Raw genomic sequence first — 56,155 nt, 5'->3', positions numbered from 1 at the left:
GCGCCATCGTCAGCGCGTTCAAGCGCCAGCGCAGCGCGTTTTTCTTCCTCGCGGCCTTCGCACTGCTGATGCTCGGTGGCGCGATGACCTCATTGCGCGCCATGGGCATCGTGCCGACCAACCTGTTCACCGTGGACGGCCTGCAACTGGGCTCGGCAATGGAGATGATCGTGCTGGCCTTCGCCCTCGCCGACCGCTTCAACGTGATGCGCCGGGAGAAGGTGCGGGTCCAGGAGGAACTGATCCGTACCCAGCAAAAGCTTGTGGATAATCTGCGCAGCTCCGAGCACGAGCTGGAGCTGCGCGTCGCCGAGCGCACCGATGAGCTGCGCGAGCTGAACACCCAGCTCCAGGCCATCAGCCTCACCGACGCACTCACCGGCATCGCCAACCGCCGTCGCTTCGACCAGGTGCTGGAGCAGGAGTGGAGCCACGCGCGCCGCTCCGGCGAACTGCTGGCCATGGCGTTGATCGATGTGGACTGGTTCAAGCGCTACAACGACCACTACGGCCACCCCGCAGGCGACGCCTGCCTGCGCGAGATTGCCCAGGCGCTGGCGGCGACGGTCAACCGCTCGACGGACCTGGTGGCGCGCTACGGCGGCGAGGAGTTCGTCTTCCTCGCGCCGATGACCGACCTCGCCGGCGTGCGCGGCATGGCGAACAAGCTGCTGCAGGCGGTGGAAGCCCTCGCCCTGCCCCATGAGCTTTCACCACTGGGGCGGGTGAGCGTCAGTATCGGTATCGCCGCGGCGACGCCGGGGCAGGAAGCCGCTGCCGAAACGCTGGTGGCCAGGGCGGATGCGGCGTTGTATGAGGCGAAGAAGCAGGGACGAAATCAGGTGGCTGAAGACAGCAGAACGTAAGAGAACGGGGTGGATATCCCATCCACCCGGTCACTCGCTCGCTCACGCACCGGCCTTTGCCAAATCCCTTTCCTTCAGCAATGCCTGAATCACCTGCTCCTGTTCCTCATACCCGCCCTCGCCGATCGACAGGTGGCGAATCCGCCCCTGGGCATCGATGAAGTAGTGCGCTGGCCAATACTGGTTCGCGAAGGCATTCCAGATGCGGTACTGGTTATCCAGCGCCACCGGATAGTGGATGTCGTGTTGTTTCACCGCCTCGCGGACGTTGGCTGGCACGCGCTCGAACGGGTACTCCGGGGTGTGCACGCCGATCACCACCAGGCCCTGGTCGGCATATTTCTTCGCCCAGGCATTCACGTACGGCAGGCTGTGCTGGCAGTTGATGCAGTCGTAGGTCCAGAAATCGACCAGCACCACCTTGCCGCGCAGGTCACTCAGGTTCAGCTCGGGGCTGTTGATCCACTCCACGGCGCCCTGCAGTTCGGGCGCAGGGCCGAGGTCGGGCAGGCGCTCGGCGCCATGGGCCATGTCGCCGGGCATCAGTTGACTGATGAGCGCGGGTACGCCGTCGATGACCTTGCGTTCCAGGCTGTTGACCAACGTGGACGAGCCGCCGGAAGCCAGTTGCGCGCTGGTGCCGCTGGCAATGCCGACCACGGCCAGCAGGGCGAGCACACCGGTGGCGCGGCGCAGCCTTTCGATGACGGCCATGCGCGGCCGCAGGTGCTGCATCAGCCGGCGACCGGCGAACAGTACGGCGCCCAGCACCGTGGCGCTGCCCAGACCATAGGCGAACAGCAGCAGACTGGTCTGCGCACTGGCGCCCTGCAGCATGGCGCCGGAGAGAATCAATCCCAGCACCGGCCCGGCGCAGGGTGCCCACAGCAGCCCGGCGGCGAAGCCCAGCACCCACGCGGAAAGCACCGGCGGCATGCGTCGGGCCTTGCCGTGCAGGCGATCACCGATCCACGCCCAGGGCTTGGCCAGCCAGTCACTGAAGCGCGGCCAGAGCAGGGCAAGCGCGGAAACCGACAGCAGCACGAGGGCGACGTAGCGGCCCCACTCGCTGGCGGCGATCACCCAGTTGCTGGAGACAGTCGCCAGGCTCGCCAGCACGGCGAAGCCGCTGGCCAGGCCGAGCAGAGTGACCCACGGCGACCATGCCGGGCCGCCGGCGCGCTGCAGCAACAGGGGCAGAACGGGAAGGATGCAGGGGCTGAGCAGCGTCAGCGCCCCGCCGAGAAAGGCGATGAGCAACATGGGCACCTCGGTGGGCCGTTGGCCCGTGGGGTTCACGCTTGGGATAAACGCCAGGGGAATAAACGCCGCGGCCATCCATGGCCGCGGCTCAGGGGAATCAGCCGCCTTCGTTGCAGTCGGTGGCGAACTTGCGATAGGCCAGGATGTGCAGCTGGCCGCTGGAATCCAGGTAGTCCATGCGGGCGTTGACGATGCCGCAGTCGAACGGCGAGGCGGCCTCTTCGTGGATGGCCAGGACACGCTTCACGTCCAGTTTCTGGCCGTAGTGGTAAGTCTCGGCGGGCTGGGAATCGGCCGCCTGGGCACCGAAGCTGGCGAAGGCGGCAAGGGCTGCGAAGAAACAAGCGTTGGCGAGCTGGATGGCTTTCATGGAGGTTCTCCTGTCCGGTGTCGGGTTTAGCCGGCGGGGGCTGTGTGCCTCGCCGTTGGTGCCCATTTCACGTTCAGGAGGTATCAGGCTTGTGTCGCGCAAGGCCCGGGTTTGCCGCCCCGGGTATCGGCGGCGGCTATAGATACAGTGGAATACAAAGCACGGAAGGCAAGCGCGGCGCGGCGCTATACACTCGCCTCAACCCACTACGAGCGAGGCAACGGCATGGACCATGTCGATCACGTACTGATCGTCGACGACGACCGCGAGATCCGCGAGTTGGTCGGCAACTACCTGAAGAAGAACGGCCTGCGCGTGAGCCTGGCGGGAGATGGCCGGCAGATGCGCGCCTTCCTCGACGCCAACAGCGTCGACCTGATCGTCCTCGACATCATGATGCCCGGCGACGACGGCCTGAAGCTGTGCCGCGAGCTGCGCGTGGGCAAGCACAAGTCGACCCCGGTGCTGATGCTCACCGCGCGCAACGACGAGACCGACCGCATCATCGGCCTGGAGATGGGCGCCGACGACTACCTCACCAAACCCTTCTCCGCCCGCGAACTGCTGGCACGCATCAACGCCGTGCTGCGCCGCACCCGCATGCTGCCGCCGAACCTGCAGGTCAGCGAGGCCAGCCGGCTGATCGGCTTCGGTCGCTGGAAGCTGGACACCACCGCGCGCCACCTGCTCGATGAAGACGGTACCCTGGTCGCCCTGAGCGGCGCCGAGTATCGCCTGCTGCGCGTGTTCGTCGATCACCCGCAGCGCGTGCTCAGCCGCGAACAACTGCTCAACCTCACCCAGGGCCGCGAGGCGGACATCTTCGACCGCTCCATCGACCTGCTGGTCAGCCGCCTGCGCCAGCGCCTGCTCGATGACGCCCGCGAGCCGGCCTACATCAAGACGGTGCGCAGCGAGGGCTACGTCTTCGCCCTCGCCGTCGAGCTGCTCGAGCCCCACGCATGAAATCCGTCCTGCACTGGCCACGCACGCTGGCCGCGCGCCTGGCGCTGATCTTCTTCGCCGGGCTGGTATTCGCCTACAGCCTGTCGTTCTGCTCGCAGTTCTATGAGCGCTACCAGAGCGCGCGGAGCATGATGCTGGGCAACCTCGAGACCGACGTCAGCACCGCCGTCGCCCTGCTCGACCGACTGCCCAGGGACGAACGCGAAAGCTGGCTGCCCATGGTGCAGCGCCCCAACTACCGCTACCGGCTGGATGGCGGCGAGCCCGGCGAACCGATGAACATGGCCCAGGCGCCGATGGCCGCGACCTCCATTGCCGACTCCATCGGCCCGCGCTACGCGCTGCGCTTCGAAGACATTCCCGGCTCCATCCCGCACTTCCAGGCGCACTTGAAGCTAGCCGACGGCAGCCCGCTGACCATCGACGTGACGCCCAAGGGCATCCCCGTCGCGCAATGGTTGCCCTGGGTACTGATCGTGCAACTGGCGCTGCTGCTGTTCTGCACCTGGGTTGCCGTGCGCCTGGTGATCCGCCCGCTCACCCGACTGGCCCAGGCCGTGGATCACCTCGATCCGGACACCCCGGCGCCGGACCTGGACGAACGCGGTCCCAGCGAGGTCGCCTACGCCGCCCGCGCCTTCAATGCTTTGCAGGGCCGCATCGGTTCCTACCTCAAGGAGCGCATGCAGTTGCTCGCCGCCATCTCCCATGACCTGCAGACGCCCATCACGCGGATGAAGCTGCGTGTCGAGCAGATGGACGACTCGCCCGAGCGCGAGCGCCTGTGGAACGATCTGGAAGAGATGCAGCACCTGGTCCGCGAAGGCGTGGCCTACGCGCGCAGCATGGACGGTGCCAGCGAGCCGGCGGTGAAGGTCAACCTCGACGCCTTCCTCGACAGCCTCGTCCTCGACTATCAGGACAGCGGCCAGGCCGTGGCGCTGCAGGGCACCAGCAACGCCGTGTTGGAAACCCGTCCCCACGCGCTGCGCCGGGTGCTCACCAACCTGGTGGACAACGCCCTGAAGTTCGGCGGCGCAGCCCAGGTGGAAGTCGAGCGCGATTCCCAGGGCGTCGTGTGTGTTCGTGTACTGGACGACGGCCCGGGCATTCCCGAGGAAGAACTGGCCGAGGTGATGAAGCCGTTCTACCGGGTGGAAAGCTCGCGCAACCGCAGCACCGGCGGCACTGGCCTGGGGCTGGCGATCGCCCAGCAGCTGAGCCAGGCGCTGGGCGGCACGCTGACCCTGTCCAACCGCGCCAGCGGCGGGCTGTGCGTGCAGCTGGAACTGCGTCCCGCCAATTAGCGCTCTGTACACAGGGATACAAGACGGCCTTCCCCGGACACATCCGGGATAAGGCCCGTCGTCAGGATGGCTCCACGAACAGCGGCGGCACCCCGCCCGCCGCGTTCCCCCAAAGGAGCCCGCCATGAACCGACCCGCCGAACCTGCCCGCCTGCATGGCTGGCGCCTGTTTTCCCTGCTGTCGCTGCTGGTGCTGACCGTCACCGCGCTGGCCCTGTGGTCCCAGCCGCAATGGGTGGAAGCGCTGCGCAGCTCGATTCGCGTTACCGCCCGCACGTCCTTCGCGCTGTTCCTCGCCACCTTCCTCGCCTCGTCCCTGGCGGCGCTGGTGCCGAGCGACTTCACCCGTGGCCTGCTGCGCGAGCGACGCTTCCTGGGCCTGGCCTTCGCCTTTTCCCATGCCGTGCACGCGGTGCTGATCATGCTCTACGTGACGTTCTTCCCCGAGACCTTCTGGAACGGCCGCAGCGTCGCCGCGAACATTCCCGGCTCGATCGGCTACCTGTTCATCACCCTGCTGGCCATCACCTCCTTCCCCTACGCGGTGAAGCTGCTCGGCGCCCGCGTCTGGAAGGGCCTGCACAGCACCGGCACCTGGGTGATCGCCGGGGTGTTCCTCCTGTCGTTCTACAAGCGCCTGCCGATGGGCTCCTGGTACCCGCTGGGGTTCGGCCTGATCTTCAGCGCCATCGCCTTCAAGCTGACCGCCAAACTGGCCGCGCGCCTTCGCCGTAGTGCGCGCCCCGTCCTGCCCAACGCCTGATCCCGACGTCTTCCGCCGGGCGCCCCCTCGCCCGGCCGCCCACGACCGACTGCCCACACCATTGCCTACGAGGTGCACCATGACCCTGCTGACCCTGAATCCGCTCAAGACCGCGTTCGACCAACTCGACCGCCTCGCCGCCTGGGGCTGGGATATCCCACTGCGACTGTTCCTGGCCTGGGAATTCTTCGAGTCGGGCCTGGAGAAATGGCACGGCGACAACTGGTTCGAACAGATCCACGCCAGCTTCCCCTTCCCCTTCAACCATTTCTCCGCCGGCTTCGACTGGCAGGTGTCGATGTGGGCCGAACTGATCGCGCCGGTGTTGCTGTTCCTGGGGCTGGCGACCCGATTCGCCTCGGCCTCGCTGATCGTCGTGACCGTCGTCGCCATCGCTGCGGTGCACTGGCCGGCGCAGTGGTCGAGCCTCACGGAACTGGCCCAGGGCTACTCGATCACTGACCACGGCTTCGGCAACTACAAGCTGCCGCTGATTTACCTGGTGGCGTTGGTGCCGCTGGTACTCAAGGGCTCGGGCGCGCTGAGTATCGATGGCGCGGTGCGGCGGGTCCTGGGGGCTTCCCGGACGGTCTGAACGGCTGCTGATTCTTCGGTTCTTCGTGAAACGCCCTCTCCTCTGGAGAGGGCGTTTTCTTTTGCCTGCGGGAAAGTCGTGCGCGCCTGCGCCATGCGAACTGCCACGGAGCGCGCCTGATACAACGTAGCCCGTCGTGCAGGTTTCGCGGACAAGGTCCGCTCCTACGAAAAGCCGAGCTACGCTGCTCGGGCGCTGGACTGTAGGACGCATAACGCGTCAGCGTTATCCGCCATCGTGGTATCGGCGGATAACCCATCCCGGGTTATTCGCCCTACGCAAATCGATGGGTATCGCTGCGCTCCACAGCATCCTACGCACGCGTTTTCCGGGGAAAACGGCAGGGCTCGGTTCGCGAGCAAGCTCGCTCCTACGAAAAGCCAATTCCCCACCCCGCCCAAGCTCTGGCTCTAGCTCTGGCTCTGAAGACTTCCAGAGAAATATCCGCGCACTCCGAATGCCCCGTTCAGGAGGCCGCGTTGAAGCAGAGTTTCAGGGGTTGAGCGACATGGACGTCGCGAGAGCTGCGATGGGCCAGGGACGGCCCTTCGCAGCGTGCCCCTGAAACTTCGCTTCAACGAGGGAATTTTTCGCCTAGGCGAAAAACCGGATGTCCGGGGCGAGACCTTTGCCCACTTTGGGTGGGGCGGCCATCCGTCGTTTGCCAAAGTGGGTCGCCCGAGGGGGCGAAACAGGAAGCCCGCGCGCGCCGATGCGACGCAGTAACTCCTGCCCAGAAGCAGGAGCATCGCGAACAAAGTCCGCTCCTGCGTAGCCGGGAATACGGGAGTCAGCCTGCAGGAGCGCCCCATGGGCGCGATCGCGGGCATGGCCCGCTCCTATAGGAAAGCACCTCGCACGCCGATGAGACACAAAAAAGCCCGCGCACCGATGACGGTTCGCGGGCTGCGCTGTGGACAAGGGATCGATCAGGGAATGACGAACCCCACCTCGATGTTGCCGCGCGACGCCTTGGAGTACGGGCAGATCTGATGCGCCTCGTCGACCAGCTTCGCCTTGTCCTCGGCCTCCAGCCCCGGCAGGTGCACGGTAAGTTGGGCCGCCAGGGCGAAACCACCGTCGGCGGTGTTGCCCAGGGAGACTTCGGCGTCCACCGCCACGTCGGCCGGCAGCCGCACGTTCAGTTTCTGCCCGGCACGGCGCAAGGCGCCGATGAAGCAGGCGGACCAGCCGATGGCGAACAATTGTTCGGGGTTGGTGCCGGGGCGGCCGGAGCCCGGCGGGCTCAGGGGCAGGTCCAGCTCACCGTCGGCGGTCCGGCCGCGGCCGTCGCGGCCTCCGGTGGTGTGGGTGTGGGCGGTGTAGATCACGGTTGCCAGGGTGTCGGTCATGACGCTTCTCCTTTCAGGGGCGATTCAGAGGGGGACGACGTGGAGTGGTGCAGTTGAGGCGAGTGCCGAGCACCACGCCCTGTTCCTTCAGGCTGCGCAGCAGGGCAATGCCCTGCCCTTCGATGGCAGCCAGTTCGACGCCGGCGATCTCCGCCAGCGCCTTGAGGTGTTGGCGACCGGTGAGCTGCCACTGTTGCAGCGACACCAGCAGAGCATGGGCCAGCGGTGCCAGGCGCGAGAAGTGCACCTTCAGGTCACTGCCCCGACGGGCCAGCAGCAGGGTCGGCTCGGCCGGCGTTTCCAGCGGAATGTGCTCCGGACCGATGTGGCTGACCGGCCAGGCATAGGCCAGCGGCGCGGCGAGAACGGACAGCAGCGGTACTCCTTCGAGCAGATCACCCTGCGGATCATGGGCCGGCTCGGCGCTGTCGCTGAGCAGCAGTGCGGTCTCGATGAACTCGTAGTGCGCCAGTTCGGCCACCCAGCCGGGCTGCTCGGTGCGCCCCTCCAGGTACTCGACGAACTCGCCGGCGACCTCGGTGAACAACGGCGTCTGGCAGCGAAAGCCGGCATAGAAGCCCTCGGTCAGTCCCTGCCACTGTTCGCCCGGCAGGCTGGCGTGGAGCACCGGGAAATTGCCGGCCAGCAGCGATTGCAGGTTGCCGAAGAACAGTTGCCGGTACACCGCCAGGCGTCGCGTCTCGATGCCGGGCGGTGGCTCGTTGGCCTGCGGGTCGCGGATGTAACGGGTCATGCGCAGCTGCTGTTCGCGCAGGGACTCAGCCATGACGCACCTCCGGCTGACGCGCCGCCGTTTGCAGCCCGCGGATGAAATCCACCTCGCCAAGCAGCTCGGCCAGCGGCGGCAGGTTGAAGTCGCGCTCCAGCAGGGTCGGAACCGTGCCCAGGTGCTGGTAGGCGCTGGCCAGCAGGCTCCAGACATCGTCCTTCACGGCGGCGCCGTGGGTGTCGATCTTCAGGTCCGGCGCCTCGTCGTAATGGCCGGCGACGTGCAGGCAGACGACGCGCTCGGCCGGCACGCGGGCCAGGAAGCCGGCGGCATCGTAGCCGTGGTTGTGCGCGTTGACGTAGAGGTTGTTGACGTCCAGCAGCAGGTCGCAGTCGGCCTCGCCGAGCACGGCGCGCAGGAAGTCGATCTCGCTCAGCGCCTGGTAGGGCGCGGCGTAGTAGGAAATGTTTTCCACGGCGATGCGGCGGCCTAGGACGTCCTGCACTTCACGGATGCGGCTGGCGATGTGGCGCACGGCCTCGTCGGTGAAGGGCATGGGAATCAGGTCGTAGAGGTGGCCCTCGTCGGAGCAGTAGCTCAGGTGCTCGCTGAACAGCGGGACCCTGTGCTGGTCGAGGAACGCGCGGACGCGACCGAGGAACACGTGGTCCAGCGGCTCCGGGCCGCCCAGCGACAGCGACAGGCCGTGGCAGGACAGCGGGAAGCGCTCGGCCAGACGGGCCAACCCTTCGCCGTAGGTGCCGCCAACGCCGATCCAGTTGTCCGGCGCGACTTCGAGGAAGTCCACGGCGCGGTCATCCATGGTCAGCAGTTCAGGCAACATCGCGCGGCGCAAGCCGAGGCCGGCTCCTTGCAGGGATAGGGAAGAGGTCATGGCGGTCTCCTTGGACGAGTTGCCCTCCCCGGCCCATGGCACGGGGAGGGATCGGCGCGGCTCAGTTCCTGGCCTGGCTCAGCTTGCTGTACAGGTCGGACGGGAACGGCTTGCCGTTGGCGTCGAACTGGTTCTTGCGGAACTGGTAGACCTCGGCCTCGGAGAGGTAGCCGTCGTGGTTGGCGTCGATGGCGTCGAACTCGGCGCCCGCCTTGGGTGCCACGGCCAGCAGTTCGGCGCGGGAAACGCGGCCGTCGTGGTCGGTATCGGTACGGGCGAAGGAGGCATCGCCGCACTTGCCCTCACCGCACTTGCCCTCGGCGCCGGTCGCCTTGGCCTGGGCGCCATCGGCACCGCATTTGCCTTCACCGCACTTGCCTTCGCCCTGCGTCGCCTTGGCCCTGGCTTCTTTGGCGGCGCCGCACTTGCCCTCGCCACACTTGCCCTCGCCGGCCTTGGCGGCGGACGCCAACTGGTAGCCCTGCGGCAGGGCTTCGACGGCAAAGGCGGAAGAGGCCATGTTCAGGCCGCCCACCAGGGCAACGGCGAGCAGACCGAGTTGGGATTTCGAGCGCAGGTCTTTTTTCAAGAGGCGGGTCATGTTATTTCTCCAGATACTGTGGCGCGGGGTGCGCCGGGTCATGCCGCAATGGCGAATCCCTGGAACGCAGCGCTGGAGGTTTCCCTGCCGAAGCGCTGTGTCGTTCGGGTAGGGCTATTTCGCCGCAGCGATGTATCGCGGGCGTATCGGCGGCGGGAGGCTTTTGTATGCGTGTGTCCGCTCAGGGAGCGGCAGATACAAAGGAATACAGTCGGGAGCAGGCCTGCATCAGACCTGTAGGAGCGGGCCACGCCCGCGAAGCGGTATCAAGCGATGCAATAAAGCAGGACGAGGAAAAGGAAAGGGCCGCAAAGCGGCCCCATCGCGGGCATGGCCCGCTCCTGCAAGGATTTAGCTCGCGCGCTTGGCGGCGATGGCCGTGACTTCGACCTTCATGCCGTCAACGGCCAGCTCGGAGATACCGACGGCAGCGCGCACCGGGTAAGGCTTGGCGAAGAAGCGGCAGTACACCTCGTTGAACGCGGCGCGGTCGGCCATGCTGGTGAGGTAGATGGTCAGGTGCAGTACGTGGTCCAGACCGCTGCCGGCCTTTTCCAGGGCCAGTTGCAGGCTGCGCAGGGTGGCTTCGCTCTGGGCCTTGATGTCGCCCAGTTCCAGGCTGCCATCCTCGCGGGTGGGGATCTGCGTGGAAACCAGCAGGCCGCCGAAACCGGCGACGTCGGAGGAGATGGATTCGGGGTCCGCGTCGGGGATGAAGGTAGGCGTCATGGGACAAATCTCTGCTGTCGGTGAATGGGGCACGTCGCCGCACAGGGTGCAGCGGCCGGGTCGCGCAGCTTAGCCGTATCGCCCCGGCGAACGCCATGTCACCGTGCCCGCAGCCCCCGGAAACACTGACATTATTTCTATCCGGGAAACTTACCGAGCACTCATGTCAACTGGACAAAAGTCCTGATTATTACAGTTTGGGATATAGACCTTTTCATAATCCGATATTTAATCAGCGAACTCTTTCGGCATTATGACGTCGGCTTTCCGCGTCTGGAGCAATTCGCGGAGAGTGCTATACCAAGATCATCGCAACAATGCCAACGCAACTTCCTGCGATTTTCCGCCGTGGTTAATCCATGTTCGGATTCATTGTGCCTGCCTATAAAAACGTCCGGTTCTCACGCTATTGATCGAGCCGGTCCTCCAAGACTCTAGGGGCAATATCCATGAAGCACCTCAAACGCAGCGCCATCGTGCTCGCTGTTTCCGCCGCCGCCAGCCAGTTCGCCAGCGCCGAACCCTTCGTCACCGCCCAGGCCGATGCCAAGGGCTTTGTCGAAGACGCCAAGCTCGACGTCCTGCTGCGCAACCAGTACTACGATCACGACGGCAAGAACGGCGGAGCCGACAACCGCGACTGGACCCAGGGCTTCCTGGCGAACTTCTCCTCCGGCTACACCCAGGGCACCGTCGGCTTCGGCGTGGACGCCTTCGGCTACCTGGGCATCAAGCTCGACGCCGGCCGCGGCCGCGCGGGCACCGGCAACCTGCCGGTAGGCAACGACGGCAAGCCGGATGACGACTACGGCAAGGCCGGTGGCGCGCTGAAGGTGCGTATCTCCAAGACCGAGCTGAAATTCGGTGACATGCAGCCGACCGCCCCGGTATTCGCCGCCGGCGGCACCCGCCTGATCCCGCAGACCGCCTCGGGCTTCAACCTGCTGAGCAGCGAGATCGAGGGCCTGGACCTGGAAGCCGGCCACTTCACCTCCGGCACCAGCCCGATCACCACCGCTCGCGATGGCGGCATCTATGCCACTTACGCGAATGTCGAGGCCAACAGCGCTGACTTCGTCGGCGGCAAGTACGCGATCAACGACAACCTGAGCGTGTCTCTGTACGGCTCGGAACTCGAAGACATCTGGCGCCAGTACTACGGCAACGTGAACTGGCTGCTGCCGGTGGCCGATGACCAGTCGCTGGGCTTCGACTTCAACATCTACCGCACCAACGACTATGGCCAGGCCAAGGCCGGCCAGATCAGCAACACCACCTGGTCGCTGGCTGCCGCCTACTCCTTCCTGCAGGCGCACACCGTCACCCTGGCCTACCAGAAGGTGCACGGCGATACCCCGTTCGACTACGTCGGCTTCGGCGACAACGGCGCTGGCGCTGGCGGCGACTCGATCTTCCTCGCCAACTCCGTGCAGTACTCCGACTTCAACGGCCCGGGCGAGCGTTCCTGGCAGGTCCGCTACGACCTGGCGATGGACACCTACGGCGTACCGGGCCTGAGCTTCATGGCCCGCTACATCAACGGTACAGGCATCGACGGCGGCCACATGGAAGCCGGCAGCCACTACCTGGACTACGGCTACGGCGACGATGGCAGCCACCACGAGACCGACCTGGAAGCCAAGTATGTCATCCAGGAAGGCCCTGCCAAGGACCTGTCCTTCCGCCTTCGCCAGGCGTTCCACCGCTCCAACGGTGACCAGGCTGAAGACGACAACAACGAGATGCGCCTGATCGTCGAATACCCGCTGTCGATCCTGTAATTCAGCGCTGCTATCCACCTGGATAGTTCCGCCTGAATGATCACGCGGGGCAACTTTCGGATTCGTCTGAATGTTTGCCCCGCGCTCGAGCGAGATTATTACGCTCGTGCAGAAAGTCTCTTCCCGGAATAGCCGTTTATCCCTTCAGAGCAACTTTCTAGAATTACCCCCATCTTCCCGCTTCCGCACTTTCCCTGCGGAAGACAACTCCTGACGTTGATATGTGATTGCTCCTTCGACGTCCTTTCGAGCCGCTCCATTGGAGCGGCTTTTTTTATGCCCTGAATTCGCCACTGAACAAAAAATGAGCGAATGGTTTGACCGAGCGGTCCAACCCTCCAACAACGCGGTAATTCCCACGCGAACCCAGGAGGCACGTCACCATGAGCGCAATGACCCTCGAAGGCTGGTGCAAGACCACTGCCGAACAGAAGCCCACACCACTGGAAGACATCCGCTTCAACATCACCGACGACGATCGCCTGCACCTGGAACAGGCCGAGGTCTACCTGCAGGAAAACGACCAGAAGGAAATGATGGTCGACGCTGACCTCAATACCCTCGACGTACGCATGCCCGACGGCGTCGGGCCACTGGCCGACTGCATGTTCCGCGTGTACCTGGGCGGGCCCGAGCACCGTGGGCAGTTCCACCTGGTCGGTCATTCCGCCCGCGACGGCAGCCTCATCTACACCAACGCCGTGCTGATCGACCAGCTGATCAGTTGAAGCACGTTATGCCTGCCCGCCAGAAACGGCGGGCAGCCGTGCGTTCGTCGCTCTTGTCGCAGGCGGAGATTGTGGCCGCTCACCTGCCCGTGATTTCATAAAGCCACCCGTGGCCGCCTGCCGCATGTCCGGCGCGGTGCACATTGCAGAATCACGCCCATCCTCCGTTGAAGAAGCTGCTATCGGATGCGAACTTCCAGTAATCCTGGGGTAAAGGAGTGCGGGCAATACGACGGCCTGCTGCGTCTCGCCCGCCACGCGGGTGGCGATTGCGCCGTGCTGCTCATCGACCTGCGCGGCCAGGTGCTCGGCCAACTGGGCATCGATGGTCCGGCCGCTTTTTCCCTTGCCACCCTGCTTTCCCTCGATGCCGCCAGCAGCCCGATCAGTCATCAGGGACAACGCCTGAACCTGCTGGCCAGCAGGACGCTGCGCGATCAGGAAGGGTTTCCCCAGGCGCACCTGCTGCTGCTCGGCGGCGACGCCGGCATGCTCAGCCAGGAACAGCAAATCCTGCTGGCGGATGTGCTGGAACTCGGCGAAGCCCTGCTGGACCGCGCCCGGGCGCCGCAGAAGGAAAGCGAGCGACGCATGGCCCTGGCGGTGGACGGCAGCGGCACCGGCATCTGGGATCGCCATGTGCCCAGTGGGGAGATTCACTACTCCAGCGCCTGGAAATCCCTGCTGGGCTACACCGAGGACGAGATCGGCAGCCGCATCGAGGACGCCTACAGCCGGGTGCACCCCGAAGACCTGGAGTACGTGCAGAACACCATGCGCGAGCACTTCGAAGGCCGAACCGACGCCTACGAGGTGGAGCATCGCCTGAAACACAAGGACGGCCATTACATCTGGGTCTGCAGCCGCGGCAGGGTCGTCGAGCGCGATGCCGCCGGCAACGCCTTGCGCATGCTCGGCACCACCACCGACATCACCACCCTGCGCAGCATGGCCGAACAGCTGCGCGAGAGCGTGGAGCTGCTCACCGACCTGACCAATGAAATCCCCGGCATGGTCTTCCAGTTCCGTCGCCTGCCCGACGGCAGTGGCACCTTCCCCTATGTCAGCGCAGGGGTGATGGACATCTACGGCGTGTCGCCCGAGCAGATGCGCCACGACTCGGTGTTCCTGCGCGACCTGATCCACCCCGAGGACCTGCGGGCCTGCCTCGCCTCGCTGGAAACCTCCGCCAACCTGCTGCAACCCTGGCGGCACGAATACCGCGTACAGATCGCCGGGCGAGGCACACTCTGGCGTCAGGGTAATGCGCACCCCAAGCGCCTGGCCGACGGCAGCCTCATCTGGCATGGCTTCATCACCGACATCACCGAGCGCAAGCGCATCGAAGCCGAACTGCAGGTATTAGCCACCACCGACTTCCTCACGCAGTTGCCCAACCGTGGCCACTTCATGCGCCTGATCGAAGCGGAACTGGGCCGCGTACAGCGCTCGACGACGCACCACGCGGCGATCCTGATGTGCGACATCGACCACTTCAAGGCGATCAACGACCGCTGGGGCCACGCCGTCGGCGACGAGGCCCTGCGACACTTCGCCAGCATCCTGGGCCGCGACATCCGCCGCGTCGACTTCGCCGGGCGCATGGGTGGTGAGGAGTTCGCCGTGGTGCTGGGAGACGCCGACGTCGCCGCCGCTCAGGTCTTCGCCCAGCGCCTGCAGCAGCAACTGCTGGAGCAGCCGCTGATGCAGGGCGGGCAGCGCATCCCGCTGAGCATCAGCATCGGCATCGCCGCGCTGGAGGCCTCCGACGCCTCCGCAGAAGCCGCACTTTCACGCAGCGACAGCGCGCTCTACCGGGCCAAGCAGAACGGTCGCAACCGCATCGAGTGCCATTGAAGGCAAACCCGCACGGCAGAGCGTGCTGCCCGTGCGGGCGTTGCCGATCCTGAACGGCTACCGTGAAAAAATGTGCAGAATTTTTCACCATTATGAACTAGCGTTTTAAATAATGGACTTTTCAGCACGTCTGGATATTTCAATAATTCCTTTAAAAACAAATAGATAACAGAATTGCTCGACAGGATTTCGGCCATTATTTTTGACGCCCTCCGTCGAATTCGTTTGACATATTTAACGGCTCTGGCAGGCTGGTAGGCAGGTTTCGACCGGGAAACTTCGCCTTCTGTGCGCTCCCGGCAGTGCTCGAGGCCTCAGGTAGCGCGCCTTCCCGCTGCGCGCCTGCACAAAAACGATGGGCTGCAGCCCGTCCAAAGGTGACATATGTCCAACAGCAACATTGGCAACAAGAAACAGCCCCTCCGTAAACCCGTCGTACTGATGTCCATGGGCAGCCAAGAGCGCAAAGGCCACGACTATCAGGTAATGACCCACAAATACATCGTGCCCCTGGTCGAACAGTCCGATTGCGTGCCGGTACTGGTACCGACCTGCTGTGGCATCGAAGACCTCGAGCAATATCTGGACATGGCCGACGGCGTGTACCTGACCGGCGCCGGCAGCAACATCGACCCGACCCTGTACGGCCAGGAGAACGAGACTCCCGGCAAGGGCCAGGACAAGGACCGTGACAACTTCGACATCCCGCTGATCAAGGCCGCCATCGCGCGTGGCCTGCCGATCTTCGGCGTGTGCCGCGGCATGCAGGAAATCAACGTGGCCCTGGGCGGCGATATCTACCAGAAGGTCTACGCCGAGCCCGGCTTCAACGACCATCGCGAGAATCCCGAAGACCCGGTCGACGTGCAGTACAGCCAGGTCCACGGCGTTCGCCCGGTTGCGGGCAGCTGGCTGCAGCAGCTGCTGGGTGACGAGATCCGCGTCAACTCGCTGCATGGCCAGGGCCTGAAGAACCTCGGCAAGGGCATCGAAGCCATCGCCCACGCCGAGGACGGCCTGGTCGAGGCCATCCACGCCCCGACGCTTTCGCCCTTCCTCTTCGCAGTGCAATGGCACCCGGAATGGCAAGCCGCGAAGAACCCCGACTCGGTGAAGATCTTCAAGGCGTTCGGCGATGCATGCCGCGCGCAGGTGAAGAAGAAGCAGGCCCGCGCACTCGCTGCCTGATTCACTTCCCGCGTCATGAAAAAGCCCGGCCTGTGCGCCGGGCTTTTTTTGCTCCTCTGCCAGCAGGCGCGAGCGTGCTCGCGCCTACGAAGAGCGCTTCGTCATCAGTCGTGCGAATGGTGCACCGTGCGCGCCCTTGAGAGCGCCTCGGGCTAACCTTGGCGGTCAGCGATTTCGCTTCGACGACACAGGTGCAGCCATGAGCAACGACCTCTTCTCCCTCGCTGGCAAGACCGTGCTGGTCACCGGCGCCTCCAGCGGCATCGGCGCGCACCTGGCGCGCGTAGCCGCCCGTGCCGGCGCCCGCGTAGTGCTCGCGGCACGCCGCACCGAGCGGCTGGCGCAACTGGCCGAGGCCATCCGCGGAGAGGGTGGCCAGGCGCATGCCGTGGCCCTGGACGTGACCGACCGCGCCAGTGTCGAAGCCGCCTTCGACAGCGCCGAGGCGCAGTTCGGCGTGGTCGAGGTCGTGCTCAATAACGCCGGCATCGGCAACGGCCAGCGCGCACTGGAGGTCAGCGAAGAAGACTGGCGCAGCATGCTGTCCACCAACCTCGACGGTGTCTGGCGCGTCGCCCAGTGCGCGGCGCAGCGCCTGGCCAAGGCCGGGCGCGGTGGCAGCATCGTCAACATCGCCTCGATCCTCGGCCTGCGCGTGGGCGGCGGCTACAGCCACTACTGCGCAGCGAAGGCCGGCGTGGTGCAACTGAGCAAATCCCTGGCGCTGGAACTGGCGCGCTTCAATGTACGGGTCAACGCCATCGCGCCGGGCTACTTCAAGACCGAGATGAACGACGCCTACTTCGACAGCGACAAGGGCCAGGCCTACATCCGCGACACGGTGCCGATGCGCCGACTGGGCCAGTTGCAGGAGCTGGAGGGCCCCTTCCTGCTCCTGGCCAGCGATGCCGGTGCCTTCATGACGGGCTCAGTGCTCGCCGTCGACGGCGGGCACCTGGTGAGCAGCCTCTAGAGCGCACCCAGGGCGGTACCCGGCCACTGCGCAGCATCCGGAAGGCCGCGAAGGAGAACAGTTGCCCACCGAAGGAGGTCAGCCCCAGTCGCAGGAGGATCAGGAAACGGTCCCGAGGGAATCGCGCGGCGTCGGTGCGGTCGTGGGGTGGGTCGGCTGGCGTCGGCCATACAGTCTGGCAGCTGGAGATGACAGCGCATCTCAGCGATCCAGCTCGCGAATCCGCTGCTCCAGAAAGCGCCGCTCCGGCTCCAGCTTCGCCAGCGCCAGGGCGCGCTCGTAGGCTTCGCGGGCGAGCTCGCGGCGCTCCAGACGCCGGCAGAAATCGGCACGGGCGGCGTGGGCCAGGTGGTAGTCCTGCAAATCGCCACGCGCAAGAATGGCGTCCACCTGAGCCAGCCCTGCGGCGGGACCGTCTCGCATGGACAGGGCCACCGCGCGATTGAGCTCGATCACCGGCGACGGCTGCATCGCCAGCAGCAGGTCATAGAGGCCGACGATCTCCCCCCAGTCCGTGCTGGCCATGTCGGGTGCGGCGGCATGCACGGCGGAGATAGCCGCCTGCAGCGTGTACGGCCCGACGCGGCGGGTCCCCAGTGCAGCGGTGATCAGTTGCTGCCCCTCGTCGATCAGCGCGCGGTTCCAGCGCAAGCGGTCCTGGTTTTCCAGCAGCACCAACTCGCCATCCTCGGCGGTGCGCGCCTCGCGCCGTGACTCGTGCAGCAACATCAGCGCCAGCAGGCCCATCACTTCGGATTCCGGCAACAGTTCCAGCAATTGCCGGCCGAGGCGAATGGCTTCGGCGGAGAGGTCCGTGCGGGTCAGCGAGTCGCCAGCCGACGCGGAATACCCCTCGTTGAACACCAGGTAGATGACCCGCAGCACACTGGCCAGGCGCTCGGGCAGCTCCGCGGCTTCGGGCACCTGGTAGGGAATCTGCGCATCGCGAATCTTCGCCTTGGCGCGGACGATGCGCTGGGCGATGGTCGACGGCGTGACGAGGTAGGCGCGCGCGATTTCCTCGGTCTTCAGGTCGCAGACTTCGCGCAGGGTCAGCGGTACCTGCGCGTCCGCCGGCAGCGCCGGGTGGCAGCAGGTGAAGATCAGCCGCAGGCGATCATCCACGACGCTTTCGTCGGCCAGTTCCTCCACCGATTGCGCGTCGATTTCCAACTGCTCGGCGATCTGCACCAGCGAGGCGTCGAAGCGCGAACGCCGGCGCAGGCCGTCAATGGCCTTGAAGCGCCCGGCAGAGACCAGCCAGGCGCGGGGATTGGCCGGCACACCATCGCGCCGCCACTGGTCCACCGCGGCGACGAAGGCTTCATGGAGCGCCTCCTCGGCGAGGTCGAAATCGCCCAGCAGGCGGATCAGCGTGGCCAGCACCCGGCGTGATTCACGGCGGTAGACCTCGTCCACCACATCGCGCAGCGGCTGGGGGGCGTAGTCGTGCATGGGCCGAAAGTCCTTGGCGTGGGAAAGGTCTGCTTATCCTGCACGGTTTTTCACCAGTCGACTCAAGGTTCGGACAGGCAGATCGTTGCATGGCATGTCGCCAGGCGCGCCCTCGCTCCGCTCGTAGACCTTGCTCGAGAGCCAGCGCGCGCCACGCCTGCGCGCCTCCCTTATTTCAGAATCGTCTTAGGGTGCCCGGAGGTGGATCGCAGCTCTAATAGCGCAAAGGCTCCACCTTGAGAGCTGTTTCAGATCCAGCGAGAACCCTTGCCGTGGCCATCTTCGGAAAACTTGCAGACTTCTCCGTCAAGGAAATCCTCTCCGTCATCGGTGGGCGCTCCGGCAATCTTCTGATCGAAAACGATGGAGGCCACCGCCTGCGCGTACACCTGTCCGGTGGCCGCATCACCCATGTCAGCTTCGAACGCGCACTGGACTCTTCCCAGGAAATTTCGCTGTTGCTCAAGCGTCTGGGCGACGGACAAGGCTCTTTTCACTTCGACAATGACGTCGACGCCCCATCTTCGACGGGCTCGCTCGCGCTGAATTGGGAAGAGCTGCTGCTCGCCAGCGACAACGACGCGCAGGGCGACGCCCTGGCAGACGCCCTGCCCCACCCGCAAACGCGCTTCATGCTCATCAAAGGCCGCAACGTGCAGTTGCCCCCGCCGCTGAACGATTTCCTGCTGCGCAGCAGCCACTTCCTGGAGGGCGGCACCAGCGCCGAGCAGTTGAGCAAAAAGCTCGGCATCCCCCTGGAAACCGTGCAACTGCAGCTCCGGCAATTGCGCGAGGTAAAGAAGATCTGGCCAGTGCGCGCCTATACCGAGCCCTCGAATGCCTCGCGCACTCACACCAACAATTCCCTCGCCAAACGCCTGCTGGGACTCTTCCTGAAATGAAATCGATCGTGAAAATACTGGTCTCCGGCCCTGTTGGCGCAGGGAAAACCACACTGATCCGAACGCTGTCGATGATCCCGGTGGTGAATACCGACGAGCTCAGCAGCGAGGAGATCGGCAAGGAGCAGACCACCGTCGCCCTGGATTTCGGCCAGATGGACCTCGGCGAATTCAGCCTGCACCTGTTCGGCACTCCCGGGCAGAGCCGCTTCGACTTCATGTGGGAAGTCCTCGGCGAAGGCGCCTTCGGCATGCTGCTGCTGGTGGCCTGCCACCGCCCCGAAGATTTCCCCAAGGCCCGGCGGATCCTCGAGTTCGTCACCAGCCGCCATCCCATTCCCTTCCTGATCGCCCTGACCCATGGCGACGTCGGCGGCGCAGCCTGGCAGCCCGAAGACGTCGCCGCCTACTTCGGCATCCCCACCGAGCAGGTCGTCTCGATCAATCCCGAGGTTCGGGACAGTGCAGAGCTTGCCCTCATCCAGCTGGTCCGCCAGCTGTGCATCTAATCGACAGACAACGCTTCTCGGGAGCGGAGGTTTCACCATGAGCAAACAGAACCAGTTACTGGCGGCGCTGGATCGCCTGAACAAGGCGATCCCGTCGATCAAGGGCAGCCTGCTGAGCACCCTGGACGGCATCTCCATCGTCCACGTCATCAATGACACATCGGTCGACCCCGCACGCGTTGCCGCCATGTCCGCAACGGCCATTGGCGTGGGCAAGCGCATCAGCGAGACGCTGAAGGTCGGCCAGTCCCGCGAAATCAGCCTGCAGGCCAGCGAGGGCCGCGTGTTCATCTACCTGGTGGGCAGCAAGGCCTGCCTGTCGCTGGTCACGCTGCCCGACAGCAACACCGGCCTGATCCAGCTCGAGGTGGCCGACACCATCGAACAGCTGAACGCCATTCTTTGAGTAAGAGCAGACCATGAGCGAAGACCGCAAAAGCTGGGAAACCAAGAACGAAGCCATCGTCCGGGAGCTGCTGCAGCTGATCGATCTCTCCGAGCAGGAATGCGCCCTGCTCGCCAGCCTGCAGCCCCAGGCCACGGCAGCCGCCGAGCAACTGGTCGTGGACTTCTACGACCGCCTGCTCAAGCACGAAGCGACCCGCGAGTTCATCACCGACAGCAAGCGCCTGGGCAACACCCTGGCCGCCTGGTTCAGCGAACTGTTCGGCGGTGTCTATGACGACGCCTACGCCCTCAAGCGCCTGAGCATCGGCATGGTGCACGTGCGAATCGGCCTGCCGGTGCGCTACCCGCTGGCGATGCTCGACGTGATCGCGCAGCACGGCGAGAAGGTCGCAGCCGCCAAGGGCCCTGAAGCGGTCGCGGCCTTCCGCAAGATCCTCGCGCTGGACGTGGCGACCTTCAACCAGTCCTACGAAAGCAACCAGCTCAGCCACCTGGCGGAGCTGACCGGCAGCGAGCGCCTGGCCCGCCGCCTGCTCGCCGGCATGTGATCCCCGGGCCGGCGCTCGCAGGCGCCGGCCATGCTCACCCAGGCGGGGCCGCAAAGGCCCCGCTCTAAGGCCGTCAGGGCCTGGCATCGAACAGCAACTGCCCCGTCGCCGGATCGAAGGGAATCGAGAAGTGCTCGTGGGCAATCTTCCACTGCCCCGCTTCCCGCCGCAGGCCGACGGTGACCCGCGCCCAGGAGGCGTTGTGCTGGCCCTTGTCGTCGGTGCCACCGCAGTAGGCTAGGTAGTGCCCGAAGGCCATCTCGCCGCCGCGTTCGAAGCTCAGTTCATGTATCTCGAAAGTGGGTTCCCTGCATATCTGCGTGCAGTCGCGCCAATGGCTGGCGTAGGCCTCGACGCCTTTGAATTGCAGCTGCTTCACCGCATCGAAGGCAAGGATGTCGCGGGTGTAATGGCGGGTGATGCCGTCCACGTCAGAGGCGCGCACGCACTTCAGCCAGCTCTCCAGCAGCGCATGCAGTTCACGGTGGGTGGCGTTCTTTTCAGCGGCCGTCATGAGATTTTCCTCCGCGTCACGGGTCAGAAGCCACAGCAGCTGTGCGCCGCTGCGACGTCGTCGTATTCATCGTGGAAGCGCGTCCAGTTCATGCCCTTGCCCTGGTAATCGGGCATTCCGCCCCAGCCTTCGCCGCGCCCCAGCGGGGTGAGGTCGAGCAGGTGGTAGGTGAGCAGCGGCGCCTCCAGTCCGCGGCCGTAGGTCGAGTAGCTATGGAATACCTGGTCGCCGTCGCGCAGGAACACGCTCATGCCCGGCTGCTCGCCGCGCACGTGGTAGTCCTGGCCAAGCCGCTCCAGCTCTGCCTTGTCCCGGTAGTTGTATTCCACCGGGGCAATGGACTCATCGACGCTGACGTGGAAGTCGTAGTTGAAGTCGCTGCCGAACGACGAATACCAGGGGAACTGCCAGCCCATGCGCGAGCGGAACGGCGCGAGCTCCTCCAGCGGCGCGCGGGACACCATGGCAAACGTGGTGCCGCGGGCGTGCAGGTGCTCCAGCCGACCGAGGTTGTCGATCAGGTAGGAGCAGCCCTCGCAGCCCAGCCCTGTGTCGCGGTGGAACATGAAGTGGTAGACGATCAACTGCGGTCGCCCTTCGAACAGGTCGAGCAGGCGCAGCGGGCCGTGCGGGCCCTCGAAGCGGTAGTCCTTGTCGATGCGCACCACCGGCAACTCGCGGCGCTGGGCGTTGAGCGCGTCGCGGGCTTTGGTGGCAGCCTTTTCCTGCTCCAGCAGGCGGATACGCGCCTGGCGCCAGGCGGCCTGCGAAACCACTCTTGGAAACGCCTGATTGGCCAGTTTCATGTCGCACGCTCCTGGGAAAGCTCCCGATGCTCGTTGGGCCGGGCGCGGCGCTTGCCACGCAGGCGGGTGACGGCGAATGCGCTGACGCCGCCGGCGGAAAGAACGCTGGTCACGGCCAGCGTCAGGGTCGATACGCACAGAGGGCACATGGCTCACCTCCTTCGGGTTGCGGGTTGCCTCAGCCCTTTTCGGCCAGCGCCTTGAGGTTGGCCAGGCCCGCCTCGAAGTCCTTGCCGACCATGCTGTCCACGTCGATGAACAGGTGCATGATCTTCGCCACGAAGGGCACCGGGCCGAACATCGCCCAGGTCACCTCGGTGCCGCCGTCGCGCGGCACCAGGGTGAACTCGGCGGTGTTGCTGGCCTTGAACGGCTTGAGGAAGTCCAGCGCGATGCTCACGCGGCTGCCGGGGTCGCTCTCGAGGATCTCCATCCGCCCTGCCCCGGCCTTGCCGTTGCCTTCCCAGGCATACACCGCGCCCCGGCCCCGCTCGGCGCCGGAGAAGCTGCGCTGCATCTGCGGATCGAGCTTCTCGTAGGGCGACCATTGCCCCCACTGGTGGAAGTCATCGATATAGCCCTGGATCCTCTCCGGTGGCGCCTGGATGCGCATGGTGCGCTCCACGCGGAAGGTGCCCGGGCGATTCGCCGCCAGCACCACGACCACCACCACAGCCACTACCACCACCAACGCAAGCCACTTGAGCATCACATCCTCCTGATGTCGCAGTTGAAACCGGGCCTCAGCGCCCGGCGAAGTATCGGTCCCAGTCGCGCACCGGGCGGACTTCCACGGCGCCCAGGCGGCCGCTGGGAATGCGCTCGGCGATCTGCAACGCCTCGTTGAGGTCGCGGGCGTCGATCAGCACGAAGCCGCCCAGGTACTCGCGGGTCTCGGCGAAGGGGCCGTCGGTGATCGACAGCCCCGTCGCGCCATGTCGCAGCGTCGTCGCCGTCTCCACCGTCTCCAGCGCCTCGGACGCCAGCACCCGCCCGGCCCTCCGCTGGTACTCGTCGTTGGCGAAGCACTCGTCCATCAGCCGGCGGCACTCCGCATCCGAGAGGCTGGAGAGCCGCTGGTCATCCACATAGATCAGGCAGAGGTACTTCATGGTCGTCTCCGGCGCGCGCTGTGCTTGCAGTTACCTCATAGTCGAAGCACGCAGAAGGGAATCGACAACCGCACGGCGTTTTTTTACGCACCGCATGACCGTACTCCGGCGAATCCCGGCGCAGAGCTTCGTCACGGCTTGACCACCGCTCGTCAGGCTCCGAGACCCTGGCGTGCCGGCGCTTTCAGATTCGTCTCAGAGCGTTTTGAGACCCATGTGGAGATTATTGGCTTGGGAAAAATCCCCCTGACCATGGAGCTCAAGAGAATGAAACTTCACGCAACCGCCCTCGCTGTCGCAGCCGCGTTCGCTGTGCCGGGCTTTGCTTTCGCCGCCAACACCATCAACTTCAGCGGTGAAGTGACCGACCAGACCTGCTCGGCCGTGGTCGACGGCAACACCGACCCGACCGTGATCCTCGACAGCGTCCCGGTCAGCGCCCTGAACGGTTCTGTCGGCCAGACCACCGGCGAGACCAGCTTCACCCTGCAACTGACCGGTTGCGCCGCGCCCAGCGGTGCCGACGAGCATTTCACCACCCTGTTCCAGGCCACCAACGCCACCGCGTCGGGCAACCTGACCAACACCGCCACCAGCGGTGCCACCGGCGTAGCCCTGCAGCTGCTCGACGCTCCGGCCGGCAACCCGGTGAACCTGGCAGGCGGCGCTGCCGTGGCCGCCGGTGACATCGTCCTCGCCGACGGTGAAACCAGCGCCAGCTACGACTACGCCGTGCAGTACATCTCCGAAGCCGCCACCGTGACCCCGGGTCCGGTCCTCGGCTCGGTGACCTACACCCTGCGTTACGAGTGACACCCGGCGGCGCCTTCGGGTGCCGCCTTCCCGCAGTACGCCGCTCGGGGTTCGGGCCCCGAGCAGCCCGCTTCACAGGTGAACCGGATGAACGCCCTCCCACTGCGACCGCTTCGCGCGGCCACGCTTGCGCTCGCCCTGCTGGCAGCCGTCAGCGCCCCCTTCGCCCAGGCCAGCGTGGTGATCACCGGCACCCGCGTCATCTACCCCGGCGACGCCCGGGAGAAGACCGTGCAGCTGACCAACAAGGACGGTTTCCCCAACGTCATCCAGGCCTGGATCGACGTCAACGATCCCGCCTCCACCCCGGATACCGCCAAGGCGCCCTTCGTGGTGAACCCGTCGGTATCGCGCATGGCACCCGGCAGCGGCCAGACCCTGCGCATTCTCTTCACCGGTTCCGGGCTGCCCCAGGACCGCGAATCGCTGTTCCACCTCAATGTGCTGCAGATCCCGCCCCGTAACGCCGCCAAGGCCGACCAGAACCAGATGCTGCTGATGCTGCGCAACCGTCTGAAGCTGTTCTATCGCCCGTCCGGCATCGCCGGCAATCCGGAACAACTGGCAGAGAAGCTGCGCTTTTCCCTGGAGCAGAACGGCGGCAGCTGGAGCGTGAAGGTGGAGAACCCCACCGGTTACCACGCCTCTTTCGGCGGCGCGACGCTCAGCGTCGGCGAGCGCCAGTGGACGCTGCAGCCGAGCATGATCGCCCCCATGGGCCAGGCCAACTGGAAAGCCGAAAAGGCCTCCGCCCTGCCCGCCGGCCCCGCGCGACTGTCCGCCCTGCTGATCAATGACTACGGCGCAAGAGTGGAACTTCGCCATGATCTGCCGCGTTGATCGTGCCCACGGACCGCTGCTGCCGTTCGCGCTGGGCGTCCTCGCCATGGCGGTCGCGGGCATCGCCCTGGGCGATGCGGACTACCGCTTCGATGACAGTCTGCTGATGGGCTCAGGCTTGGCCGGCGGCAATCTGGAGCGGTTCAACCGCGCGGACCAGGTGGACCCGGGCACCTACCACGTCGACCTCTACCTGAACGGGCAGTACGCTGCCCGCGCGGAAGTGGAAATGCGCCAGCACGGCGAGCGCGCCGAGCCCTGCTTCAGCGAGCGCTTCCTGCGCCAGAGCCTCGGTGCGCGCCCGGACCCGCTGGCCGGCAAGGACGACCAGGGTATCTGCCACTGGCTCACCGAGCGCCTGCCGGATTCGACCTGGAACCTCGACACCGCGCGCCTGCGCCTGGACCTCTCGGTGCCCCAGGCACTGCTCGACATCAAGCCGCGCGGCTATGTCAGCCCGGACGAATGGGACGCCGGCAGCACCATGGGCTTCGTCAACTACGACGCCAACCTCTACCGTTCCTCCTTCGAGGGCTCCGGCAGCAGCGGCGATTCGGACTACGGCTACCTGGGCCTGAGCGGCGGCGTGAACCTCGGTCTGTGGCGCCTGCGCCACCAGTCCAACTACACCTATTCCAGCTATGCGGGGAACACCCGCAGCGACTGGAACAGCATTCGCACCTACGCCCAGCGCGCCGTCCCCGGCCTGCGCAGCGAGCTGACGCTGGGCGACAGCTTCACCGAAGGCAACCTGTTCGGCAGCATGGGCTACCGCGGTGTGCGCCTGGCCACCGACGACCGCATGCTGCCCGATTCACAGCGCCAGTACGCCCCTCAAGTACGTGGCACCGCGAACACCAACGCACGGGTAGTGATCAGCCAGAACGGCAAGAAGATCCACGAGAGCACCGTGGCACCCGGCCCGTTCGTCATCGACGACCTCTACGGCACCGCCTACGACGGCGACCTGGACGTGCAGGTGATCGAGGCCGACGGCAGCGTCTCGCGCTTCTCCGTGCCGTTCTCCGCCGTGCCCGAATCCATGCGTCCGGGCCTGTCGCGCTATAGCGCCACGGTCGGCCAGGCGCGCCAGTACGGCGACGGCAACGACCTGTTCGGCGACCTGACCTATCAGCGCGGCCTGACCAATGCCCTCACCGCCAACCTCGGCACCCGTGTCGCCGAGGACTACCTGGCGGTGCTCGGCGGCGGCGTGCTGGCGACGCCCTACGGCGCCTTCGGCATGAACACCACCTTCTCCAGTGCCACCGTGGAGAACAACCAGCGCAAGCAGGGTTGGCGCGTCGGCCTGAACTACAGCCGGACCTTCCAGCCCACCCAGACCACCCTGACCCTGGCCGGCTACCGTTACTCCACCGAGGGCTACCGCGACCTCGGCGATGCGCTTTCGGCGCGCGACGCCAGCGACCACGGCGATAGCTGGGACTCGAGCAGCTACAAACAGCGCAACCAGTTCACCCTGCTGGTCAACCAGGGCCTGGGGCAGTACGGCAATCTTTATCTGTCCGGCTCCACCAGCGACTACTACGACGGCAAGAGCCGCGATACCCAATTGCAGGTCGGCTACTCCAACATCTGGCGCCAGCTCAGCTACAACCTCTCCTACTCGCGCCAGCAGACCACCTGGTACCGCAATGTGGACAGCGACTACGACCCCTCGCAGCCACCGCAGTACAACCTGCAGCACGGCAGCAGCCGCAACAACACCCTGACCCTGAGCCTCTCCATGCCGCTGGGCTCCTCCAGCCGCGCCCCCAACTTCAGTGCGATGGCCTCACGGCGTAGCGGCGACACCAGCGGCAGCACCTACCAGACCGGCCTCAACGGCACCCTGGGCGAAGAGCGCACCCTGAGCTACGCACTCTCGGCCGGCCGCGACAGCGAAGGCCAGGGCACCGACTTCAATGGCAGCCTGCAGAAGCAGACCTCGGTCGCCACGTTCAACGCCGGCTACGCCGAAAGCTCATCGTACCGCCAGGTCAACGGCGGCATGCGCGGTGCAGCAGTGCTGCACAGCGGCGGCCTGACCCTCGGCCCCTACGTCGGCGATACCTTCGCCCTGGTGGAGGCCAAGGGCGCCAGCGGCGCCGGCGTGCGCGGCGGCCAGGGCGCGCGGGTGGACAGCAACGGCTACGCCGTGGTGCCGTCGCTCTCGCCCTATCGCTACAACCCCATCAGCCTCGACCCGCAAGGCATCGACGAGAACGCCGAGCTGGTGGAAACCGAACGCAAGATCGCCCCCTACGCTGGCGCCGCCGTGAAGGTCGAGTTCAAGACCCTCACCGGCCACCCCTTGCTGATCCAGGCGAAACTCCCCGATGGGGAACCGCTGCCGCTGGGCGCTGACGTACTCGACGGCAATGGCGTGAACATCGGCATGGTCGGCCAGGGCGGGCAGGTCTATGCCCGCGCCGAAGGAGAGAAAGGGCGTCTGCGCGTGCAGTGGGGCGAGCGCAAGGAAGACGCCTGCCAGCTTCCCTACGACCTCAAGGGCACCGACCTCGATCAGGTCCTGGTGCGCCTGCAGGCAACCTGCCTTCCGGAGGCCTCATGAACCCAGTCCTGCGCAGCCTGCCGCTGCTCGCCCTGCTGCTCGCTCCGAGCGCCTGGGCCACCTGCTACAAGGTCACCAGCGTCGGCAGCGCCACCACCACTTCCAATACGGCGATCCGCCCCGGTGAAGGAAGCGCGGGTTCCTGGTCCGGCTCCCTCGACGACAGCAACGGCTCCCTCGGCCTGCCGTCGGTGATCAATGTCAGCGACTCCAGCTTCCAGCCCTACGGCACCCTGCTCGCCAGCTCGGTCGCCCCCTTCACACAGTACGGGGTCTCTGCCGGCTATGACCCAGAAAGGGTGTTCTTCCGCTGCACAGCGGGGGACGCAGTCTACGAAATGTTCTCCACCAACGCCGACGACCTCTATAGCGGCTACTACAACGGTGGCGACACCGTGGGCAATTCCATCGGCCTGCAGGCTGCGTACCGTACCGCCTGGCCCAACGTGCTGCTGCGCCTGACCCACGTGGAAACCGGCCAGTACTTCACCGACGTCTGGCGCGAGCGCCAGCTCAGCGGGCTGGACTCCGACTCGCGTGGCTTCCAGCTGGTCAAGGCGAAGAACCTCAGTGCAGTGCGCGCCGAACTCTTCAGTGCACCGCTGGAGTCCACCCAGGGCTATTCGCCGAATACGAAATCGCAGCTGTACGGCCGTACCCAGCCCGCGGGCTACATCGCCATCAAGGGCCCGGGTCTGTCCTACCCCAGAGTCGGTGAAACCCACTACGCCAACTACTCCGGCTGGTACGGTAACTGGCCCGCCTCCATCGGCCTGTACGGCGACGTCACGCTCAAGCGCTACCCGACCTGCGCCGTCACCAACGTCACGCCGCACGTGGTATTCCCGTCGATCTCCATCGGTGAGATCAACGCCGGAGCCAGCCGCGAGATGCCCTTCCAGGTCGACTTCAAATGTCAGACCGGCGTGCTCAGCAGCACCACCCCCAGCACCAGCCAATCCGGCACCAGCGGCACCGCGCTGGGTATCAAGGTCTCCGCCGGAGCGCTGGCGGCCTCGTCGGGGCTGGGGCTGGTCAACGCCAGCGGCGGTTTGTCCTACCTGGTCTCCGACCGCTACGGCGAGACGGGTATGGCCCAGGGCGTGGGCATCCGCCTGCTGCGCAACGGCAGCGCGATGAACCTGCTGGCCAACGAGGATTCCGCCAACGGCAGCAACGCCGAAGCGCGCGGCTGGTACCCGGTGATCGGCAACGCCTCGAACAAGACCGGCGAGGTCAGCGGCATCTCCCAGTACAGCGAGACGTTCCGCGCGCGCCTGGAAAAACTCAGCGTCGGCAGCATGCCCACCGTCACCCCTGGCCGCGTGGAAGCCACCGCGCAGGTGGTGATTCGTGTGCAGTAAGCGGTTACGCGCGGCTCTGCTGGGGCTGGTGCTGCTGGCAGGCATGGACGCATGGGCCGGTGTCACCGCCGAACGTACCCGCGTAATTTTCGACGAAGGCCAGCGCGAGGCCTCGCTGGCCCTGGTGAACCAGAACGACTACCCCGTCATCGTGCAGGCCTGGATCGACAATGGCGATCTGGATGGCGCGCCGCAGACTGCCCAGGCCCCTCTCATGCCGCTGCCGCCGGTATTCCGCCTGAACCCCGGACAACTGCGCAGCCTGCGCCTGCTCCATACCGGCGAGGCGCTACCCAAGGACCGCGAATCGCTGTACTGGCTCAATATCTACGAGATTCCTCCCCAGTCCGGTGACCCGCTGGCCGAAGGACAGTCGCGCCTGACCGTCACCCTGCGCACGCAGATGAAGGTCATCTATCGCCCGCGTGCCCTGACCAAGGACGCAGAACAGGCCGCGGGCCGGTTGGTCTTCCGCAGGACCGGCACTCAGGTGCAGGTGGAAAATCCCACCGCCTACTTCATCACCCTCGCCGGCGCCGAGGTTCGCCAGGGCTCGGCTGGCTCGCCCTTGCCGGCCGAACTCCTGCCGCCCTTTTCGCAACGCCTGCTCTCCCCCACCCAGGCCTTGCCGGCCAGCGCGAGCGAGGTGCGCTACCTGTGGATCGATGATGGCGGCAACAGCCAGCAGGAAACCGCGCCGCTGCGCTGAGTCACCGCGGAGGTCTGCAGCGCGTACGCTGACGGCGCCCGTCCCGCGCGGTGCAGGCGCTACTGGAACAGGTTGGCCTTCACGCAGAACGTCAGCAACGCCTGATCGGTCTCCACATCCAGCTTGCGCATGGCGGAGATCTTCTGCGCGCTCACGGTCTTCACGCTGCGGTTCAGGAACAGCGCAATGTCGCGCACGCTCATCCCCGACACGAAGTGGCGCAGCACCTCGTACTCCTTCACCGACAGGCTGGCGATGCGCCCCTCCACATCGTCGCCGCTCGTCAGCACGCTGTTCGCCGACTGCATGCCTGGCCCACGGTAGATGCGGTCCTGGGAGAGCGCCTTGAGCGCCACCAGGATTTCGTCGAGGTCACCATTTTTCAGGATCACGCCCGACACCCCCAGGTCGTAGAGACTGGAGAGGATCAGCGGGTTGGACAGCATGGTGAGGATCAGGATGCGCGTATCGGGGAAGTTGCGCAGCAGGTACTCGATCAGCTTGATGCCGTCCCCGTAGGTCTGGTCGCCCGGCATGTTGTAGTCGGTGATGACGATGGCCGGGCGCTGCTCGCGGTACAGCGCCACCAGCTCGCTGGAGTTGTGCGCCTCACCGATCACCTCGAAGCGATCATCCCGCTCGATCACCTCGCGAACTCCCATCAGGACGATGGGATGGTCATCCGCTAGTGCCACTCTGACTTTTTCCATGAGTATCTTGTGTCCCAACGTTTGCATTCGACGGCCGACCACGGGGGCACGACCACTCTTCCAGAGTAGCCCCGGTTACCGGCCAGGTTCTCAGAGGCTGGCCAGAGCCACCTCGATTCGTCTCATCAGTGTCGTCACTGCTGTAGACAGCTCCGGTCCGGCAGGCTGCGCGATCAGCGCCTCCTCCACCGCACCGCAGGCGTCGCTGAGCTCGTGGGCCTGGACGACCGCGAGCGCACCGCGCAGGCGATGCACCTGCTGACGAACGGTCGCCAGGTCATTGCTCTGCAGGGCGTCCGCCACACCCTGCATATCCTGGCGCATGGTGCGCAGAAACAGATCACGCATTTTCTCCGAGACCTGGATGCGATCCTCAGTCGGCAGGTTCGGCGCCGTGTCGGCTTCCGCCGGTTCTGTGGCGAGTTGACCGCACACCTTGAGCAGCCCGTCATGCAGCGTACGCAGGCTCATCGGCTTGACCAGCCAGGCATTCATGCCCACCTCCATGCAGCGCTCCCCCTCCTCGCGCAAAGCGTTGGCGGTGACGCCGATGATCGGCAGCCAACTGTCGTGGCGCCGCAGTTCCCCCACCAGTTCGTAGCCGTTCATGACCGGCATGTTCACATCGGTCAGCAACGCATCGAAAGCACCGGGCGCCCAGCGCTGCAGTGCTTCCCGACCATTGCCGGTAAGCGTGACGGAGCAGCCGAGCTCCTCAAGCTGCTCCTTGAGCAGCGCCTGGTTGATGGGGTTGTCCTCGGCCACCAGCACCCGCAGACCGAGTTTGCCGAGCCGGGCGACGCGGGGCATCTGCCGCGCCTCGCTGGTTTCGCCCTGCTGCGCCAGGCGCAGCGCCTGGGCAATACCGGCCAAGTGGAACAGGCTCACCTCCCAGCCTCGCGCGGTGGCCTGGGGCTGCGCAGTGGCCTCGGCCAGAGCCCGGACCCGCGGGCCACGCCACTGCGAGTCGTCACCAACGGAGTCGAGCAGTTCCAGCAGCACCGCACCGGGCGGCAGCTCCGTCGGCAACTCGTCCTGCACCAGCGGCAAGCCGCCCCAGCACTCGATCCAGGTGCCCAGGCTCTGCCCCAGCTCCCTCACCGGAGCCCGTACATAGACCGGTTGCGGCAACAGCGATGCACCATCTGCCAGCGGCTGGGCGCGCTCCAGCACCGGTAGCGCCAGGGTGAAGGTGAAGCTGCTGCCCAGCCCGGTTTCGCTCACCACCCGCAACTGGCCGCCCATCAACTGGCTCAGCCGTGCGCAGATCGACAACCCGAGACCGGTGCCGCTGACCGTGTGCTCGTGGCCGTGGGCCTGGTAGAAGGGCTCGAACAGGCGCTGCTGCTGGACGTCGGACATGCCGATGCCGGTGTCCGTCACCTGCCATTGCAGGGCCGTCTCGCCTTTCTCGCCGGCGACGATGCGCAAACGCAGCACCACGCGGCCAATGTCGGTGAACTTGAGCGCGTTGCTCAGCAGGTTGGCGAGAATCTGCCGGATGCGCCCCGCATCGCCACGCACCAGGCCGGGCACGGTCGACTCGATGCAGGCATAGAGCTGCAGATCCTTGCCCTCGGCCACGCCGGCGTATCCGGCGACCACGTCCTCGGCCAGCTCCAGCGGGTTGAACTCCACCGCCTCCAGGGCCATCTGCCCGGCTTCGATCTTGGACACGTCGAGGATGTCGCTGATCAGTTGCAGCAGCGTCGAGGACGAGCGCTGGATGGTGGCGAGATAGTCGCGCTGGTGACGGGTCAGCTCTGTCAGTCCGAGCAGTTCCAGGGTGCCCAGCACGCCATACAGCGGCGTGCGAATTTCGTGGCTCATGGTGGCAAGGAAAACCGATTTCGCTTCGCTGGCAGCATCCGCCGTGCGCTTGGCATCGGCCAGCATCCGCTGCGCCTGCTTGTGCGCGCTGATGTCATTGAATGCACAGAGCACCACGTTCTCGCCCCGGTAACGGGTCGGTGCAAAACTGGCATGCAGTACCCTCTCGCCCACGTCGAAAACCAGCTCGCCGTTGCTCCCGCCGATCTTTCCGCTCAGGTCCCAGTCGCGGCTGATGCGCTGGATGGCCTCGGCGTCCCCCAGCCATTGCTCGGCCAACCGGTTCTGCATCACCACCTGGTGGCTGCCGTGCCGCAAGACACAGAGCGCCACCGGCGCCGTCTGGATCACCGCGCGGCTGAAGGCGTCGCTCTCGACGATCTCCAGATGAGCCCGGCGCGCCGGCTTGATCACCCGCCGCGAATACCAGCGAATGGCGAGCCAGCCGCCGGCCAAGCTGCCGAGGATCAGCGCCAGAGCGCCGAGGAACTGCCACTTGGCATAACGGAAGAAGCTGGCGTAGCTCAGGCGATAGAGTGCGGTCCAACCACCGTCGAACTCGCTGCGGATCTTGAACACCAGGCCGTCGGCGCTGATGTTCAGACCGTCGTCGTACTCTTTCTCGCCACCGGAAAAATCGATCAGTACCTGTCCGCGGGGCGAGATCAGCTCCAGTTCGTCGAACACCGGGCGGTCGAGGATCTGCTCGAGATCGTTGATCCGCCCCAGGTCCAGCAACGACACCGCGACCACACGGCGGTCCAGGTCGGACTCCCACCACAACGCATCGGGCAGGTCGAGGCTGACATAGGCCAGAAGCTCCCGGCCCCCGCCACCGGTGTAGGACTTCGCCTGCGCCCAGTGCACCTGGGTGTCGCTGCGTTTGGGCGAGCGCTCCTCCAGCGCCAGGCGCACGCTCTCGATAACCGGCAGGTAATTGCGCCGAGTCAGCGGACGCTGATCCCGGAAGTTGCCAATGGAAGGCACGGCGAGGCTGGTCGGCCCGTGCAGGTCGAGCACCAGCACCTGCGGCGACGGGTAGGAGGATGCGCTCCAGTAGCTGCTGTAGAAGTTGGCCAGCATCACGCCGAACGAGAAGGTGCCGGGACGCTCCTGCGGGGTGGCTTGGCGCACCTGTTGCGCGAGGGTGAAAGACATGGCGAAGGAAAACTCCCGCCCCTCGTGGATCTCCATGCCGTTTTCGCGGATCAGCATGCGCCGCTGCAGCGGGATCACGTCCAGGTCCTGGCGCTGGGTGGACTCGTCGCTCTGCTGCGCGACGCGGTTCAGAAAGGCTTCGTGCTCGTGGATATCGCCCACCAGCCGGCTGAAATGGAAATGCACCTTGTCGCGCTCTTCCTGCACCAGGCGCCCGAGCGCCCAGTAACAGGCACCCACCAGCATCAGGGTGAGGGAAACGGCGCACAGCAGCACGACATTCAGGCGCAGCGACGTGCTGGCCAGCTTACGAATCGAGCCGTTGTCATGTTCCTTCATGCAAAAGCATCCGGTGTCGCGGAAAGTGGCGGCGGAAGGCCCGCCGGATACCAGCAGACTGTAGATGTGAGTTCGGCAGAAGGCGACCCGACAGCCCTGCGGTGGCCGACGGGCGCCGTGGCATCTGCGCTGAGCCTGCCGTGGATCAATGAGCCATGGCGGGGCGTTCCTGCAGCAGCTGGCGGGTGAAAACCTCGGGCGGAACCGCCTCGGAGAACAGGAAGCCCTGGGCGCAATCGCAGCGCAGCCGGCGAAGCAGGGCCAGTTCGTCGGGATGCTCGACGCCCTCGGCGATCACTTCCAGCCCCAGTTGCCGGCCCAGCTTGACGATGCTCTCCAGCGCCGCCGCCAGCCCTTCGTCGTCCACGCAACCATGCACCAGTGCGCGGTCGATCTTCAGCTCGGTGAAAGGCGTCGAGACCAGGTTGTACAGCGAGCTGTACCCCTGGCCGAAATCGTCCTGGGCCAGGCCGAACCCCTTCATTCGCAGGCGACAGGTACCGGCGTAATAGTTCGCTGGAGTCGCGGTGCTGCTGCATTCGAGCAGCTCGAAAACGATGTGCGCCGGCACGCCACCTCGGGCGGCGACGAAGGCTGCAAGTCGATCCGGGAGCTCCGGATCGTCCAGCAGGTGGGTCGGCAGGTTCACCGCTACCGACAGGTGGAAGCCCATGGCGTCCCAGTCGGCCTGCGCCTGCAACGCCTGTTCCAGTACGGTCCAGAGCAAGGCTTCATCCAGTCCCGCCGCCGTCAACGCTGCCATGAAGCTGCCTGGTTGCAGAACACCGTGGCGGGGATGCTCCCAGCGCACCAGCGCCTCCGCCGCGACGATGCGCCCATCGATCAGCGAGGCCTTGGGCTGAAACCAGGCGCGGAACTGCCGTTGCGCAAGGCCCTGCTCCAGCTCTTCGCGAGTCGGAACGGGTATGGCAGGCCTGACGTGAAGCTCCTCGCGCTCCAGGCGCGCGAGAAGTTTTTCCAGCAAGCGCCGGATCACCGGCGCGCGGGCGGGCTTGGCGATCTGCTCGAGCACCGTGATGCCATGGGCGCGCGCCACCATACAGGCGCTGCCCATCAACTGGCGCGACGCCGAGCTCATGATCGCCAGCAGCGGCGGCTGCTTCAGTAAAGCCAGGCGCTGGATCAGCTGCACGCCATCGAGCCCCGGCATCAACAGGTCGCTGACCACCAGATCGAAACGCTCCTGCTCCAGCCAGCGCAACGCCTCAGCGCCGTCCTCGGCCGCACGCAGCTCCACGACCCCCTGCTCGCGGAACAGATTGAGCAGATACTCGCGCTGGAACGGTTGGTCTTCGACGATCAGGATTCGCTGATGTCGCATGTCGGCACCTCCGCAGGCAGGCTGGTCAGGCATTGGCGCAAGGTGCGCAGGTCCACCGGTTTGAGCAGACAGAGGTTCATGCCGGCAGCGAGGCAACGTTCGTTCTCCTCGTGCATGGCGTTGGCGGTGGCGCCGATGATGGGTCCGCGATAACCGCGCTGACGCAGGGCGCGAGCCAGCTCGTAGCCATTGAGATGGGGCATGTTGACATCCGTGAGCACCACGTCGAAGGCATCCGGCTGCCAGCGGGTGAGCGCCTGTCGGCCATCGATCGCGAGGTCGACGGTACAGCCCAGGGTTTCCAGCTGATCGCGCAGGATCAACTGGTTGATCGGGTTGTCCTCGACCAACAGGACCCTCAGGCCGAGCCCGATATCGGGCAGGGTTTCGGCGAGTCGCGCCGCTTCTCCGCTGGCGCATCCCTGCGCCGCCGCGAGGGCTCGGCGCAGTCCTATCAGGTTGTAGCGTCCCACGTGCCAGTCACAGCCTTCCTGGCGCGGTTGTTCCCCCCCCAGATCGGTGATCAGGACCCGGCAACCGCGCCAGGCCGGCAACGGCTTGCGGTCGTGGGGATTGACGCGAAGATCCACCAGCACGCTGGAGGCGTCCTCGTCCACCACCTGATCAGCGGCCAGCACCTGAGCCCGCGCGCCCCAACGGGTAATCCAGCCACACAGGCTCTCGGCCAGTTCGCGGTTCGGTGCATGCACCCAGACCATCGAATTGCACAGCCGGGGTTCGTTGGAGGCCTGCCGGTCCACGCATTGCAGGGGCAGGCTGAGGGAAAAACTGCTGCCCAGACCCACGTCACTGACCACCCGCAACTGGCCACCCATCAGTTCGGTGAGCCGCTTGCAGATCGACAGACCGAGGCCCGTACCACCGGCCATGCGTGCGTTGCCGGCCACCTGGTAGAAGGCGTCGAAGAGATTCTCCTGCTGGTCCTCGGGAATCCCGATACCGGTGTCGGCGACCTGCCAGTGCACTGTGTCGTGCCAGCCTTCACCAGGCTCGCAACGAACACGCAGGACAATGCGCCCGCTGTCGGTGAACTTCACCGCATTGCTCAGCAGGTTGTTCAGGATCTGGCGAATGCGCGTCGCGTCACCCAGCATCCGCTCGGGCATCTGCGGGTCGCAGCAGGCATAGATCTGCAAGCCCTTGGCGCGCGCGGCGGCGGCATAAGACTGGACGCTGTCGAGGGTCAGCTCCAGCGGCGAGAACTCGATCGGCTCCAGGCCCAGTTGACCGACCTCGATCTTCGACACATCGAGCACGTCGCTGATCAGTTGCAGCAGCGTCGAGGACGAACGCTGGATGGCGCGCAGGTAGCCGGACTGCTGGTGGTCGAGCACGGTACGCCCGAGCAGCTCCAGGGTGCCGAGCACGCCATAGAGCGGCGTACGGATCTCATGACTCATGGTCGCCAGGAACAGCGTCTTGGCCTCGTTGGCGGTGTCCGACAGACGCTTGGCCTCGGCCAGCGCCGCCTCGATCTGCTTGCGCGCACTGATGTCGCTGAACGCGCAGCAGAGGACTTCCTCGCCCTTGTAGCGGGTCGGCGTGTAACTCAGGTAGAGGTGACGGCCGGTGTGGGTTTCCACCTCCTCGCTGCCCCCCTCCTCGCCACTGTCAAAGCCACGCTCCAGCCAGCCGTGGCTCCAGTAGCGGCGCTCGTCGCCGTCGCCCAGCCATTGTTGCGCGAGGCGGTTTTCCAGCATCACTTCGGCATCGTTGCGGCGAAGCACACAGAGCGCCACGGGGGCGGTCTGGATCATCGCGCGATGGAAGCCCTCGTTCTCCACCAGCGCGTCGAGCCGACGCTGTGCCGGGCCGATCAGACGCCGGTTGATGCGCCGGCACATGCCCCAGACCATCAGGCAGCACGCCAGCAGGAAAACCAGGCCGGCCAATACCCGCGGCCACATCGGCATCAGCAGCTCGGAGAGGTTGAAGTAATAGATCAGCGACCAGTCGGAGCTGCCCAGGTGTTTGAGCAGCGCCAGATGGCTGGGCAGCAGGCCGGGGCCGCTGAACGCAAAATTGTCGCCTTCCCAGAGATCGCTGAACTGCAGGCCGAGTTGGGGTGATACGGCACTGCCGAGGATCGCGCGATGATCACGATCCAGCAGCAGGAAGCGCCCAGCCTCGGGCACGCCCAATGCTGCCGAGAGGTCGGCGCCGAACATTTCGAGCCCCAGCCAGCCATTGTCCTGCTCGTCCGTCACGCGAGTGAACAGGTACTGCCGCGCCTGCGGATCGGTCGGATCGGCCAGCCAGCGCACTCGCTGCTCCTCCTTCGGCGTGCCGGACTGCCCCAGCGCTTCGAGCACTGCCGGCGGCACGACAGCATTGAGCGCTGGCGCCCCGTACAGCCGCGTGACCGAACGCTCCCGATCAGGGGAGACATAGATCAGGTTCAGTCGCTTGGCTTCCATCTCCGACAGATCGCGCCCGGACAGTGCCAGGCTCCAGCTGGAACCCGGCTCGCCGAGCGTGACGAACACCTGTTCGTGTGGCGGCACCGGCACGCTCAGCTGGCGCCACTGCACCAGCGGTTCGCGCGCCTTCCAGGTGACGCCTCGGCTGACGTGCTCCAGTAGCGCCTCGCGCTGGCCGAGGTAGTCCTGGGCCTCGTACATGGCAGCATTCATCTGCCGACGCAGTTGCGACACTTCGTTGTTGAAGCTGGCGGCGAGGAACAGGCTCAGGGTGAAGAACAGGCAGGCGATCACCACCCAGGCCAGCAGACGAAGGAGTTTTCGGGCGGCCTTCGGGGTGGAAAAGGACGAATCCTGACGACGAAGGAACTGCTTGAGTTTCATGCCCGCCAGCCTGGCGAAAAGCAGACCAGGCGGACATCAGACAAATCTAAAAAGCATGGAAATGCGAGCGGTCGCTCAGCGATACCGCTTTCCGGCATCAGCCGTCCAGTAATCCGCTCGCCCTCTGCACCCGTCGCTCCGTCGCCGCTTCCAGCACCTGCCAGCCGCGCCCGGCACTGGCCAGGGTGAACCATTTGCGCGCACGGGTGATGCCGGTGTAGACCAGCTCGCGGGTGAGGATGGGATTGAGACTGTCGGGCAGCAGCAGGGCGGCGTGGGTGAACTCCGAGCCCTGGGATTTGTGCACGGTCATGGCGAACACCGTTTCCACCGCCTGCAGGCGGCTGGGCAGGATCCAGCGGATGGCGTCGGTGCCATCGCCCGCCGGGAAGGCCACGCGGGCGACCCAGCGGACCGAGCCGTCATCGGCCGCCTGCGGCAGTGCCAGGGTGATGCCGATGTCGCCGTTCATCAGGCCCAGGCCGTAGTCGTTGCGGGTGACCAGCACCGGGCGACCGGCGAACCAGCCGCTCGCCGAGGTAATCAATCCTTCGCGCTGCAGCAGGTCACCGATCAGGATGTTCAGTCCTTCCACGCCCCAGGGGCCGCGGCGCAATGCGCAGAGCAGCTGGAACTGGCCATGGGCTTCCAGCACCTGGCGCGCCCAGGCGTCCAGGGCCGCCTGGTCAGCGTTGCCCGCCGGACGCGAGCCGCTGACGACGCGCAGGTAGTGGGCGTAGCCGACCGGCCCGAACAGGTCGCCACCACGCCCGCCATCGATCACCAGATCACGCAGGCTGCGGGTTTCCTGGGCATCCACGGCGATACGGGCGAGGTCTTCGTGCTGCGCCTTCCACACCTGGCGCAAGGCCGGGATATCCCCGGCGTTGACCGCCTCCGCCAACTGGCCGATGCCGCTGTCGGCGCTGAAGCGGTGGCTGTGACGGAGCATGGCCACCGCCTGGTCGAGATCGCTGCCCGTGATGTCCAGCAGCGCGTTGTCGATCGGCTCGCCCGTCACGGCTTCCAGCCAGTCGCGAGTGGCCGGGCGGTAGTGGCCTTCGCGGGCGCGGCTGCACAGTTCACCGAGCACCGCGCCGGCTTCCACCGAGGCCAGCTGGTCCTTGTCGCCCAGCAGGATCAGCCGTGCGCGCGGCGGCAGCGCGGCGAGCAGCGAGGCCATCATCTCCAGGTCGACCATCGAGGCTTCATCCACCACCAGCAGCTCCAGCGCCAGCGGGTTGCCCGCGTGGTGGCGGAATTGGCGACTGTCCGGACGGCTGCCGAGCAGGCGGTGCAGGGTGGTGACGTCGGTGGGGATTTCATCGCGCACGGCCTCGCCATTGGGCAGGCCGTCGAGGTGCAGGCGCTGCACCGCGCCCGCGATGGATTCGTTCAGTCGCGCGGCAGCCTTGCCGGTCGGCGCGGCGAGGCGGATGCGCAGCGGCCGGCCACCCTGCTCCAGGGCCAGGCTCTGCAGCAGGGCGAGCAGCTTGACCACGGTGGTGGTCTTGCCGGTGCCGGGGCCGCCGGTGACGATGCCGAAGGCGTTGCCGGCCACCAGGGCGCAAGCGAGCTTCTGCCAGTCGGCCGGCGCGCCGGGCTTTTTCGGGAACAGCGCATCCAGCGCCTGGCGCAGTTGGGCAGCAGGCAACGCGGCGCGCAATGCGTCGCCCTGTTGCAGGCGCTGGTCGATGCCGGCGCGCACGTCGCGCTCGTACTGCCAGTAGCGACGCAAGTAGAGCCGGCGGCCGGACAGCACCAGCGGGGTATCGCCGGGACCGTCGCCGACCAGTCGCGGGTCGTTGAGCGCAGCGCGCCAGGCATCGAGATCGAAGCCGTCCAGCAGGACGCCGGGCAGTTCCGGTGCGTCCTTCGCGGAATCCCCTTCGGGCGGCAGCGACAGGGCGAAGCGGCTATCGGCCAGCGTTGCTTCCAGGTCGAGGCAGACATGCCCGCGCCCGAGCTGGTGGCTGGCCAGGGCGGCGGCGAGGATCAGCAGCGGATTGGCGTCCGCCGCGCGCTCGACCAGGAAGGTCGCGAAAGCGCGATCCAGCTCGCGCAGCCAGCCGCGCTCGGCCCAGCGGCCGATCAGTTCGAGCATTTGCGCGGCGCTCGTCATGCCGGTACCTCCCCGCGGAACAGGCGGTCCAGCTCGTCCATCAGCGCCTTGGGCGGGCGCTCCAGGTACATGCCCTGGGTCGTCGAGGAACTGCCGCGCAGGAACAGGTACATCGCGCCTCCGATGTGGCGGTCGTAGTCGTAGTCGGGCAGGCGCGCCTGCAAAAGCCGGTGCAGGGCGAACAGGTAGAGCGCGTACTGCAGGTCGTAACGGTGCTCCAGCAGTGCCTCGCGCAGTGCCGCGTCGGTGTAGGCCTCGTCGTCGGCGCCCAGCCAGTTGGATTTGTAGTCGGCCACGTAGTAGCGGCCCTCGTGTTCGAACACCAGGTCGATGAAGCCCTTGAGCATGCCGTTCAGCAGGTTCGCCTGCAGCGTCGGGCGCGCCACGCCGCCCAGGGTGTGGCGAATCACGGCGGCATCGAGACGCTGGGTATCGACGTGGCGGGTGGAGAACCAGAACTCCATTTCCTTCTGGTAGCTGGCCAACCCGGTCAGGCTGACCGGCGTCGCACCGGGGACGCGGAAAGCCGTGCGCAGGTACTGCCCGAGCCAACCTCTGAGCGGCTCGATCCATTCGTCCCACCCACGCACGGCGCAGCGCCGGGCAACCTGGTCGCGTAGCGATGCTTCGTCGGCGTTGAAGCCTTCGTCGGCCGCCCACTCGAGCAGGCCATGGAGGAAGCTGCCGGGATTCGCGCCACGCGGGAAAGCATGGAGGCTGAAGGGTGCGGGCACGGCTTCCAGCTCGCGGTGCTCTTCCAGGCTGCTCTCGCGCAGCAGGTCCTCGCCGGCGCTGATGGGTTCGTCGGCAGCCGGTGCAGGAGCGATGTCGCTGTCGTCCTCGGTCGCCAGCGTTGCCAGCGCGGAATAGCTGGCGATCCACCATTTCTCCGCCACACGGCGACGTGGCTCGCGGGCCGCGCCCAGCTCGCCGGCCTGCACCCCGACGAACACCTCCGTGCCGACGTCCGGCGCCGGCTCCACGGCGATTTCCGCGTGGCCTGCCTGCAACTCGCCGAGGCGGGCATTCACGTCCTCGACACTCAGCACATGGCCGCCACCGAGCAGGTAGCCCATCGCGCCCTTGTGCAGTTCGGGGTTCCTGCTGTTGCTCATCACCAGCGGCGCCATGCCCAGCCACACGGCGTGCCGCGCACGGGTCAGGGCCACGTAGAGGAGGCGCATGTCCTCGCTCAGGCGCTCGTCGTTGGCCAGCTGGAATGCCGCCTTGGCCAGCTCCTTGTCGCGTGACAGCTCGACGACCCGCGCCTCGCCGGACTGGAAGCTCGGCGGCGTACCGCTCTTGCCGTCCAGCTCGCGCCAGGTGCAGATGAAGGGCAGCAGCACCAGCGGGTATTCCAGGCCCTTGGACTTGTGGATGGTCACCACCTTGATCAGGTCGGCGTCGCTCTCCAGGCGGAGGATTTCCTCGCTGGACGGGCTCTCCAGCTGTTCGGCGAGCACGCGCAGCAGCGCATGTTCGCCATCCAGCTCCACGGCTTCGCGTTGCAGCCATTCGGCGAGGTGCAGGAGGTTGGTCAGGCTGCGCTCGCCATCGGTCTCGCGCAGCAGGCGCGCCGGCAGAGCGAAGTCGGCCAGCAACCGGCGCAGCATCGGCAGCACGCCCTGCTGCTGCCAGAGCACGCGGTAATCGCGGAAGCGCAGCACCATGTCTTCCCAGAATCGCTCGTCCTGGTTCAGCCGCTCCAGGGTCGGCCAGTCCAGCGCCAGGCTGCGAGTCGCCAGGGCGATACGCAGGACGCCATCGTCGCCAGGGTCGGCGCAGGCGCGCAGCCAGTGCAGCAGGTCGATAGCCTCGGGACTGTCGAACACCGAGTCGCGGTCGGACAGGTAGACGCTGGCGAGTCGGCGCCTGGCCAGTTCCGAGCGCACGGCCTCGGCTTCGCTGCGACCGCGCACGAGGATCGCGATGTCCGCCGGGCGCAACGCCCGCCACTGGCCATCGGCCTGGCGGAAGCCGCTCTGGGCGGAACTCAGCCAGCGCTGGATGGCACTGGCGCTGCGCGCGGCCATCTCCTGGCGGTACAGCGTGGAACCGCAGACCTGGCCGTCGTTATCCAGTTGCCAGAAGGTCATGGCCGGCGCCTCGTTGCCTTCCAGCAACAGCGCCTCATCCCGGCCACGGGCGCCCACGTCGAGGAAGGGCACCGGGTTCTCCTGCCCGTCCACGGCAAAGCGGAAGGCGCCGCGCGGATGCTCTTCGGCGAACAGGAAGCAGCGATTGGCCGCGCTCACCATGGCCAGGGTGGAGCGGAAGTTGGTACCCAGCGTGTAGTGGCGCCCGGCGGTGGCGGCACGGGCGCGCAGGTAGGTGTGGATGTCGGCGCCGCGGAAGGCGTAGATCGCCTGCTTGGGGTCGCCGATCATGAACAATCCCAGATGGCGCGGATTATCCGAGATGCGATAGACGCGCTCGAAGATGCGGTACTGCAGCGGGTCGGTGTCCTGGAATTCGTCGATCAGCGCCACCGGGAACTGCTCGCGGATACGTTCGGCCAGGCGCTCGCCGCCGCTGCCGGCCAGGGCGCGATCGAGGCGCACCAGCAGGTCGTCGAAGCCCAGTTCGGCGCGCTTCTGCTTTTCCACTTCGAGGTTGTGCCGCACTTCGCCCAGGGCATGCAGCAGCAGGTGCGGGGCGATCTCCGGGCGCTGCTCGGAACGTTCGACCCAGGCGTCGATGGCCCGCAGCGCAGGGTGCTCCGGCACCACAGCCTTGGCTTTCAGCTTGATCCGCGTCTGGCCGAACTTCGCCAGGTTGTCCGGCGCGTCGGCACCGTCGCTCCAGGCATCCAGTGCCTCGATCCAGCCGGCGAACACGGCATCGTCATCCTTGCCGCGATAGCTGTTGCCGTTGAGGTCGCCGCGCAGGTTGCGCAGCAGTTCGGCGACGCCCTCGCGATCCGCCGCCCAGGCTTCACGGGCGCGAGTCTCGGCGGCCGCGAGTTCATCGTAGAACTGGCCGGTGTCCTCCAGCAGATCGGCCAGCGAAGCCGGTGCGGTCAGCAACTGGTCGGCATAGCGGAATCCGGCTTCGTGCGCCGCCAGCAGCGGTTGCAGGGCGCGCGCCAGCGCCTCGGGGCCGGCGTAGCAATGGCGCACGGCGTTGGCCGCCGCCACGCCAAGCGGATAGAAGTTGCGCCGCCAGTAGTCGCGCACGGCTTCGGCGAGCAGCTCGCTCTGGTCGGCGGCGAGGTCCTGGGTGAACAGGCTGCCGCTGTCGAAGGCGTGCTCGCGCAGCATGCGGTAGCACCAGCTGTGGATGGTCGAGACGGCGGCTTCGTCCATCCATTCGGCGGCCAGGCGCAGCAGCCGCGCGCAACCGGGCCAGCGCTCGACGGCATAGCTGTCGCGCAGCGTCACCAGCAGGCCGTCGTGTTTCTGTTCGGGCTCGGCGAAGCAGCGTGCTGCTTCGCCCAGGCGCGCCCGGATACGCTCGCGCAGCTCCTGCGTCGCGGCTTCGGTGAAGGTCACCACGAGGATTTCCGGTGGGCTCAGCGGCCGGCCAAAGGCAGCCTGCTCGCCGCCGTGGTCGAGCACCAGGCGCACGTAGAGCAAGGCGATGGTGAAGGTCTTGCCGGTACCGGCGCTGGCCTCGATCAGCCGGCTGCCGTGCAGCGGGAAGTCGAGGGGATTCAGTTCGTGCGACGTCAAGGTGGCGGCGCTCATGCGACGTCCTCCTTGTGCTGCAGTATCGCGAACAGCGGCCCGTACAGAGCCTGTGCCCAGGCGCCGAATTCCTCGCTGGCGTTGAGGGCGGCGAAGTCCGGGTAGACCCGTGCCAGCGCAGCCGAAGACGCCGCCTCGCCGCTCAGGTTGAAGCCGCCGTCGTAGCGCTTGGCGGCTTCGCGTGCAGCACGTTCCTCATCGTCTCCAGCCGCCAGCCAGGCGAAAGCCGCCTTGCAGGCCACCGGCAGCGGACGGCGCATGCCCTGGAACCAGGCGTCCATCAGCGCGTCCAGCTCGGCGCGCGCTTCCTGCGCCGGCAGCGGCGGGAACTCCAGGGTGCCGGTCAGGCCGACCAGCACGCTGGTCACCGGCTCGCCGCACACCTGCAGCGCGAGGTGGCGCACCCACGGCCGCACCAGTCCATGCCATTTGTAGCCCTTGCCTTCATGCAGCTTGCCGCTGACCAGTTGCAGGCTGGCGAGCTGGCCGTCGGCGTTGCGACGCAGGCCACCGAGCCAGTCGGCCAGCTCGATGCCGGCGTGCTGGTGGTTGAGCTCGCGTTGTTCGTCTTCTACCTGCGACCAGTGCTCCAGCTGCTCGCGGTAGCGCGCCAGCAGATCGTGCAGCGGCGCCACCAGGGCCTGGGCGGAGAACTCGCCGAAGGCCGCCAGGGGCAGCCGGCCTTCGCGGCGCAGGCGCTGCACCTGTTCGTTCAATTGAGTGGCCAGCAGATCACCCTGCCACTGCGCCTCGACCCAGGGACGCAGGCGCTCGCACAGCTCGAACTGCAATTGCCAGACATCCAGGCCATTCAGCTCGAAGGGCTCTTCGTCCTGGCCGGTGAGCAGTTCCTCGCCGAAGCGCACCTTGAGGCGCTGCAGGAAAAAGGCGCCGACCGGGTTGGCGAGGAAGTCCGAAAGCACTCGCAACCCGATAGGTGCGTCGAGCACCGGCGGCGGCAGCGGCGCGTCGTCCGTCTGGGCGTCGTGCTCGCGGTGCACGTCGCGCCACTCGCGGGCGTAGGTGTAGAGGCCGTCGATGCCGCGCTCCGAGGGTGCGTCGAAGTAGGCGCGACTGAAGGGTTGCAGCGGATGTTCCAGGGTCAGCCCGTGAAGCAGGTCGCCACCGTCAGCCGTGTGCCACCCGGCGGCGAGGTGGTCGCGCAACTGGCCGACCAGCACCGACGGCGGGCGCTCGCTGTTGTCGCGGATGCTCCGGCCGACCCAGCTGACGTAGAGCTGGCGGCGCGCCGAGAGCAGCGCTTCGAGCAAGAGGTAACGGTCGTCCTCGCGGCGCGAACGGTCGCCGGGACGGTAGTCGTTGCGCATCAGGTCGAAATCCAGTGGCGATTGCGGACGCGGGTAGTCGCCATCGTTCATGCCCAGCAGGCAGACCAGCTGGAAGGGAATCGCACGCATCGGCATCAGGGTGCAGAAACTCACCGCGCCGGCGAGGAAGCGCTGGTTCAGGCCGCCGGCGTCCAGGCCACTGAGCCAGGCCTCGCGTACCACCGAGAGCGGCAGCGGGTCGGTGAAGCCGGCGTGGCCACAGGTTTCCAGCCAGCCTTCGAGCAGGTCCAGGAGGTGCTGGCGAAGCAGCTCGTCGTGGTCATCGGTGACCCGGAAGAAGTCGTCCAGCAGGGTGCGCAGGCGCTGCACCCAGGTCGTGGCATCGGCCTCTTCGGCGAGCAGCTCACAGGCCTTCTCCAGCGCACCGAGCAGCCCGGCCAGCGGACCGATGGCGGCGGCGTCCAGCCCGCCGATTTCAGCGTACGGCTGGATGCCCTGAAAGGCGTCGCCTTCACCCACTGCGAAACCCAGCAGCATACGCCGCAGGCCGAAGCGCCAGCTGTTGGCTTCGGCGGCGGCAGGCAGGCCAAGACGTTCGCGTTGCTGGCCGTCGAGTCCCCAGCGCACACCGGCGCCGTCGATCCAGCGGCGCAGCAGCGGCAGGTCGGCGTCGGCGAGGCCGAAGCGCGCACGCACGGCGGCAACGTCCAGCAGGTCTAGGATCTCGCTCACCGCAAAACGGCTATCGGGGAGGCGCAGCAAATGCTCCAGTGCTACCAGCAGCGGCTCGCGGCCGCGCTGGCCCTGGTCGGCCAGGGTGTAGGGGATGAAACGCTTGTCGTCGCGCGACAGCTGGCCGAACACGGCTTCGATGTGCGGCGCGTAGGGGTTGATATCCGGCACCATGACGATCACGTCGCGCGGGCGTAGCGTGGGGTCGGCGTCGAAGCGCGCGAGCAGTTGGTCATGCAGGATTTCCACTTCGCGCTGGGCGCTGTGGGCGACGTGGAAGCGCACCGAATCGTCAGTCTGCGGGTCGACTGCCGGCCAGTGTTCGCGCGTTTCGGTGAGCGGCCGAAGTTCGAGGATGTCGTCCTGCAGCTGGCCGAGCAGGCTACCTGGCTCGACCTCGCTGAACAGGTCGATGCGCCCATTGCTTACCGCGCCCAGGCGCGCACGGTAGCTTTCCGGGTCGTCGTACTGGTCGAGCAGGTTGATGTAGTCGCGGCCCTGCTTGCCCCAGGCAGCCAGCAGCGGCTGGGCGTACTGGTGCTGCTGGTCGTCGCTGAGCAGCTCCGGCGTGCCGGCGCGGCGGCGCTGGCGGCGGTACTCGTGACGCAGCAGGTCCTTGTCCGCGACGATGTCGGCCCAGTGGTGACGGCAGGGGTTGTGCACGCAGAGCAGCACCTGGGCATGGCGTGCCAGCACGGCAAGGGCTTCCACCGTCTGCGCAGGCATCGCGGAGATGCCGAACACCACCACGCGGCGCGGCAGGTTCGGCAGCGGTTGCACGGCGGCCTTGAGCTTCTCGATGAATCGCCCGTGCACACCAGCACGGCTGGTGGCCAGTCCCTCGGGGCCGACGTCGTCGAGCAGCGCGCGCCACAGTGCAGCCTGCCAGCGGTTGTCGGCGTCCAGCTCGCGCACGCTGCCGTTGGCCAGGCGCAGCTGGTCGACGCTGCGGCTCCAGTCTTCCAGCCAGTCGGCGCGGTAGACCTGGTACTGGTCGAACAGATCGGCCAGGCGCTCGGCCAATTGATGGCGCTTGCGCAGGTCGGCGTCGTCGGCGAGGAAGCGCTGCAGGGTGGCGAACTCGTCGCGTTCCAGCAGCGTCGGCAGCAGGCGCATCAGGCGCCAGGTCAGCGGGCCCTTGTCGAGCACCGAGACTTCGGGGATCTCATCGCGACCCAGCGCTCCACGGTAGGCGCGCCAGAGGAACTGCGCGGGCAGTTGCACATCGACGGCCGCGGTGATGCCGCAACCGCCCTCCTCCACATCACGCCCGAGCGCCAGCTTGAGCCATTGGGCGATGCCGTTGCTCTGCACCAGGATGACTTCGTTTTCCAGCGGCGCCAGCGGGTGCAGGCTCATCCATTGCACCAGCAGGTCGCGCAGCGCTTCCGGGTGGTTGCCGTGGATCACCATCAGGCCGGGGGTCAGTCGCTGCTCGGTCATCGTGTCTCCTGGATCAGGCGAGCAGCCGTTGCCCGCGAAGTACGACGGGCATTTCACCAAAAGAGGACCGAGCGGGATAGCTTTTTACGAGGGAGGCAGCGCCCAGCGAGTGGTCCCTGCTGCCACATCGAGCGCCCAGGCCTGGCGGATGTCCGCGAGCACGCTGTCGCGCAGGGCCTCGCGACGGCGGAACTCGCTGCGCCGCTGGCTCTTCACGTCGGCGATATCACGGGCCGGCTCGCTCTCGGGCAGGCGGAACCAGTGCTGCTCATGCCTGACGCCGTGCAGCTCCTGCCAGAAGGTGTCGTAGCTGGAGCGCAGCTTGTCCGAGCAGCTGTGCGCCGCATCACTGACGCCCAGGATCAGCGGGCATGCCAGGCACCGGGACAGCTCGTACAGGGCCGACACCAGCAGGTTCTTCGGCCGCAGACCGTGCATTTCCTTGCCCAGCCATTTGACCGTGCCGGCCTCGACGCTCGGGCGCGGGCCCTGCAGGCCGCCGATCAGGATGCAGGCAGAAACTCAGGGAATACAGGCGCTCGCCGGTCGCGTCACGCAGGAACAGCCCCAGCTCCCCCTCCTTGGCGAACGCCGAGGGCTCCAGGGACAGGTACAGCCACTCGCCGCCCTTCAGCTCGACGTCGCACAGGGCAATACCCTGGAGGCCGAACAGGCGCTGCGACCAGCTCGCCGGCAACTGCTCCAGGCGCCGGTAGTGCTCATGCAGCGCACGCAGGCGACGAGCGATGCTCCAGTGCCGGCAGAGATAGGTCTTGCGGTGACGGCGAGCGGAAATCGGCAGCCCCTTGTAGGCGACATTCAGCGTCGGGTGGCGCTCCCGCTGCCGCGACCACAGCCAATGCAGGCGCGGGGCGCTGACCAGGGCCACGACCTTCTGGGCGGAATTACGCAGGAAGCGCAGATGCATGACGGGCTCGCGACAGGAGACAGGATTGCGCCATGGTGCGCACGGCACCTTGTGGAAGGCTTAAGGAGCCTCGCGCCAGGAGGCTCTCCTGCCGCCTCCGCACCCCGGCATTCGAACCTGCTCGACCGCCGCCAGCGACTATGCTGATTCGACGGCCGTTCCAGGCCAGCCATGGAGGAAGAGATGGGAAAGAAGAGCAAGTCGAAGAACCCGGCCCCCGAGCAGACCGGGAAGATGAAGAACAAGGAGTACGAGGAGCACCTGCGCAAACTCTCGGTCGAACTGGTCAAGCTGCAGGAGTGGGTGGTGCACAAGGGCCTGAAGGTCTGCATCCTCTTCGAGGGCCGCGACGGCGCCGGCAAGGGCGGCACCATCAAGGCGCTGACCGAACGCGTCAGCCCGCGGGTGTTCCGCGTGGTGGCGCTGCCCACGCCCACCGAGCGTGAAAAGTCCCAGCTCTACGCCCAGCGCTACATCAAGCACCTGCCGTCCGCCGGTGAGGTGGTGATCTTCGATCGCAGCTGGTACAACCGCGCCGGCGTCGAGCGGGTGATGGGCTTCTGCACCGAGGAACAGGCCGACAAGTTCCTCGCCGTGACCCCGCTGTTCGAGCGCATGCTCACCGAGTCCGGCATCATCCTGCTGAAGTTCTGGCTGGAGGTCAGCCCCGAGGAGCAGGAGCGCCGCCTGAAGGACCGCATCACCGACGGCCGCAAGACCTGGAAGCTCTCGCCGATGGACCTGAAGTCCTTCACCCGCTGGGACGACTACACCCGTGCGCGCGACCTGATGTTTGCCGCCACCGACTCGCCCTGGGCACCCTGGATCGTGGCGCCGTCGGAAGACAAGAAACGCGTGCGCCTGAACGTGATCAACCACATCCTCAAGCACGTGCCGTACAAGACCCTCCCGCGCGACGAGGTGAAACTGCCCCGGCGCGGCAAGATCGGCAAGTACAAGAGCCCCGACTACCCCATCCACTACATCGACGAGGCCTTCTGAGGCCAACCGGGGCCGGTGCCCGCCGGCCCTGGATCGATTTGCGCTAAGCGTCCATCCCGCCTGAAACCTGCGTGTCTATAGCCGGCCAGAAGCCAGCATCCGGCACCGCCCTGCCCCTGCACGCCGGGACCGCCCATCCGGATGTCCCACAGTCTTTCTCAATCGACGCCATAGGCTGCGCCTATTTGCTGACGCCAGAGCCCTGACCTAGGCCTGTGCCTGCAAACATGAGCCGCGTCCTTCTCACAACACCAAGAAGAGGAAGCCTGATGAACACGCCAGTCCGGAACCGATGGAGCCTGATCGCCCTGTCGATGGCCATGGCCCTGCACAGCGGGGCGGCAAGTGCCGAAGAGAAACTCCCCTCCAGTTATGCCCCGACCCAGACCGACGACTTCCCCAGCGTGATGAAACGCATGACGGCAGACAAGCCGAAGATCGCGCAAGCCCACAAGACCCTGCTCGAACAGCGCTACGACCTCGCCGACAAGCCGGCCAAGGGGGTGACCATGTCGCGCGGAAAGCCAGTGCAGGAAGGCGTTCGGGTGAGGCTGCCCGAGGGCACCAGCTGGGATGAGCTGGCGAAACTCCCACCCGATGAAATCCGCGAGAAAGGTCTCTTCCCCGGCGGCTTCCTGCCGCTGCCGCACCCCAATCATCCGGAAGGCGGGATGGTCTTCCCGCACTTCCTCATCGAGGAGATCAACCAGCAGGAGAAACGCGACCTGACCCGCTTCGACCTGGACTTCGACCTGCCCGATCACTTCCTCCCGGAGTTCCCCGCGCCGATCTACCTGACCACCCGCCCGGACCTGGGCGATGTCTCCAAGGGCCGCCAGATCACCCTGTTCAACTACTACGACACCTTCGCCGGCATCCTCAATCCGAAGCAGCTCGAAGGCCTGCGCCTATTGCTCACGCCCTTCGCCCAGCAGCAGTTCAACCAGACCGATGACCGCCGCAGCGAAATGCCCAGCCGCGGCGTGGCCTGTTTCGACTGCCACGCCAACGGCCATACCAATGCTGCGACGCACCTGGCGGGCGATGCACGGCCGCAGGCGTTCCGCCATCGCATCGACACCCCGTCCCTGCGCGGGGTGAACGTACAGCGCCTGTTCGGCTCGCAGCGGGCGCTGAAGACGGTGGAGGATTTCACCGAGTTCGAGCAGCGCGCCGCCTACTTCGACGGCGATCCGGTGATCGCCACCAAGAAGGGCGTGAACATCCTCGATCGGGGCAGCCAGGTTCACTTCATGGGCGAGTTCCAGGCGCTGCTGGACTTCCCGCCGGCGCCCAAGCTGGATATCGAGGGCAAGCTGATCCCGGCAAAGGCCAGCGAGCAGGAGCTGCGCGGCGAGCAGCTGTTCCATGGCAAGGCCGCCTGCGCCGGCTGCCATACCCCGCCCTACTTCACCGACAACCTGATGCACAACCTCAAGACCGAACGTTTCTTCAAGCCGACCGAGGTCAACGGCGTGATGGCAGTGGGCGATGGGCCGATCAAGACTTTCCCCCTGCGCGGCATCAAGGACTCGCCGCCATACCTGCATGACGATCGCCTGCTGACGCTGGACGACACCGTCGAGTTCTTCAACCTGGTGCTGGGACGCAAGCTGAACCAGGAGGAGAAGGCGGATCTGGTGGCGTACCTGAGAGCGCTCTGACGGCCGTGCTTGTGCAGCAGCGGACTCCGTCCGCGATGGTGTCCCGCGCGCTCCTGCCCTGTCGCGGACGGCATCTGCTCCTGCGGTCAGCCCGCCTCACTCAATGGCTCTCAGGTAAGCCTCGACCTCACCGGAGAGCCACCCGGCAAACGCCGCCACCTTGGCCTGGGTCGCCTCGCGCTCGGGCCACACCAGCCAGTAAGGGAAGCCGTAGGGCACGCGCAGGTCGCTCAGGGCCACCAGCTCACCGCTGTCCAGCGCACCGGCCACCAGGCTGCGGCGTTCGAGGCCGATCCCCTGTCCCATGCGCACCGCCTCGATGCTCAGGTTGGAGTCGTTCACCACGAACTCCGCCGGCTCCTGCGGTACCGCCACGCCGGCAGCCTGGCACCAGCCCAGCCAGGACTCGAAACCGGTGACGCGCGGGCAACGGAGAATGTCTTCGGGGCTGCGGGGTAGCTGGCCGCCGTTGAAATCCGGCGCGGCGACGACTACCACCTCGTCCTCGAACAGGCGCTCCTGCGCCAGCCCTTCCCAGTGCCCCTGGCCGATGCGGATGGCCACGTCGGCCAGGCCCTGGCGCAGGTCCATCACCTCCAGGCTGGCAAGCAACCGCAAGCGGTACTGTGGATAACGCGCGCGAAAGACCGGCAGGCGCGGCAACAGCCATTTCTGGCCAAAGGACGGCGTGAGCGCCACCACCAGCTCATCCTCGCCAGGGCGCGCCTTGGCCAGCCGGGTCGCCTCGGCGATATCGCGCAGTGCACCACGGATCTGCAAGGCATAGAGACGGCCCTCTTCGCTGAGGCGCAACCCACGCCCTTCGCGTTGCAGGAGAGTAATCCCGAGCAGGCTTTCCAGTTGGCGCACCTGCTGACTGATGGCCGAATGGGTGACATGCAGCTCGCCGGCGGCGAGGGTGACGCTGCCGAGCCTGGCAACGGCCTCGAAACTGCGCAGCGCGGAGAGCGGTGGCAATGCGCTCATGTAAGTTTTCCTAACCGAATCGGTCACTAATCGTCGCTATTTCCCAGCCGGCAAAGCCGCTAGATTCATGGCCACCGCGCGGAAAACCGCGCCAGCCACGATGCAATCTCCACTAACAGGATGTGCCCATGCAACAGAAGCTTCCGCACCTGATCGGCATGCTCGACTCGCCCTACGTGCGCCGCGTCGCCATCACCCTGCGCCTGCTCGGCATCGAGTTCAGCCACCAGTCGCTGTCGGTGTTCCGCACCTACGAGGAGTTCCGCGGCATCAACCCGGTCGTCAAGGCACCGACGCTGGTGCTGGGCGACGGCCAGGTGCTGATGGATTCCACGCTGATCATCGACTGCTTCGAACACCTCGCCGGGCGCAGCCTGATGCCCGCCGAGCCTGCCGCGCGGGTACGCGCCACGCGCCAGCTGGGCCTGGCCCTGGCGGTCATGGAGAAGGCGGTGCAGCGCTACTACGAGCAGCAGCGGCCGGAAGACAAGCAACTCGGCACCTGGCAGGAGCGCGTCGACCAGCAGCTGCACGCCGCTCTGGCGCAACTGGAGAGCGAATTACGCGAGATGTCGCTGGATGTGGGCGCACCGCTGGACCAGGCCGGCCTGAGCATCGCGGTAGCCTGGACGTTCGTGCAGCTGCTGCATTCGGAAGCTATTCCAGCCGACAGCTACCCGGCGGTGCGCGACTGGGCGGAACAGGCTGAAGCACTGGACGTGTTCAAAGCCTTCCCGCCGGTGTGAAGCGCCCGACTCAGTCGCCCTGGGGCTTGCTCAGGGTGACATTGCCAAAGGTCATGAAGACGAACGCGCTGCCTGCCGGGCCTCGATAAGCGCCCTGCGCCCCGCAGAGCTTGCAGGCCAGGGCAGTGAACTCCCACGCCTGCTCCTGGCTGCACGCCAGTTTCTGCGTGGTGAGACAATCGATGCCGTTCTCCTCGCCATACTGGCGCACGGCGAACGCGTGCTCCTGCAGCGGCGCCACCACCGACGGGTGATCCCACCCCCACAGCCAGGTGCCATCCGCCGTGTTGTAGGTCCCCACGATCTGCACCGGACACGTCGCGACGAGGCCGTCGGGATGGGCGAACTCGATGACGCCGCTGTCCTGATCAACGCTCCACGAACACTCGCTGAGATGCCAGGTGGCGTCGTGCACACCTGCCTTCGCCGTCAGCTCGGCGACGCATTGCTCCAGGAAATCCTGGAACGCGGAAGCGGGGGCGCTCCGAGGGGTTTCCTTGCCCAGAAGGCGCTTGAAAAAACGCATGGTCGATCCTTCAACGGTCAGTGGGTAATCAGGGGAGATGGGAGCGCCGTCAGTCCCGCGGCAACTCCTCGTGCTGTTGCCGGGTGAAACGCAGCAGGCCGAAACAGATAAAGAAGCCGCACAGCGCCAGCCCGGCGGCAACCAGGAAGATCGAGGCGTAGCCATGGCGAGCGGCAACCAGGCCCATCAGCGGGCCGGCGACGCCCATCGCCAGATCAAAGAACAACGCGTAGGCGCCCAGGCCGGCACTGCGGCTGCTGGCCGGAATCCGCAGGACCGCCTCGACGCCCAGCGACGGATAGACCAGCGACAGGCCGCAGCCGGTGAGCGCCGCGCCGAGCAATGCGAAACCAGGCCCCGGTGCCTGCCAGAGCAGCAGCAGGCCGAAGACCTCGACGCCCAGGCAGACCACCGCCACAGCAAAGCCGCCGAAGCGATTGACCATGCCCGAGAAGATCAGCCGCGCGCCGACGAAGCAGACGCCGAAGGCGGTCAGGCACCAGGCCGGGTTTGCCCAGCCCTGGCTGCCGTAATAGAGGGTGATGAAGGTCGCCAGGGTGCCGAAGCCGATGGACCCGAGCATTACGCACATCCCGTAGGGCAGCACGCGACCGAGCACGGCATGGAAGGCCATGCGCACGCCGGGAATGGTCGGGACCTCCGCCCGGCCTCGGGCCGCCAGCCAGCCCAGCGCGGTGAGCACGAGGATGCTCACGCCCAGGCTCCACAGGCCCAGCGAGGCCGACATCGTCACGCCCAGCGGCGCGCCAATGGCGATACCGCCGTAGCTGACGATGCCGTTCCAGGAAATCACCCTGGCGGTGTTCTGGGTGCCGACCAGCGCGATGCCCCAGCTCGCCGTGCCGATCCCCAGCAGCCCCTGCGCCAGGCCGAACAGCAGGCGACTCGCGAGCAGCAGCGTGAGGCTCAGCCAGGTCACCGGCTCGACACTGGTGGACGCCAGCACCAGAACGCCACCGATACCCAGCACGCCCAGGCCGTAGAGCACGGCGCGCTTGGCCCCGTAGGTGTCGGCCACGTAACCCGCCAGCGGGCGGGACACCAGGGTGGCGATGTACTGCAGGCCGATCACCACGCCGGCAACCACGGTGGAGTAGCCCAGGCCTTCGTGGACGAAGCCGGGCAGCACCGGCAGCAGCAGGCCGATGCTCAGGAACAGGACGAAGGTGAAGAAGACGGTCGCGAGGATGCGCAGGGTAACGGAGGCGGTTCGCTGCTCGGACGAGCTCATGGACGGGCCTGACGATGGATAGCGGAGCGGGTAACGGGGACGATTGAAAGCAGGCTATCTATTTCCGTCCCGATTGCCAATCCGAACCTTGCTCCTCGGCAGAGGCTCCTATAGTTGTTCCACTGCCGCGCGCCGTGGCGGCGCGCTCCACCTGCATCAAGGAGATCGTCATGGATACCAGCCAGCACAGCCTGAGCGCCCTGTTCAAGCAACTGGGACTGCCCGACGGGCGCAAGGAGATCGATGCCTTCCTCGGCAGCCACCGCCTTGCCGACGGCCAGAAACTGCCGGACGCGCCGTTCTGGAACGCCGCCCAGTCGCAGTTCCTGCGCGAGGCGCTGCAACAGGACTCGGACTGGACCGAGGAAGCCGACGAACTCGCGGTGCGACTGTCCAACTGAGCCGCACGGTTTGAGGCGCGCTACTTCAGGTAGGAACGCAGCACCCCCATGACCTGTTCCAGGTCTTCGTGGCGCTGCGCCGCGGTGCGGTCCTCGGCGCCCAGGTGGTCGCGCAGATGGCCCTCGAGCACCTCGGCCATCAGGCCATTCACCGCGCCGCGGATGGCGGCGATCTGCTGCAGGATCGCCGCACATTCGCTGCCCGCCTCCAGCGCACGCTCCAGCGCCTCGCTCTGGCCCTTGATGCGCCGCACCCGGGTCAGCAGCTTCTTCTGGTCCTTGATGGTATGTCCCACGGCAAAACTCCAAAGGTATACTGGGGTATAGTATCCAGATTGATTCTGTGGACCATCATCATGCAGCACGCCGCTCACCCGCAAGACGGGCGCCACGACCACCAGTTCCACGAAGGCAACCCGCTTGCCGAACGCAACACCCTGCGCGCCGCGCTGCTGACCGCCGTGATGATGGTGGTGGAAATCACTGGTGGTTGGATCTTCAACTCCATGGCCCTGCTCGCCGACGGCTGGCACATGAGTTCCCATGCCCTGGCACTGGGCCTGGCGTTCTTCGCCTACGTCGCAGCGCGGCGCTTCAAGGGCGATCCGCGCTTCGCCTTCGGCACCTTCAAGATCGAGATTCTCGCCAGCTACACCAGCGCCATCCTGCTGTTGGGCGTGGCGGCGCTGATGATGTTCGAGTCCGTCGCCCGGCTGCTCTCCCCCACGCCGATCCACTACCAGCAGGCCATCGCCATCGCGGTGATCGGCCTGCTGGTGAACCTGGCCTGTGCCTGGCTGCTGCGGGGCGAGCACCATCACCATGATCACGATCATGGACACGGACACGATCATCACCATCAGGGCCATGACCACGACCATGACCTGAACCTGCGCGCCGCCTACCTGCACGTGCTGGCCGACGCGGCTACCTCGGTGGCGGCGATCATCGCCCTGATCGGCGGCCTGCTCTGGGGCGCTGCCTGGCTCGACCCGCTGATGGGCATGGTCGGCGCCGTGCTGGTGGCCATCTGGTCGGTCGGCCTGCTCAAGCAGAGCGGCCGGGTGCTGCTGGATGCCGAGATGAACGATCCGGTGGTGGAGGAAATCCGCGAGGTGGTCGCCGAACTGCCACAACCGGCACGCATCACCGACCTGCACCTGTGGCGCGTCGGCAAGTCGCGCTACGCCTGCATTCTCAGCCTGGCCAGCAGCGGGGACCTGACGCCGGAACTGGTGCGCCAGCGCCTGCAGGTCCACGAGGAACTGGCGCATATCACGGTGGAGATCGACCGGGTCTCCGCCTGACGACCGCTCGGGGCCGGACCGGAAGTCGTGGCGGCTTTGACGACCGCCACGCCGCTGCGGCCTAATGCGCAGCCTGTCGAAACACGGTCCCGCCCGACGATGTCCAGCCCCCGCTTCTCCGCCGCCCAGCAACGCGCCAGCACCCTGCACCTGCCTGCCGGTCCCTGGTCGACCGTGCTGGACTGCCTGTGCGCGCGCTTCCCGGCGATCAGCCGCGATACCTGGCTGGACCGCATGGCGCGCGGCAAGGTGCTGGACAGCGACGGCCAGCCCATCGGCCCCGAACACCCCTACCGCGAAGCGCTGCGCATCCATTACTTCCGCGAGGTGTCGCAGGAGGCGCCGAT

Annotated in this window: 49 protein-coding genes and 1 pseudogene (2 of these 50 only partly in view); 25 read left to right on the top strand and 25 right to left on the bottom strand. The window is 66.3% G+C overall.

Annotated features, from left to right (window positions below):
• A protein-coding gene (locus AC1ZV1_RS06360; RefSeq protein ID WP_484295990.1) for a sensor domain-containing diguanylate cyclase crosses the window boundary here: on the top strand, positions 1-866 show its end. 994 nt of this gene lie to the left of the window's left edge; the window shows 866 of its 1,860 coding nt (coding positions 995-1,860); the start codon falls outside the window, past its left edge; the stop codon is at positions 864-866.
• A 42-nt stretch (positions 867-908) separates the two neighbouring features.
• Here the strand turns inward: AC1ZV1_RS06360 and AC1ZV1_RS06355 are convergent, their stop codons facing one another.
• Entirely contained in the window at positions 909-2,129 is a 1,221-nt protein-coding gene (locus AC1ZV1_RS06355) for a cytochrome c biogenesis protein DipZ (protein ID WP_484295989.1), read from the bottom strand.
• 97 nt (positions 2,130-2,226) lie between these two features.
• Complete coding sequence (locus tag AC1ZV1_RS06350; protein WP_484295988.1) at positions 2,227-2,499, bottom strand: DUF2790 domain-containing protein; 273 nt, start codon at positions 2,497-2,499, stop codon at positions 2,227-2,229.
• Positions 2,500-2,724: 225 nt separating this feature from the next.
• On the opposite strand from AC1ZV1_RS06350, the gene AC1ZV1_RS06345 reads away from it, so the two are divergent.
• The 4 genes from AC1ZV1_RS06345 (at position 2,725) to AC1ZV1_RS06330 (ending at position 6,130) form a co-directional block, all read left to right on the top strand.
• Positions 2,725-3,465, top strand: a complete 741-nt coding sequence (locus AC1ZV1_RS06345) for a response regulator (protein ID WP_484295987.1) — start codon at positions 2,725-2,727, stop codon at positions 3,463-3,465.
• Positions 3,462-4,772 (top strand): ATP-binding protein, encoded by a 1,311-nt coding sequence (locus tag AC1ZV1_RS06340; RefSeq protein WP_484295986.1) that lies wholly within the window; start codon positions 3,462-3,464, stop codon positions 4,770-4,772. The genes AC1ZV1_RS06345 and AC1ZV1_RS06340 overlap by 4 nt, the downstream gene beginning before the upstream one ends.
• A 124-nt stretch (positions 4,773-4,896) precedes the next feature.
• Positions 4,897-5,535, top strand: coding sequence for a hypothetical protein (locus AC1ZV1_RS06335; protein WP_484295985.1), 639 nt, complete (start codon positions 4,897-4,899; stop codon positions 5,533-5,535).
• Between the two features lie 79 nt (positions 5,536-5,614).
• A complete protein-coding gene (locus tag AC1ZV1_RS06330) occupies positions 5,615-6,130 on the top strand; it encodes an HvfX family Cu-binding RiPP maturation protein (protein WP_484295984.1) in 516 nt (171 codons plus the stop codon).
• A 929-nt stretch (positions 6,131-7,059) separates the two neighbouring features.
• Here the strand turns inward: AC1ZV1_RS06330 and AC1ZV1_RS06325 are convergent.
• From AC1ZV1_RS06325 to AC1ZV1_RS06305, 5 genes are all read right to left on the bottom strand, one after another.
• Entirely contained in the window at positions 7,060-7,482 is a 423-nt protein-coding gene (locus AC1ZV1_RS06325; RefSeq protein WP_484295983.1) for an organic hydroperoxide resistance protein, read from the bottom strand.
• A gap of 13 nt (positions 7,483-7,495) precedes the next feature.
• Positions 7,496-8,269 carry an HvfC family RiPP maturation protein gene (locus AC1ZV1_RS06320; protein ID WP_484295982.1) on the bottom strand — a complete coding sequence of 258 codons (774 nt, stop codon included), beginning with the start codon at positions 8,267-8,269 and terminating at the stop codon, positions 7,496-7,498.
• Complete coding sequence (locus AC1ZV1_RS06315; RefSeq protein WP_484295981.1) at positions 8,262-9,107, bottom strand: HvfB family MNIO-type RiPP peptide maturase; 846 nt, start codon at positions 9,105-9,107, stop codon at positions 8,262-8,264. The genes AC1ZV1_RS06320 and AC1ZV1_RS06315 overlap by 8 nt, the downstream gene beginning before the upstream one ends.
• Before the next feature lie 61 nt (positions 9,108-9,168).
• Positions 9,169-9,708: an HvfA family oxazolone/thioamide-modified RiPP metallophore gene (locus AC1ZV1_RS06310; protein WP_484295980.1), complete on the bottom strand. Its 540-nt coding sequence runs from the start codon at positions 9,706-9,708 to the stop codon at positions 9,169-9,171.
• A 351-nt stretch (positions 9,709-10,059) separates the two neighbouring features.
• Positions 10,060-10,437: a RidA family protein gene (locus AC1ZV1_RS06305; RefSeq protein WP_484295979.1), complete on the bottom strand. Its 378-nt coding sequence runs from the start codon at positions 10,435-10,437 to the stop codon at positions 10,060-10,062.
• A gap of 449 nt (positions 10,438-10,886) precedes the next feature.
• On the opposite strand from AC1ZV1_RS06305, the gene AC1ZV1_RS06300 reads away from it, so the two are divergent.
• The 5 genes from AC1ZV1_RS06300 (at position 10,887) to AC1ZV1_RS06280 (ending at position 16,964) form a co-directional block, all read left to right on the top strand.
• Positions 10,887-12,218, top strand: coding sequence for an OprD family porin (locus AC1ZV1_RS06300; protein WP_484295978.1), 1,332 nt, complete (start codon positions 10,887-10,889; stop codon positions 12,216-12,218).
• Positions 12,219-12,601: 383 nt separating this feature from the next.
• Positions 12,602-12,946, top strand: coding sequence for a hypothetical protein (locus AC1ZV1_RS06295; RefSeq protein ID WP_484295977.1), 345 nt, complete (start codon positions 12,602-12,604; stop codon positions 12,944-12,946).
• A 186-nt stretch (positions 12,947-13,132) separates the two neighbouring features.
• Positions 13,133-14,803, top strand: a complete 1,671-nt coding sequence (locus AC1ZV1_RS06290; protein ID WP_484295976.1) for a sensor domain-containing diguanylate cyclase — start codon at positions 13,133-13,135, stop codon at positions 14,801-14,803.
• A 384-nt stretch (positions 14,804-15,187) separates the two neighbouring features.
• A complete protein-coding gene (locus AC1ZV1_RS06285; protein ID WP_484295975.1) occupies positions 15,188-15,991 on the top strand; it encodes a gamma-glutamyl-gamma-aminobutyrate hydrolase family protein in 804 nt (267 codons plus the stop codon).
• A 199-nt stretch (positions 15,992-16,190) separates the two neighbouring features.
• A complete protein-coding gene (locus AC1ZV1_RS06280; protein WP_484295974.1) occupies positions 16,191-16,964 on the top strand; it encodes an SDR family NAD(P)-dependent oxidoreductase in 774 nt (257 codons plus the stop codon).
• 201 nt (positions 16,965-17,165) lie between these two features.
• Here AC1ZV1_RS06280 and AC1ZV1_RS06275 read toward each other — a convergent pair whose 3' ends face one another.
• Positions 17,166-18,419, bottom strand: coding sequence for an RNA polymerase sigma factor (locus AC1ZV1_RS06275; RefSeq protein ID WP_484295973.1), 1,254 nt, complete (start codon positions 18,417-18,419; stop codon positions 17,166-17,168).
• 272 nt (positions 18,420-18,691) lie between these two features.
• On the opposite strand from AC1ZV1_RS06275, the gene AC1ZV1_RS06270 reads away from it, so the two are divergent.
• Genes AC1ZV1_RS06270 through AC1ZV1_RS06255 form a run of 4 tightly spaced genes read left to right on the top strand, consistent with a single transcriptional unit; the run spans position 18,692 to position 20,786 of the window.
• On the top strand, positions 18,692-19,321 hold the full coding sequence (locus AC1ZV1_RS06270; RefSeq protein WP_484295972.1) for a DUF4388 domain-containing protein: 630 nt from the start codon (positions 18,692-18,694) through the stop codon (positions 19,319-19,321).
• Positions 19,322-19,329: 8 nt separating this feature from the next.
• On the top strand, positions 19,330-19,830 hold the full coding sequence (locus AC1ZV1_RS06265; RefSeq protein WP_484295971.1) for a GTP-binding protein: 501 nt from the start codon (positions 19,330-19,332) through the stop codon (positions 19,828-19,830).
• 37 nt (positions 19,831-19,867) lie between these two features.
• Positions 19,868-20,236: a roadblock/LC7 domain-containing protein gene (locus tag AC1ZV1_RS06260; protein WP_484295970.1), complete on the top strand. Its 369-nt coding sequence runs from the start codon at positions 19,868-19,870 to the stop codon at positions 20,234-20,236.
• Between the two features lie 13 nt (positions 20,237-20,249).
• Complete coding sequence (locus AC1ZV1_RS06255; RefSeq protein WP_484295969.1) at positions 20,250-20,786, top strand: protoglobin domain-containing protein; 537 nt, start codon at positions 20,250-20,252, stop codon at positions 20,784-20,786.
• 73 nt (positions 20,787-20,859) lie between these two features.
• Here the strand turns inward: AC1ZV1_RS06255 and AC1ZV1_RS06250 are convergent, their stop codons facing one another.
• The 5 genes from AC1ZV1_RS06250 to AC1ZV1_RS06230 are packed head-to-tail and all read right to left on the bottom strand — an operon-like array spanning position 20,860 to position 23,218.
• On the bottom strand, positions 20,860-21,300 hold the full coding sequence (locus tag AC1ZV1_RS06250) for a YybH family protein (protein ID WP_484295968.1): 441 nt from the start codon (positions 21,298-21,300) through the stop codon (positions 20,860-20,862).
• 23 nt (positions 21,301-21,323) lie between these two features.
• Entirely contained in the window at positions 21,324-22,106 is a 783-nt protein-coding gene (locus AC1ZV1_RS06245; RefSeq protein WP_484295967.1) for a DUF899 domain-containing protein, read from the bottom strand.
• On the bottom strand, positions 22,103-22,255 hold the full coding sequence (locus AC1ZV1_RS06240) for a hypothetical protein (RefSeq protein WP_484295966.1): 153 nt from the start codon (positions 22,253-22,255) through the stop codon (positions 22,103-22,105). The genes AC1ZV1_RS06245 and AC1ZV1_RS06240 overlap by 4 nt, the downstream gene beginning before the upstream one ends.
• Before the next feature lie 29 nt (positions 22,256-22,284).
• Positions 22,285-22,815, bottom strand: coding sequence for an SRPBCC family protein (locus tag AC1ZV1_RS06235; RefSeq protein WP_484295965.1), 531 nt, complete (start codon positions 22,813-22,815; stop codon positions 22,285-22,287).
• Between the two features lie 34 nt (positions 22,816-22,849).
• On the bottom strand, positions 22,850-23,218 hold the full coding sequence (locus tag AC1ZV1_RS06230) for a YciI family protein (protein WP_484295964.1): 369 nt from the start codon (positions 23,216-23,218) through the stop codon (positions 22,850-22,852).
• Between the two features lie 267 nt (positions 23,219-23,485).
• Between AC1ZV1_RS06230 and AC1ZV1_RS06225 the strand changes: the two genes are divergently transcribed.
• The 5 genes from AC1ZV1_RS06225 to AC1ZV1_RS06205 all read left to right on the top strand — a co-directional run bounded on the left by AC1ZV1_RS06225 (position 23,486) and on the right by AC1ZV1_RS06205 (position 29,519).
• The gene (locus tag AC1ZV1_RS06225; RefSeq protein WP_484295963.1) at positions 23,486-24,031 is read left to right on the top strand and encodes a fimbrial protein; all 546 of its coding nucleotides are present in this window, start codon (positions 23,486-23,488) and stop codon (positions 24,029-24,031) included.
• 87 nt (positions 24,032-24,118) lie between these two features.
• The gene (locus tag AC1ZV1_RS06220; RefSeq protein ID WP_484295962.1) at positions 24,119-24,871 is read left to right on the top strand and encodes a fimbrial biogenesis chaperone; all 753 of its coding nucleotides are present in this window, start codon (positions 24,119-24,121) and stop codon (positions 24,869-24,871) included.
• Complete coding sequence (locus AC1ZV1_RS06215; protein ID WP_484295961.1) at positions 24,855-27,446, top strand: fimbria/pilus outer membrane usher protein; 2,592 nt, start codon at positions 24,855-24,857, stop codon at positions 27,444-27,446. Before AC1ZV1_RS06220 ends, AC1ZV1_RS06215 begins: the two co-directional genes overlap by 17 nt.
• A complete protein-coding gene (locus AC1ZV1_RS06210; RefSeq protein WP_484295960.1) occupies positions 27,443-28,810 on the top strand; it encodes a fimbrial protein in 1,368 nt (455 codons plus the stop codon). The genes AC1ZV1_RS06215 and AC1ZV1_RS06210 overlap by 4 nt, the downstream gene beginning before the upstream one ends.
• Positions 28,800-29,519, top strand: a complete 720-nt coding sequence (locus tag AC1ZV1_RS06205; RefSeq protein WP_484295959.1) for a fimbrial biogenesis chaperone — start codon at positions 28,800-28,802, stop codon at positions 29,517-29,519. Before AC1ZV1_RS06210 ends, AC1ZV1_RS06205 begins: the two co-directional genes overlap by 11 nt.
• Positions 29,520-29,578: 59 nt before the next feature.
• Here the strand turns inward: AC1ZV1_RS06205 and AC1ZV1_RS06200 are convergent, their stop codons facing one another.
• The 8 genes and pseudogenes from AC1ZV1_RS06200 to AC1ZV1_RS06165 form a co-directional block, all read right to left on the bottom strand.
• Positions 29,579-30,229 carry a response regulator gene (locus tag AC1ZV1_RS06200; RefSeq protein WP_484295958.1) on the bottom strand — a complete coding sequence of 217 codons (651 nt, stop codon included), beginning with the start codon at positions 30,227-30,229 and terminating at the stop codon, positions 29,579-29,581.
• A gap of 90 nt (positions 30,230-30,319) precedes the next feature.
• Positions 30,320-33,556 (bottom strand): hybrid sensor histidine kinase/response regulator, encoded by a 3,237-nt coding sequence (locus AC1ZV1_RS06195; RefSeq protein ID WP_484295957.1) that lies wholly within the window; start codon positions 33,554-33,556, stop codon positions 30,320-30,322.
• 145 nt (positions 33,557-33,701) lie between these two features.
• Complete coding sequence (gene pvrR, locus AC1ZV1_RS06190) at positions 33,702-34,898, bottom strand: response regulator cyclic di-GMP phosphodiesterase PvrR (RefSeq protein WP_484295956.1); 1,197 nt, start codon at positions 34,896-34,898, stop codon at positions 33,702-33,704.
• Positions 34,877-37,723, bottom strand: a complete 2,847-nt coding sequence (locus tag AC1ZV1_RS06185; protein WP_484295955.1) for an ATP-binding protein — start codon at positions 37,721-37,723, stop codon at positions 34,877-34,879. The genes pvrR and AC1ZV1_RS06185 overlap by 22 nt, the downstream gene beginning before the upstream one ends.
• A 97-nt stretch (positions 37,724-37,820) precedes the next feature.
• On the bottom strand, positions 37,821-39,845 hold the full coding sequence (recD, locus tag AC1ZV1_RS06180) for an exodeoxyribonuclease V subunit alpha (RefSeq protein ID WP_484295954.1): 2,025 nt from the start codon (positions 39,843-39,845) through the stop codon (positions 37,821-37,823).
• Positions 39,842-43,531 carry an exodeoxyribonuclease V subunit beta gene (gene recB, locus AC1ZV1_RS06175; protein ID WP_484295953.1) on the bottom strand — a complete coding sequence of 1,230 codons (3,690 nt, stop codon included), beginning with the start codon at positions 43,529-43,531 and terminating at the stop codon, positions 39,842-39,844. The genes recD and recB overlap by 4 nt, the downstream gene beginning before the upstream one ends.
• Positions 43,528-46,995: an exodeoxyribonuclease V subunit gamma gene (gene recC, locus AC1ZV1_RS06170; protein WP_484295952.1), complete on the bottom strand. Its 3,468-nt coding sequence runs from the start codon at positions 46,993-46,995 to the stop codon at positions 43,528-43,530. The genes recB and recC overlap by 4 nt, the downstream gene beginning before the upstream one ends.
• Positions 46,996-47,079: 84 nt before the next feature.
• Positions 47,080-47,923: pseudogene (locus AC1ZV1_RS06165) on the bottom strand (VirK/YbjX family protein).
• Positions 47,924-48,106: 183 nt separating this feature from the next.
• On the opposite strand from AC1ZV1_RS06165, the gene ppk2 reads away from it, so the two are divergent.
• Positions 48,107-48,925, top strand: coding sequence for a polyphosphate kinase 2 (gene ppk2 / locus AC1ZV1_RS06160; protein ID WP_484295951.1), 819 nt, complete (start codon positions 48,107-48,109; stop codon positions 48,923-48,925).
• A 269-nt stretch (positions 48,926-49,194) separates the two neighbouring features.
• Positions 49,195-50,589 (top strand): cytochrome B6, encoded by a 1,395-nt coding sequence (locus AC1ZV1_RS06155; RefSeq protein ID WP_484295950.1) that lies wholly within the window; start codon positions 49,195-49,197, stop codon positions 50,587-50,589.
• A gap of 96 nt (positions 50,590-50,685) precedes the next feature.
• Here the strand turns inward: AC1ZV1_RS06155 and AC1ZV1_RS06150 are convergent, their stop codons facing one another.
• A complete protein-coding gene (locus AC1ZV1_RS06150; protein ID WP_484295949.1) occupies positions 50,686-51,576 on the bottom strand; it encodes a LysR substrate-binding domain-containing protein in 891 nt (296 codons plus the stop codon).
• Positions 51,577-51,704: 128 nt separating this feature from the next.
• On the opposite strand from AC1ZV1_RS06150, the gene AC1ZV1_RS06145 reads away from it, so the two are divergent.
• Positions 51,705-52,322, top strand: a complete 618-nt coding sequence (locus AC1ZV1_RS06145) for a glutathione S-transferase family protein (RefSeq protein WP_484295948.1) — start codon at positions 51,705-51,707, stop codon at positions 52,320-52,322.
• A 10-nt stretch (positions 52,323-52,332) separates the two neighbouring features.
• On the opposite strand, the gene AC1ZV1_RS06140 is transcribed toward AC1ZV1_RS06145, so the two are convergent.
• Together AC1ZV1_RS06140 and AC1ZV1_RS06135 are read right to left on the bottom strand one after the other, a co-directional pair.
• A complete protein-coding gene (locus AC1ZV1_RS06140) occupies positions 52,333-52,848 on the bottom strand; it encodes a DUF6882 domain-containing protein (RefSeq protein WP_484295947.1) in 516 nt (171 codons plus the stop codon).
• Positions 52,849-52,897: 49 nt separating this feature from the next.
• Complete coding sequence (locus AC1ZV1_RS06135; protein WP_484295946.1) at positions 52,898-54,100, bottom strand: MFS transporter; 1,203 nt, start codon at positions 54,098-54,100, stop codon at positions 52,898-52,900.
• Positions 54,101-54,270: 170 nt separating this feature from the next.
• On the opposite strand from AC1ZV1_RS06135, the gene AC1ZV1_RS06130 reads away from it, so the two are divergent.
• On the top strand, positions 54,271-54,501 hold the full coding sequence (locus tag AC1ZV1_RS06130; RefSeq protein ID WP_484295945.1) for a DUF2789 domain-containing protein: 231 nt from the start codon (positions 54,271-54,273) through the stop codon (positions 54,499-54,501).
• 20 nt (positions 54,502-54,521) lie between these two features.
• Here AC1ZV1_RS06130 and AC1ZV1_RS06125 read toward each other — a convergent pair whose 3' ends face one another.
• Complete coding sequence (locus AC1ZV1_RS06125; protein WP_024764116.1) at positions 54,522-54,797, bottom strand: metal/formaldehyde-sensitive transcriptional repressor; 276 nt, start codon at positions 54,795-54,797, stop codon at positions 54,522-54,524.
• 60 nt (positions 54,798-54,857) lie between these two features.
• On the opposite strand from AC1ZV1_RS06125, the gene dmeF reads away from it, so the two are divergent.
• A complete protein-coding gene (gene dmeF / locus AC1ZV1_RS06120) occupies positions 54,858-55,808 on the top strand; it encodes a CDF family Co(II)/Ni(II) efflux transporter DmeF (RefSeq protein WP_484295944.1) in 951 nt (316 codons plus the stop codon).
• Positions 55,809-55,907: 99 nt separating this feature from the next.
• Positions 55,908-56,155, top strand: the start of a protein-coding gene (locus AC1ZV1_RS06115; RefSeq protein WP_484295943.1) for a pseudouridine synthase. The gene runs 682 nt beyond the window's last position; the window shows 248 of its 930 coding nt (coding positions 1-248); the start codon lies at positions 55,908-55,910; the stop codon falls past the right edge of the window.

It is taken from the genome of Pseudomonas sp. BB438, assembly GCF_057180225.1.
The sequence above is the reverse complement of the archived record's forward strand: the minus strand, read 5'-3'. Positions and strand labels throughout refer to the sequence as shown.

What these genes read in the sequence shown, in the direction of transcription:
- AC1ZV1_RS06355 (WP_484295989.1), bottom strand. Translation starts at nt 2,129, where the DNA reads ATGTTGCTCATCGCCTTTCTCGGCGGGGCGCTGACGCTGCTCAGCCCC.
- AC1ZV1_RS06350 (WP_484295988.1), bottom strand. Translation starts at nt 2,499, where the DNA reads ATGAAAGCCATCCAGCTCGCCAACGCTTGTTTCTTCGCAGCCCTTGCC.
- AC1ZV1_RS06345 (WP_484295987.1), top strand. Translation starts at nt 2,725, where the DNA reads ATGGACCATGTCGATCACGTACTGATCGTCGACGACGACCGCGAGATC.
- AC1ZV1_RS06340 (WP_484295986.1), top strand. Translation starts at nt 3,462, where the DNA reads ATGAAATCCGTCCTGCACTGGCCACGCACGCTGGCCGCGCGCCTGGCG.
- AC1ZV1_RS06335 (WP_484295985.1), top strand. Translation starts at nt 4,897, where the DNA reads ATGAACCGACCCGCCGAACCTGCCCGCCTGCATGGCTGGCGCCTGTTT.
- AC1ZV1_RS06330 (WP_484295984.1), top strand. Translation starts at nt 5,615, where the DNA reads ATGACCCTGCTGACCCTGAATCCGCTCAAGACCGCGTTCGACCAACTC.
- AC1ZV1_RS06325 (WP_484295983.1), bottom strand. Translation starts at nt 7,482, where the DNA reads ATGACCGACACCCTGGCAACCGTGATCTACACCGCCCACACCCACACC.
- AC1ZV1_RS06320 (WP_484295982.1), bottom strand. Translation starts at nt 8,269, where the DNA reads ATGGCTGAGTCCCTGCGCGAACAGCAGCTGCGCATGACCCGTTACATC.
- AC1ZV1_RS06315 (WP_484295981.1), bottom strand. Translation starts at nt 9,107, where the DNA reads ATGACCTCTTCCCTATCCCTGCAAGGAGCCGGCCTCGGCTTGCGCCGC.
- AC1ZV1_RS06310 (WP_484295980.1), bottom strand. Translation starts at nt 9,708, where the DNA reads ATGACCCGCCTCTTGAAAAAAGACCTGCGCTCGAAATCCCAACTCGGT.
- AC1ZV1_RS06305 (WP_484295979.1), bottom strand. Translation starts at nt 10,437, where the DNA reads ATGACGCCTACCTTCATCCCCGACGCGGACCCCGAATCCATCTCCTCC.
- AC1ZV1_RS06300 (WP_484295978.1), top strand. Translation starts at nt 10,887, where the DNA reads ATGAAGCACCTCAAACGCAGCGCCATCGTGCTCGCTGTTTCCGCCGCC.
- AC1ZV1_RS06295 (WP_484295977.1), top strand. Translation starts at nt 12,602, where the DNA reads ATGAGCGCAATGACCCTCGAAGGCTGGTGCAAGACCACTGCCGAACAG.
- AC1ZV1_RS06290 (WP_484295976.1), top strand. Translation starts at nt 13,133, where the DNA reads ATGCGAACTTCCAGTAATCCTGGGGTAAAGGAGTGCGGGCAATACGAC.
- AC1ZV1_RS06285 (WP_484295975.1), top strand. Translation starts at nt 15,188, where the DNA reads ATGTCCAACAGCAACATTGGCAACAAGAAACAGCCCCTCCGTAAACCC.
- AC1ZV1_RS06280 (WP_484295974.1), top strand. Translation starts at nt 16,191, where the DNA reads ATGAGCAACGACCTCTTCTCCCTCGCTGGCAAGACCGTGCTGGTCACC.
- AC1ZV1_RS06275 (WP_484295973.1), bottom strand. Translation starts at nt 18,419, where the DNA reads ATGCACGACTACGCCCCCCAGCCGCTGCGCGATGTGGTGGACGAGGTC.
- AC1ZV1_RS06260 (WP_484295970.1), top strand. Translation starts at nt 19,868, where the DNA reads ATGAGCAAACAGAACCAGTTACTGGCGGCGCTGGATCGCCTGAACAAG.
- AC1ZV1_RS06255 (WP_484295969.1), top strand. Translation starts at nt 20,250, where the DNA reads ATGAGCGAAGACCGCAAAAGCTGGGAAACCAAGAACGAAGCCATCGTC.
- AC1ZV1_RS06250 (WP_484295968.1), bottom strand. Translation starts at nt 21,300, where the DNA reads ATGACGGCCGCTGAAAAGAACGCCACCCACCGTGAACTGCATGCGCTG.
- AC1ZV1_RS06245 (WP_484295967.1), bottom strand. Translation starts at nt 22,106, where the DNA reads ATGAAACTGGCCAATCAGGCGTTTCCAAGAGTGGTTTCGCAGGCCGCC.
- AC1ZV1_RS06240 (WP_484295966.1), bottom strand. Translation starts at nt 22,255, where the DNA reads ATGTGCCCTCTGTGCGTATCGACCCTGACGCTGGCCGTGACCAGCGTT.
- AC1ZV1_RS06235 (WP_484295965.1), bottom strand. Translation starts at nt 22,815, where the DNA reads ATGCTCAAGTGGCTTGCGTTGGTGGTGGTAGTGGCTGTGGTGGTGGTC.
- AC1ZV1_RS06230 (WP_484295964.1), bottom strand. Translation starts at nt 23,218, where the DNA reads ATGAAGTACCTCTGCCTGATCTATGTGGATGACCAGCGGCTCTCCAGC.
- AC1ZV1_RS06225 (WP_484295963.1), top strand. Translation starts at nt 23,486, where the DNA reads ATGAAACTTCACGCAACCGCCCTCGCTGTCGCAGCCGCGTTCGCTGTG.
- AC1ZV1_RS06220 (WP_484295962.1), top strand. Translation starts at nt 24,119, where the DNA reads ATGAACGCCCTCCCACTGCGACCGCTTCGCGCGGCCACGCTTGCGCTC.
- AC1ZV1_RS06215 (WP_484295961.1), top strand. Translation starts at nt 24,855, where the DNA reads ATGATCTGCCGCGTTGATCGTGCCCACGGACCGCTGCTGCCGTTCGCG.
- AC1ZV1_RS06210 (WP_484295960.1), top strand. Translation starts at nt 27,443, where the DNA reads ATGAACCCAGTCCTGCGCAGCCTGCCGCTGCTCGCCCTGCTGCTCGCT.
- AC1ZV1_RS06200 (WP_484295958.1), bottom strand. Translation starts at nt 30,229, where the DNA reads ATGGAAAAAGTCAGAGTGGCACTAGCGGATGACCATCCCATCGTCCTG.
- AC1ZV1_RS06195 (WP_484295957.1), bottom strand. Translation starts at nt 33,556, where the DNA reads ATGAAGGAACATGACAACGGCTCGATTCGTAAGCTGGCCAGCACGTCG.
- pvrR (WP_484295956.1), bottom strand. Translation starts at nt 34,898, where the DNA reads ATGCGACATCAGCGAATCCTGATCGTCGAAGACCAACCGTTCCAGCGC.
- AC1ZV1_RS06185 (WP_484295955.1), bottom strand. Translation starts at nt 37,723, where the DNA reads ATGAAACTCAAGCAGTTCCTTCGTCGTCAGGATTCGTCCTTTTCCACC.
- recD (WP_484295954.1), bottom strand. Translation starts at nt 39,845, where the DNA reads ATGACGAGCGCCGCGCAAATGCTCGAACTGATCGGCCGCTGGGCCGAG.
- recB (WP_484295953.1), bottom strand. Translation starts at nt 43,531, where the DNA reads ATGAGCGCCGCCACCTTGACGTCGCACGAACTGAATCCCCTCGACTTC.
- recC (WP_484295952.1), bottom strand. Translation starts at nt 46,995, where the DNA reads ATGACCGAGCAGCGACTGACCCCCGGCCTGATGGTGATCCACGGCAAC.
- ppk2 (WP_484295951.1), top strand. Translation starts at nt 48,107, where the DNA reads ATGGGAAAGAAGAGCAAGTCGAAGAACCCGGCCCCCGAGCAGACCGGG.
- AC1ZV1_RS06155 (WP_484295950.1), top strand. Translation starts at nt 49,195, where the DNA reads ATGAACACGCCAGTCCGGAACCGATGGAGCCTGATCGCCCTGTCGATG.
- AC1ZV1_RS06150 (WP_484295949.1), bottom strand. Translation starts at nt 51,576, where the DNA reads ATGAGCGCATTGCCACCGCTCTCCGCGCTGCGCAGTTTCGAGGCCGTT.
- AC1ZV1_RS06145 (WP_484295948.1), top strand. Translation starts at nt 51,705, where the DNA reads ATGCAACAGAAGCTTCCGCACCTGATCGGCATGCTCGACTCGCCCTAC.
- AC1ZV1_RS06140 (WP_484295947.1), bottom strand. Translation starts at nt 52,848, where the DNA reads ATGCGTTTTTTCAAGCGCCTTCTGGGCAAGGAAACCCCTCGGAGCGCC.
- AC1ZV1_RS06135 (WP_484295946.1), bottom strand. Translation starts at nt 54,100, where the DNA reads ATGAGCTCGTCCGAGCAGCGAACCGCCTCCGTTACCCTGCGCATCCTC.
- AC1ZV1_RS06130 (WP_484295945.1), top strand. Translation starts at nt 54,271, where the DNA reads ATGGATACCAGCCAGCACAGCCTGAGCGCCCTGTTCAAGCAACTGGGA.
- dmeF (WP_484295944.1), top strand. Translation starts at nt 54,858, where the DNA reads ATGCAGCACGCCGCTCACCCGCAAGACGGGCGCCACGACCACCAGTTC.